The organism is Streptomyces spiramenti, assembly GCF_012034385.1.
In the GTDB taxonomy this organism is placed as follows: domain Bacteria; phylum Actinomycetota; class Actinomycetes; order Streptomycetales; family Streptomycetaceae; genus Streptomyces; species Streptomyces spiramenti.
Map to the genome: position 1 here is coordinate 1 of NZ_JAAVJB010000019.1, position 42,416 is coordinate 42,416.

Genomic DNA, 42,416 nt, shown 5'->3' on the forward strand with positions numbered 1-42,416 from the left:
GGGTCACGCCGCGGCGCCCTCCAGCGCCTCGGCGGGGCGGACCCCGACGTCCCAGAGCACGGCTTCGGCCGCGCGGCGGGCGGAGGACAGCTCGCCGGCGATCCCCGGGGTGGCGCGGTGGTCGCCGCAGACGTACATGCCGTCCAGCAGCCGCACGCGCCGCTGCGGCGCGAACGGCGGCGGCAACGCGGGGATCGCCTCGGCGTCGTGGTGGGCCGCGAGCAGTTCCCAGTCGTGGGCCGGGGTCCCGTAGAGCGCGGCGAGCTGCGGGCGGGCCGCCTTGTCCAGGACGTCGGTCGGTTCGGCGGCGTCCGTCCCCAGGACGACCGAGGTGACCAGCGTGCGGCCCTCGGGCGCGCGGCAGGGGTCCGCGGCCGAGGCGGCGAGAGAGTGGGTGAGCGGCCCGCGGCGGGCGGTGTCGACCAGCAGTTCCGGGCCGGCGTCCAGCGGTGCGGGCGTGGCGTGGTGGAGCACGGTCACCGGGTGGTGTCCGGGGACGCGGATGCCGGGTACCAGCCGTGCCGCCTCGCGGGCTCCTGTCGCCAGCAGCACGGCGCGGCAGCCGTGGGTATCGCCGTCCTCGGTGGTCACGGCGGTGGTCGCGACCGAGGCCGCCCGCGTGCCGGTGCGCACGGTGCCGGGCGGCAGTGCCTCCAGCAGCAGTCGGGGCAGCGCGTCGGCGCCGCCGCTGGTGATGCCGAGCCCGGACCGGGCGAACGCCCGCAGCGTGAGGTCGCTCAGCCGGCGCGAGGCGGTGAGCTCGGGGTCGCCGAGGAGCGCGGTCAGCAGCGGGCGCAGCGACCCCTCGCTGATGCGGGAGGGTATGGGCCGGGCCGCGAGCGCCGCGTGCGCCGTCAGCTCGGGGCGTGCGTGGATGCGGGACTCGGAGAGGGTGCCGAGCCGTCCGAGGTTGGCGCGCAGCCAGGTCTGGTCGAAGGTGCCCGCCAGGGTCCGCTGGTGCCGCGGCCCGGGGTGGCCCACCGCGGCGCCGATCCGGTGGGAGCGGTCGGTGCCGTGCAGCACCACGCCTCCGGTGAGGCGGCGCACCGGGAGCGGGCCGGGGAGCCGCCGCAGTTCCGGGGTGCCGGGTACGGGGAGCCAGCTGGTGCGGTCCAGCACGAAGCCGTCGCGGCGGGAGGTGGCGAGCCGTCCACCGGGTCTCCCGGCGGCTTCGAGCACGGTCACGGAGAGACCGGCGCCGGTGAGGTGGTAGGCGGCTGCCAGGCCGGCGGGTGAGGCGCCGATGACGACGACATCGGTCTCGCTGCGGTGCTTTCGGCTGCTGGGCACGTGCCCTCCCCTGGAGGTGGTCGGTGCGTCGGGCCGGGGTGCGGTGGATCGGTGTTCCGGCCTCCTCGCGCCTTCTGCCCGCCGGTGGCTCCGGTGATACGTAAGACGCAGGGCGACAATAGGACGAACGTACGGGTGCGTCGCACGCGCACGAACCGGGCATAGTCGCACGCGGGCCGCGCACACCGGACAGAACGCGCCCCCGGGGTCGAAGGCCGCGCCCCGCACGATCCGGACGCCCCGCCATGGTCCCCGAGAACGGGCCGACCGGCACCTCGAACGGCGGGCGCCCCGCTCCGACCGGCGCCGCGTCACCGCTCGGCGGGGCGAGCGGCACCGCGCCGGCGGCCCGCTCAGGGGGCGTCGCCCTCCCACGCGGCGCGGACCGCGTCCTCGACACCCGGATGGACGAAGGTGAAGCCCGCGTCCAGCAGTCGTCGCGGCACCACCCGCTGGCTGCCCAACACGTCGGTGGCGAACTCGCCCAGCACCAGCCGCAGCGCGGGCGCGGGGGCCGGGAAGAGCGTGGGGCGTCCGAGGACCTGCCCCATCACCCGCGTCACCTCGCGGTTGGTCACCGGCTCGGGCGCGGTGAGGTTCACCGGCCCGCCCGGCGCCGACGCCCCCTCCGCCAGGAGGAAGCGCAGCGCCGCGATGTGGTCGTGCAGCGAGATGTGGCTCCAGTACTGCCGCCCGTCGCCGAGCCGGCCTCCGAGCCCGGCCCGGAAGATCGGGAACATGCGCCCCCAGGCGCCGCCGCCGCGCGCGACGACGAGCCCGGTGCGCGGGTGCACCACCCGGACGCCGGCCGCCGCCGCGGGCAGCGCCGCCGCCTCCCACTCCTGGCAGACGTCGGCCAGGAAGCCGTCACCGGGCGGCGCGGTCTCGTCCACGATCCGGTCGCCGGTGTCGCCGTAGAACCCCACGGCCGAGCCGCAGAGCCAGGTCCGCGGCGGATCGTCCATCGTGGCCAGTGCCTCTGCCAGCGCGGCCGTGCCGAAGACACGGCTGTCGCGGATCTCCTCCTTGTAGGCGGCGGTCCAGCGGTGGTCGCCGACACCGGCGCCGGCCAGGTGCACCAGCGCGTCGCACCCCAGCAGTGCCGTGGCGTTCTGCGCCACGTCCTGACCCGTCGGGTCCCACTGCACCTCGTCCGGATTGGACGCCTCGTGGCGGACCAGTGGCACCACCCGGTAGCCGTCGGCGCGCAGCGACCGCACCAGGGCCGAACCGATCAGACCGGACGACCCCGTCACCGCCACCCGGCCGCGCAGCGGCTCCTCCTCGGGGACGTCCTCCCCGACGAGGACCACCGGGGTCGGGTCCGGCCCGGCGGGCACGGGCGCGGCCGTGCCCGGCTCCTCGGCGGGGCCCGCAGACCCGGCCGCCGGCTCGTCGACCCGCTCCGGTCCGGTGGCGTCGGGCCGGGGTTCACCGGCGGGCGCGGCCGTGTCCGCGACGGGGTCGCCGGAGCCGGGGGGCGGCGGGGAGGGGGCGGGGACGGACGGGTCGCGCGGTGAGTCAGCCATGACGCTCAGGCTAGGCCCTGACCGTCCGCCTCCCGGGGAGCGCCGCCGGTGCCCGTACGGAACCTCGCCCACAGGCGCGGATACGCCGCCGCCAGGGCGCGGTCGTCCTCGAAGTCGACCGGTACGCCCAGGGGTTCGGCGGGCGCCTCCGGCAGTCCCAACTCGGGCAGCTCGCCCCCGGTCAGCTGTTCGTAGGCGTCGAAAGCGGCGTACCCGATGTCCTCGGCCTCGCCGTCGGCGTCCTCGTCGAACCGCGGCAGCAGCTCGGACAGCGCGTCCGGGTCGTGGAGGGCGCCCTCGAAGACGCGGCGACCCCGCGCGATGAGCCAGCTGCGGAAGTTCTCGAAGCAGTCGTCGCTGGCTCCGTCCAGCAGCACCCAGGCGGCGCCCCAGAGGTCCCACCGGTAGGCGCGCTGGAACCGAGACTCGAAATGGCGGGCGAAGTCCGTCACCGCCACGGGGTCGAGCATGGACAACCGCTCGACCAGCAGGTCGGCGTGGTCCACCGGGTCCTCCCCGGCGGCCTCCCGCGTGCTGTCGACGATCTCCCAGAACTCCGTCTCTTCCACGCCCCCAGCATCGGCCCGACCGCCCCGGAGCGCACGCCGGAGTGCGCCGGTGCCCGCCCCGCCTGGGTCCTGGCTGGCGGATAGCGCCGTCCGCGTGACCGGTGGCACGGGCAGGCGGCCCCGGGCGGCCGAGCGCACCCGGGTGACCACCGGGGGCCGTCCGGGCGACGCAGGCCCTCCCGGGACGGCGGCCCCGGAAAACCCGACAGAGGATGTCGTGTATCGCTGCGAGGGTGCGTCGCGGACGGGGACGGACCGAGGAGAGGAACACACCGTGAACCACCAGGAGCGCCCGCTCGCCGGCAGGGTCGCACTCGTCGCCGGGGCGACGCGCGGCGCCGGACGGGCGATCGCCGTCGAGCTGGGCCGCGCCGGCGCGACGGTCTACGCCACCGGCCGCACCACCCGCGACCGGGTCAGCGAGGTCGGCCGGTCCACCGAGACCATCGAGGGCACCGCGGAGCTGATCGACGCGGCCGGGGGCGAGGGCGTCGCCGTACCCACCGACCACCTCGTCCCCGAGCAGGTGCGGGCCCTGACCGAGCGGATCGACGCGGACCACGGCCGGCTCGACGTCCTCGTCAACGACATCTGGGGTGGCGACCACCTGCTCACCTTCGACCAGAAGGTGTGGGAGGCCGACCTGGAGAACGGCCTCCGGATGCTGCGGCTCGGGATCGAGAGCCACGTCATCACCACCCACTTCGCCGTCCCTCTGCTCATCCGGCGCCCGGGCGGCCTGCTGATCGAGATGACCGACGGCACCACCGAGTACAACGGACCGCGGTACCGCGAGCACTTCCACTACGACCTGGCCAAGTACGCTCCGCTGCGGATGGCGTTCACCCTCGGCGAGGAGCTGAAGGAGAAGGGCTGCACCGCCGTCGCGCTGACCCCCGGCTTCCTCCGCTCGGAGCAGATGCTGGAGCACTTCGGGGTGACCGAGGAGAACTGGCGGGACGGCATCCGCACCGAACCGTCCTTCGTCATCGCGGAGTCGCCGCTGCTCGTCGGACGCGCCGCCGCGGCGCTCGCCGCCGACCCGGAGGTCCACCGCTTCAACGGCACCTCGCTCTCCAGCGGTCAACTGGCCCGGGTCTACGACTTCACCGACGCCGACGGCTCCCGTCCCGACGCCTGGCGGTACATCCCGGAGTACCTGGCGAACCCCGAGGTGGACGCCGCCGACTACCGGTGACGGCCGCGGGCGCCCGGGCTCCCGGCGCCCGCCCCGCCCCGGCGCGCAGGTGGGGCGGGGCACGACGGCGCCCCGCCCCGGCGCACGGCGGTTGATCAGGCAGGATTCCCGATGTCGGGGTCCGGGTAGAGCGCGGCCGAACGACGTGCCTGGGCTGCGAACCTGGCCCGGAGCGCCGGCGGCCCCAGCACCTCGACCTCGGCCCCCAACGCCGTGAGCTGAGCGAACGCCACCTCCAGGCTCTCCACGCCGAGAGTCACCCGCACATCCCCGCCTCCCGCGCCCTCCCCGCCCGGTCCGTCCGCGCCGTCGACGGCCACGGCGCCCGCCAGCGCCTCCGCAGCCGCCCCGGCCTCCACCACGTGACGCAGCCGGGACCGCCCCGCCGGGGTCAGCCGCAGCTCGACCCGTTCCCGCAGCAGCGACCGGGCGAACGCGGCGGCCTGCCGCTCCCAGAACCCCGGCAGGTCGAAGGCGGTGTCCCGCGCGAACCGGCGCTCCTCCGGCGAGGCGGCGGTGAACCGGTCCACCCGGTAGACCCGGTGCTCACCCGCCCCCGCAGGGCGGGCGGCCAGGTACCAGACGCCCGCCTTCAGGACCAGGCCGTACGGCTCCAGCTCCCGCTCGACCGCCGCGCCGTCCCGCCGCCGGTACCCGACCAGCAGCACCCGGTCCTCCCACACCGCCGCCGCGACCGGCGGCAGCAGACCGGGGGAGGCGGGCGGTCGCCACCAGGCGGGCGCGTCGAGGTGGAACCGCTGCGCCGCGCCGTCACCCGCGTCGGCGAGCGAGGGAACGAGCGCGGCGCGCACCTTGAGCCGCGCGGCCGAGGCGGCGTCCGCCAGGCCCATCTCCCGCAGCGCGCCCGGCACCCCGGAGAGGAACAGCGCCTCGACCTCGCTGCGCCCGAGCCCCGTCAGCCGGGTGCGGTAGCCCCCCACCAGCCGGTAGCCGCCCGACCGGCCGCGCTCGGCGTAGACCGGGACCCCGGCCTCGGACAGCGCCAGCGCGTCCCGCGCCACCGTCCGCTCCGAGACCTCCAGCTCGGCGGCCAACTCCGCCCCCGTCATCGTCGTCCGGTTCTGCAGCAGGAGCACCATCTGGATCAGTCGGGCGGCACGCACCCCACCATCATGCCCCGCCCCGCCCGCGGTGCCCCGGCGGGCGAACGGCGAACGGCGCCGCGCCCCACCCCCTTCAGACCGGGGAGGGACGCGACGCCGTTCGCCGCCGTGCGGCCGACCCGCCGGAGCGGGCCGGGACGCGGTACTACAGGCCGAGCTCACCCTCGAACTCGCCGGCCTCCAGCCGGGCCTTGATGGCCCCCAGGTAACGGGCCGCGTCGGCCCCGTCCACCAGCTGGTGGTCGTAGGAGAGGGTCAGGTAGACCATGTCGCGGATGGCGATGGTCTCCCCGAGGTCCGGGTGGTTGACGACCACCGGACGGCGCACGGTGGCACCGATGCCCAGCTCGGCGACCTGCGGGTAGTTCACGATGATCGTGTCGAACAGTGCACCGCGCGAGCCGGTGTTGCTGATCGTGAACGTGCCGCCGGACATGTCGTCCGGGCTGAGCTTGCCGGTGCGGACCTTGCCGGCCAGCTCGGCGGTCTTCCGGGCGATGCCCGCCAGGCTCAGGTCACCGGCGTCCTTGATGACCGGGACCATCAGGCCCTTCTCCGAGTCCACCGCGATACCGACGTTCTCGACGTCGTGGTAGGTCACGGTCGAGTCGTCGTTCATCCGGGCGTTGACGACCGGGTGGGCCTTCAGCGCCTCGGCGGCGGCCTTGACGAAGAACGGCATCGGGGAGAGCTTGACGCCCTCACGGGCCAGGAAGGACTCCTTCGCCCGCGCCCGCAGCTTCATCACCTTGGTGACGTCGACCTCGATGACGGAGGACAGCTGCGCCTGGTTGCGCATCGCCTTCATCATGTTCTCGGCGATGACCTTGCGGATGCGGGTCATCTTCACCGTCCGGCCGCGGAGCTCGGCGGCGGCTGCCGGGATCTCCACCTTGGACGGCGCGGCGGCCGGAGTGGCGGTGGCCTGCTGCTGCTTCTGCGCCTCGGCGGCGGCGAGCACATCCTGCTTGCGGATGCGGCCACCGACACCGCTGCCCTTGACGGCGGACAGGTCCACGCCCGTCTCACCGGCCAGCTTGCGCACCAGCGGCGTCACGTAGGCGCCGTCGGCCGCGGGCGCCGGGGCGGCGGCAGCGGGCTGCGCGGGGGCGGCCTGCTGGGTGGGTGCCTTCGGCTCGGGCTTCGGCTCGGCCTTGGGCTCCGCCGGCGCCTCCTGCTTCGGCGCGGGAGCCTGCTCCGGCTCGGGGGCGGGCGCCTCCTCCTGCTTCGGCGCCTCCTCCTGCTTGGGCTGCTCCTGCTGTGCCGGGGCGGCGTCGGCCGACCCGATCACGGCGAGCCTGGCGCCGACCTCGGCGGTCTCGTCCTCGCCGACCACGATCTCCAGCAGGGTGCCGGCGACGGGGGCGGGGATCTCGGTGTCGACCTTGTCGGTCGAGACCTCCAGCAGTGGCTCGTCGGCCTCGACCTCCTCGCCGACCTCCTTGAGCCACCGGGTCACGGTGCCCTCGGTGACGCTCTCACCGAGCGCGGGCAGCGTGACGTCGGTGCCCGAGGCACTGCCGCCGGAGGGTGCCGGCGCCGACTTCTGTTCGGGCTCGGGCTCCGGCGCCTGCTGCGGCTCGGGCTCCGGGGCGGACTCCTGCTCCGGCTCGGCCTGCGCGGCCGGGGCGGACTCGCCGCCGCCGCTGCCGTCGTCGATGACGGCCAGCTCGGTGCCGACCTCCACCGTCTCGTCCTCGGCGACCTTGATCGAGGAGAGGACGCCTGCCGCCGGAGCGGGAATCTCGGTGTCGACCTTGTCGGTCGAGACCTCGAGCAGCGGCTCGTCGGCCTCGACCTGCTCACCCTCGGCCTTGAGCCAGCGGGTGACGGTGCCCTCGGTGACGCTCTCGCCGAGCGCCGGAAGGGTTACGGAAACCGCCATGGTTTCTGGTGCTCCTTACACAGGTACGGATGGGGGCGCGCCCTGACGGCGGGCGGCCGGTCAGTCGTGGGCGTGCAGCGGCTTGCCGGCCAGCGCCAGGTGCGCCTCGCCGAGCGCCTCGTTCTGCGTCGGGTGGGCGTGGATGAGCTGCGCGACCTCGGCGGGCAGCGCCTCCCAGTTGTAGATCAGCTGCGCCTCGCCGATCTGCTCGCCCATCCGGTCGCCGACCATGTGGACGCCGACCACGGCGCCGTCCTTGACCTGGACGAGCTTGATCTCGCCGGCGGTCTTCAGGATCTTGCTCTTGCCGTTGCCACCGAGGTTGTACTTGAGCGACACGACCTGGTCGTCGCCGTACTTCTCCTTGGCCTTGGCCTCGGTGAGGCCGACCGAGGCGACCTCGGGGTGGCAGTAGGTGACCCGCGGGACACCGTCGTAGTCGATCGGCACGACGGGCAGGCCCGCGAGCCGCTCCGCCACGAGGATGCCCTCGGCGAAGCCGACGTGCGCCAGCTGGAGGGTGGGGACGAGGTCGCCCACGGCCGAGATCGTCGGCACGCCGGTGCGCATCTCGCCGTCGACCTGGACGAAGCCCCGGTCGACGGTGACGCCCTGCTCCTCGTAGCCCAGGCCCTGCGAGACCGGGCCGCGGCCGATGGCGACCAGCAGCACCTCCGCCTCGAAGGTCTTGCCGTCGGCGAGGGTGACCTTGACACCGGTGTCGGTGTATTCGGCCTTCTCGAAGAAGGTGCCCAGGTTGAACTTGATGCCGCGCTTGCGGAAGGCGCGCTCCAGCAGCTTGGAGCTGCTCTCGTCCTCGGCGGGGACCAGGTGCTTCAGGCCCTCGATGACGGTGACCTCGGTGCCGAAAGACTTCCATGCCGAGGCGAACTCGACGCCGATGACGCCGCCGCCCAGGACGATGGCCGACTTCGGCACGCGGTCCAGCGTCAGCGCGTGGTCCGAGGAGATGATGCGGTCGCCGTCGATCTCCAGGCCCGGGAGCGAGCGAGGCACCGAGCCGGTGGCCAGCAGGATGTGGCGGCCCTCGACCCGGCGGCCGGCCACGTCCACCGAGGTGGGGGAGGAGAGCTTGCCCTCGCCCTCGATGATGGTGACCTTGCGGGAGGCCAGCAGGCCGGTCAGGCCCTTGAACAGGCCGGAGACGACACCGTCCTTGTAGGCGTGGACGGCCTGGATGTCGATGCCCTCGAACGTGGCCTTGACACCGAACTGCTCGCTCTCGCGTGCCTGGTCGGCGATCTCACCGGCATGCAGCAGCGCCTTGGTGGGAATACAGCCGTTGTGCAGGCAGGTGCCGCCCAGCTTGCCCTTCTCGATCAGGGCGACGTCGAGACCCAGCTGAGCGCCGCGCAGGGCCGCGGCGTAGCCGCCGCTGCCACCACCGAGGATCACTAGGTCGAAAACGGTGTTGGCGTCGTTCGCCACGTCACGTCCTCCATGCATGGGTCCGCCGGGCCCGGCCGCTTCAGGTACCGGCCGGCGTCATCGTGTGGGCCGCTGGTTCAAGCGGATGGTCATGGCTCGCTGGTGGGTGAGCCGGGCCCTGTCCTGCCGGAACAACATCTTCGCACCTGTCCGCCCGCCGCGACATGCCGGGCCGGGGGACGAGGGGCACAAACCGACTGTACAGGCGACCTTCCGGACGGCGTCTTCCCCGGAAACCCCCGGTTACCCACCAGTAGGCCCGTGGTACGTGACCGGTCTCACGTACCACGGGCCCCGTGTCAGGCGTTCAGCGCGCCGTCGGCGGTGCGCTCGGCGAGCCGCACCAGGGTGCGCACGGCCGAGCCGGTGCCGCCCTTCGGCGTGTAGCCGTACGGCGCGCCCTCGTGGAAGGCGGGACCGGCGATGTCGAGGTGCGCCCAGGTGGTGCCCTCGCTGACGAACTCCCGCAGGAACAGGCCGGCGGCGAGGCCGCCGCCCATGCGGTCGCCGACGTTGGCGATGTCGGCGACGGAGGACTTCATGCCGTCGATCAGCTCGTCGGGGAGCGGCATCGGCCAGCACTGCTCGCCGGTTTCCGTCGCGGAGGTGTGCACCAGCTCGCGGAAGGCCTCGTCGTTGGCCATCACGCCGAAGATCCGCTTGCCGAGCGCCACCATCATGGCGCCGGTGAGCGTCGCGACGTCCACCAGGGCGTCCGGCTCCTCCTCGCAGGCGCGGGTGATCGCGTCCGCCATGACCAGCCGGCCCTCGGCGTCGGTGTTGAGGACCTCGACCGTCTTGCCGCTGTACATCGACAGCACGTCGCCGGGGCGCGTCGCCGAGCCCGAGGGCATGTTCTCCGCCAGCGCCAGCCAGCCGGTGACGTTCGCCTTCAGCCCCAGGCGCGCGGCGGTCACGACGGTCGCCAGGACGGCGCCCGCGCCGGCCATGTCGCACTTCATGGTCTCGTTGTGTCCGGCCGGCTTCAGCGAGATGCCGCCCGAGTCGTAGGTGATGCCCTTGCCGACCAGCGCCAGGGTCGGGGCGCCCTTGGAGTGGGTGTACGCGATCCGGACCAGGCGGGGCGGGGACTGCGAGCCCTGGCCGACGCCCAGGATGCCGCCGTAGCCGCCCTTGGCGAGCGCCTGCTCGTCCACCACCTCGACCTTCAGGCCGTGCTCCTTGGCCGCGGCCTGTGCCTCGGCGGCGAAGACCTCGGGGGTGAGCGCGTTGGGCGGGGTGTTGACCAGGTCGCGGGTACGGGCGATCTCCTCGGCCAGCACCTGGGTGCGCTCGGCGACCGCCTTGTGCTCCTTGGCCTTGCCGGGCAGGCCGACCACGGTGACCTCGTCCAGGTGGTCCGTGCCGGACCCCTTGGCGTCCTTGCTCTTGCGGCTCTTGCGGCCCTTGGCGTCGGCGCCGTCCGCCGTGCCGCGGAAGTCGGTGAAGGAGTACGCGCCCAGCAGCGCACCCTCGGAGACGGCGGCGAGCCCGGCGGCGTCGGCCACCGGCAGGGCGAACACGGCGTGCCCGAGCGAGCCGAGTGCGCGGGCGGCGGAGCCGGCGGCGCGGCGCAGCACCTCCGCCTCGAAGGGCTCGCCGCCCTCGGGCAGGGCGCCCAGGCCGACGGCGACGACGAGCGGGCTGCCGAACTTCTCGGGCGCGGGCACCTTGGTGACCTCGTCCGCGGCGCCCTTGGCGCCGAGGGTCCCCAGAGTGGCGGCGAACTTTCCGCCGAACGCGGCGTCGAGGGCCGTCACCTCCTGGCCCGAGGTGAGCAGGGGCCCGTCCTCGCCCTTGGCAATGCCGACGACCACGGCATCCGCGCGCACCTTCGCGGCGGTGGAATCGCTGAGGGTCAGTACAGTCACGGTGGTGGAGATCCTGTTCCTTCGTCGATGGGTGCGGCGGTAGCCGGACTCCCCTGTCCCGGGGGCAGTTCCCCTCGTGTGGCCCAGGGTGCCGCTCCGATCCGGGGCACCGAGCCTACGCCCCGTTCGGCCCGTCGGGGGCTGCCGGGGCGCGGGCCGTCACAGCCGCCGCCCGGGTGAGACGGGGGCGTGTCGGCCCCGCGGAGCGCTCCCCGCGGCCCATCCTTGCCCGTCATGGGCAGCTGGTGGGACCAGGACATCGTGGAGGCGGGCAAGCTCCCGCTGCTCTTCGGGCTGACCGCTTTCCTGGTGACGTTCGCGGTCACCCGGACGGTGACGCGGATGATCCGCGCCGGGAGGGGCCCGTTCGGCGACATCTCCGCCGGGGGCGTCCACCTCCACCACGCGGTGCCCGGCGTGGTGCTCATGGTCGCGGGCGGGTTCGGCGCCATCGCCTCGGCCCAGTACGGGCCCGGGGCCGCCGTCGCCGCGATCGTCTTCGGCGTCGGGGCGGGGCTCGTCCTCGACGAGTTCGCCCTGATCGTCTACCTCCAGGACGTCTACTGGAGCGAACAGGGCCGGCGCAGCGTGGAGATGGTCACCGTCACCGGCGCCGTCGTGCTGCTGGTCCTGGTGGGCTCCGCACCGTTCGGCGTGGACACCCTCACCACCGAGGAGCGCCAGGACCGGGTCGCGGTGATGGGCACCGTCGTCTTCCACTTCGCCTGCTCGGCCGTCGCGTTCACCAAGGGGAAGCCGCTGGTGGCGGTCTTCGGCGTCCTGCTGCCGCTGGTGTCGCTCTTCGGAGCGGTGCGGCTGGCCCGCCCCGAGTCGCCGTGGGCGCGGCGGTTCTACCGGCGCCGCCCCCGGGCGCTCGCCCGCGCGCGCCGGCGCGCGGCACGCCACGACCGCCGCTGGTCCGGTCCGGTGCGCAGGCTCCAGGACCTGCTGGGCGGCACTCCCACGCCGGAGCTCGCGGACCGTACCTCCGGGGGCGCGGACCACCGGTCGCGGCACGGCGACGGCGGTGACGGCGCCGGCAGTGGTGACGGCGGGGCAGGAGGCGCCGCCGGGCCCGCGGGCTCCCCGCCCCGCGGCGGCGCGGGGCCGCCCGGCTGACTCCGGCGGCTGCCTCGCCCCGAAGGCACGGCTCAGGCCATCAGCGTCATCAGGTCGGGCCGACAGCCGCGACGTCGCCCCCGACCGCAGGGCTCAGGTCGCCTCGGCGAGGTCCACGTCGCCGGGGGACGCGGCAGGCCCGGACTCCGCGGCACCGTGGTCCCCGCCCGGGGACTCCGCCGGCTGTCGCGCCGCCAACGCCGCGGCGGAGCGGACCAGTGGCAGCGCCAGCAGCGCCCCGGCGCCGCCGCCCACCGTCACACCCTGCTCCAGCAGCGGACGCATCGCCATGCGGTCCAGGGCCTTCGCCTGGCCGGGCTCCCCGCTCACGTGCCCGGGAATCCACCAGTCCACGGCTCGGAAGGCGACCCGCTGTCCGACCAGTGCGCACGCCGCGGAGACGACACCGTCGAGCACCACCGGCGTACGGCGCACCGCGCACTGGAGCAGGAACCCGGTCGCCGCGGCCAGGTCGGCGCCCCCCGCCGTGGCGAGCAGCTGCATCTGGTCGCCGAGAGCGGGCCGGGCACGGCGCAGCCCGTCGCGGACGGCGGCGCACTTCCGCATCCACGTGAGGTCGTCGATCCCCGCACCGCCGCGACCGGTCACGACCGAGGCGTCCGTTCCGCACAGCGCCGCGATCAGCACCCCGGCGGCGGTGGTCCCGCCGACCGAGAGGTCGCCGAGGACCAGCAGGTCCGAGCCGGCGTCCGCCTCCTCGTCGGCCACGGCCACCCCGAGCCGGAACGCGGTCTCGGCCTCGGCGAGAGTGACGGCGTCGGCGATGTCGAGCGGTGCCGACCCACGGCGTACCCGGCGCCGGGTGACGTCCTCGGGAAGCGTCCCCGGGGCGCAGTCGAGCGAGACGTCCACGACCCGCACCGGGACCCCCGCCTCGCGGGCGAGGACGGCGGCCGGGCCCCGGCCCTCCAGCAGCTCCCGCACCAGCCGGGCCGCGCCGCGCTCCGGGGCGGTCGCGGCGTCGTCACCGGCGTGACCAGCGGGGTCGCTCCCGGGGGAGACCGGGTCGGGGGCGTGGCCGGAGACGCCGCGCGCCGCGATCCCGTGGTCGCCCGCGAAGACCACCAGCCGCGGGCTGCGGACCGGGGAGACCGGCACCTGCCCCTGCGCGGCGGCGAGCCACAGGGCCAGTTCGTCCAGCCGGCCCAGCGCGGTCGGCGCCGGTCCGGTGCGGACCCGCCGGGACTCCGCGGCCCGCCGGACGGCGGCGTTCGGACGTTCGATCAGATCGCCGAACTCGTCGAGATTCAGGGTGCCCTCGCTCATGTGGACGAGATTACCGGCCCGTTGCCCGCCGTACGCCCGGGGCGCGGCGGGCCGGGCGGGCGTCATCAGCGCCCGCGGCCACCCCGGTGCGGGCGTTCAACCGCGCAGCCGTACCGGCAGCCCGGCGACGATCAGCAGGACCTCCTCGCACTCCTCGGCCACCGCCGTGTTCAGCAGGGCCAGTTCGGCGGCGAACCGGCCGTCGCGGTCGCCCGGCAGCGGGGCGGCGGGCGGGGGTTGGTCGCTGATCAGGACCAGCGGCCGGGGGCTGTTCCGGACGGCCTCGGCCAGCCGCGCCGGGTAGCCCACCGGCAGGCCGAAGCCGGGGCCCGGGCGTGCCCCGGGGCGGGTGGCGACGGCGCGCGGCCCGGTGGTGTGGGTGGTCGCCAGCCAGCGGGTCAGCGAGTCCACCAGCAGGGGCGGGCCGTCCTCGGCCAGCAGTGGCAGCAACTCGCTGGTGCCGGTGGTCACCCACCCCCAGGGGTGGTTCTCACCGCTCGGGGCGGGCGCGGTCGGGAACAGCGCCTGCGGTCCGGTGCGCGGCGGTCCGCCGGTCGCCGGTGTCCGCGCCCCGGGTGCCGGGGGGAGCACGGCCGCCGGGACCGGAACGCCGCCGTCGTCGGACGGCGGCCGGGAGACGGGCGGCACGCTCCCGGGGGCCGTGCCCGGCAGGACCCGGAGCACCGAGGGGAACGTCGCGAGCCGGCGTTCCGCCTCCTCCGCCACGCCGGAGCCGGGCGCGCCCAGCAGCAGGGTCCGGCGGGGTACCTCGGGCGCGTCGGGCTCGTCCCCGGCGCGCAGCGCGGTGCCGTCGGGCACGGTGCGCGCACCGGCGGCGGCCAGCCGCCGCACCAGTTCCGTCCCGTCGGGTGCGTCGTGGCCGAGGTGGACCGCGACGACGTCGGTGGTCCAGGTGACGGCGTGGGCGGCGCGCAGCCGCGCCAGGGCGTCGGGGCGGGAGGTGACGTCGAGCAGGACCAGGTCGTACGGGCCCTCCGCCTCCTCGGGCAGACCGGCGGGTCCGCCCCCGGGCGGGAGGTACAGCAGTCTGCGGCCGTCCGGGCCGGTCACCTCGTAGCCGGTGCCCGGGGCGTCCAGGGCGACGGCGCGGACCCGGTGGCCGCCCAGCAGCGTCAGCTCCCGGCCGTCCGGCACCCGTACGGGTGGCGGCAGGTCGTCGGGGAACTCGACCGCGGGTCCGTCGTGCGGATGGGTGAGCAGCACCTGCCGGACCGAGTGGAGGGAGCGCCCCGCGCGGGCGGCGGCCATCGCGGCCCCCGGCGTGAGGTCGAGCAGCAGTTCCTGGTCCACCAGGACCGCGGTGGCGGCGCGATGGCGGCCGGACGCGGCGCGCGAACAGGCCGCGCAGGGGCAGTCGGGGCGGGGGAGACCCGCCGGGTCGCCGGTGCCGAGCAGAGTGACGTCCACCCCTCGATGGTCTCGTCTTCCGGCCCGATCGCACCCGGAACGCTAGGCTTCCGTGTCCGGCGATCTTCCTGGAGGCGGCTATGGCGTGGGAATGGCGGTTCGAGAAGCAGGACGGATCGGAGGTCGCACCCGGCGAGCCACCGGGCGACTTCACGACGCAGGGCGACGCGGAGACCTGGATCGGTGAGGTCTGGCAGGACCTTCGCGACCAGGGAATCGACCAGGTGACGCTCAGCGAGGACGGCACCGTGGTCTACGGGCCGATGAGCCTGCACAGCGCCGGCTGAACCCGCCTGCTCCTCCCGCCGCGGCGGGAGGAGCAGGCAGTCGCCGGCCGGGGTCAGGCCTCGTCGAGGGCGACGTCGGCGGACTCCTCGGAGCCGTCGCGCTCCCAGACCACCTCGACCTTGTCGTCCGGCTGCTGCGAGGCCAGCGCCTCCGCCAGCGACACCACGTCGGTGACCTGCTCGTCGGCGACGGCGACGATGACATCGCCCGGCCGCAGCCCGGCGTCGGCCGCCGGCCCGCCGTCCGCGACGCTCACTACGGCGGCGCCCACCGGCCGGAATCCCTCACCCAGCACGGTGCGGACCGTGACGCCGAGCGCGGCCCGCCCGGAGTCGGTGACCTCGCCGTTCTCGATCATCTGGTCCGCCAGGGACGTCACGCTCGCCGACGGGATGGCGAAGCCGATGCCGGCGGCCTGCCCGCCGCCGTCCGGTTCGCGGGCGCCGATGGTGGGGATGCCGATGACCTCGCCCGAGAGGTTCACCAGCGCCCCGCCGCTGTTGCCGGGGTTGATCGGCGCGGAGGTCTGCACCAGGTTGCTGAGCGTGGCGCCGCCCTCGCCCTCGCTGAGCGAGCGGCCCACCGCGGAGACGATGCCCTGGGTGACGCTGGAGTCCAGCCCCAGGGGGTTGCCCATCGCGAGCACCATCTGGCCGACGCGCACGTCGGAGGAGTCCCCGAAGGTGGCGGGGTCGAGGTCGTCCGGCACCTCCCGCAGCTTCACGACCGCGAGGTCCTGCGGGGAGTAGGTGGCGATCACCTCGGCGGGCAGGGGCCGGCGGTCGGTGGCGAGCAGGATCTCGACCTCGTCGGCCTCGCCCACGACGTGGGCGTTGGTGACGATGTGGCCCTCGTCGTCGTAGACCACACCCGACCCCAGCCCGTCCTGGGTGGTGATCTGGACGACCGACGGCAGGACGTCGCTGACCACGTCCTGGAAGGTCTCGTCGATGGCCGCCGCCTCGGCGGCGGCGACGGAGTCACCGGCGTCGGCGATGCCGAGGTCGGCCCGGCCGCCCTCGCCGGAGCAGGCAGACAGCAGTGCCGCCGCGCAGAGCGCGGCGGCACCGGTGGCGAACGTGTTCCCTCGGGCGTGGATCATGCGGCGATTCTCGCCCGCGCCGGGGCGCCGCGACGGGATTGACCGTTACGCCCCTCGGGTGAGCCGAGGGGCGCAGCCCGGGCCGAGAAAGGATCAGCGGGGCTGCTGGCCCCGCTTCAGCTGCGGCTTGGGGAGTCGCATGCGGCGCATCTGGAGGGTCCGCATGATCGCGTAGGCGCGGGCGCCCTTGTGCGACTCGTCGGGGAAGCGCTCACGGAGCTGCTTCTTCAGCCGCACCCCGGTCACCACCCAGTCGGTGACCATCATGATGATCACGCCCATCCAGAGCAGCAGGGACGCGGCCTGCTGGGCGGGGAACATGCTCATCACGAGGATGACGACGGCGATCGGCAGGAAGTACTCCGAGACGTGCCACTTGGAGTCCACGAAGTCACGGGCGTACCGGCGCACCGGCCCGCGGTCGCGCACCGGGAGGTGCTTCTCGTCGCCGGAGATCAGCGCCTCCCGCTGCTTGGCGAGTGCGCTGCGCCGCGCCTCACGGGCGCGCTTGGCTGCCTCCTTGCGGTTGGCCGGGGGCTTCACGGTGGCGCGGCGCAGCGCCTGCGCCTCGCTCCGCTTGGGCGTCGGCCGGCCCTTGGGAGCCTGCGGGTCGCGGCCCTGCGCCTCGTCCTGCTCGGTCTCGGCGGCGGCCTGCTTGGTCTCATTCGAACGGCTTCGGAACACACCCCCAGCCTACGGCTTCGTCGCCTTCCGGCTAAGCCCCCGTACCCCGGGGGTGACCCGGATGTTCCCGTTCCGAGACCTGGCGGACGCCCGGGGGCCCCGACGGCCCGCTGCGGAGCCCGCGGCGGGCCGGGTCCGGAAGACCCGCCGGCGCCCGTCGGGAACCGCCGGGGCCGCCCCGGAGTCCCTAGTCCCTGAGCCGTAGCGCGCGCCTCCACCTCGTCCTCACGAAGGACGACGATCATGGACGGGTGGTGCGCTAATGGAGGCGGGACCCGTAGGCTAGAGGTCACCTGGCGATTTATCCGGAGCAGTCCGAAGGGGGCGCGCGAGGCCCATGAGCGGTGTCATGAAGCGGATGGGAATGATCTTCCGCGCGAAGGCCAACAAGGCCCTGGACAGGGCCGAGGACCCGCGCGAGACGCTCGACTACTCGTACCAGAAGCAGCTGGAGCTGCTGCAGAAGGTACGGCGCGGGGTGGCGGACGTCGCCACGTCCCGCAAGCGGCTGGAGCTGCAGCTGAACCAGCTGCGCGGCCAGTCGGACAAGCTGGGGGAGCAGGGCAAGAAAGCCCTCGCCCTCGGTCGGGAGGACCTGGCCCGTGAGGCGCTGACCCGTCGGTCGGCACTCCAGCAGCAGGTCTCCGACCTGGAGACGCAGCACCAGACGCTCCAGGCCGAGGAGGACAAGCTCACCCTCGCCGCGCAGCGGCTGCAGGCCAAGGTGGACGCCTTCCGCACCAAGAAGGAGACCATCAAGGCCACCTACACCGCGGCGCAGGCGCAGACCCGCATCGGTGAGGCCTTCTCGGGCATCTCCGAGGAGATGGGTGACGTCGGCATGGCGATCCAGCGTGCCGAGGACAAGACCCAGGAGCTCCAGGCCCGTTCCGGTGCCATCGACGAGCTGCTGGCGTCCGGTGCTCTCGACGACCCGACCGGCACCTCCAAGGACGACCTGACCGCCGAGCTGGACCGCATCTCCAGTGGCTCGGACGTCGACCTGGAGCTGGAGCGCATGAAGGCCGAACTCGCAGGCGGCACCACGCCGCAGGCGCTGGAGGGCGGCACCGGGGGCGTGCAGGACCCGAGGCAGGACACCCCGAAGTTCGACAAGCAGTAGCCCTGCCCGACACGGTTGTTACAAGGAGTACGGAGTGATCGTACGGATCATGGGGGAGGGGCAGGTCCGGCTGGACGACAGCCACTTCCCCAAGCTGAACGAGCTCGACGACGAGCTGATGGCCGAGGTCGAACAGGACGACAAGGAGGGCTTCCGTCGGACGCTCGCCGCCCTGCTCGACGCGGTCCGCACCATGGGTGCCCCCCTGCCGGACGACGCGTTGGAGCCGTCGGAGCTGATCCTCCCGGCGCCCGACGCGACGATCGAGCAGGTCCGGGCCATGCTGTCGGACGACGGTCTCATCCCGGACGAGTACCCGGCCAAGCCCTGAGGCTCCCGGTCGGGACCACAGCGGGCCGGTCCGCCGCCCGCGAACCCGTCAGCCGCGCGCCCTGCCCCTCCTCGTGAGGGCCGGGGCCCGCGGCTGTGCCCGGGTGCTGCCGTCGGGGTTCCGCTGTCCGGGCGCTGCCCACGCGCCGGGCGGGCACCCCGGGCGCGTGCCGCGGCAACGGCAGCGGTGCGGTGACCCGGCCGGGCGACTTCGGGCTGCGACTCCTTGCACCGGCCCATGCCCGCCAGGCCCTGTCCGACGAATCCCGCCTGGCCCGCGGCGCCTGGCACGGCATCTCGCCGCGTTGGAGGATCGGGCGAGGGACGCCGGGTACGAGCTGCGACGCTCCGCCGTGCGATCCACCGCACCGGACACCGCGGGCCTTGCCGGCGCCGTCTGCCGGACAGCGCCTAGGCTTGTGCCGTGAGCGCTCCGCAGACCGCCGCGTCGCGCGGTACCGTGCCCCAGCCCCCTCCCCGGCCCGAGCCCGGTCCCGTGCCGCACCGGCGCGTCGCCGGTCGCGCCGGCCGATCCCCGGCCGCCGAGCGGGCCCGTCCCACCGTCGTGACGACGACCGGCGTCGACAGCCAGCCGCCCCCGGCCTCGCCGGACGGCGTCCGGGCAGACCTCGGGCCGACTCCCGGGCAGCCGCACGCCGCCGCGCGGGCACGCCGCTGGGCCGCCGACCACCCGCTGTGGGTGGACGCGGCACTCGCCGCCGTCGTGCTCAGCGCGATGGTCGCCGGCTCGGTCGCCGTGGCCCAGCACCCCGGCTACGGCGCGATCGACGTCCGCGACCTCGCGCCCCACAGCCTCTGCCTCGCCGTGATCGCCGCCGGGGCGCTGGTGCTGCGCCGCCGCTGCCCGATCGTGGTGCTGGCGCTCACGACACTGGCGTCGGTCGCCGAGGTCGTGATCGGCGCGGCGCTGCCCGCCGTCTCCGACCGGAGTCCGGTCGTCTCGGTGGCCGTCCTGGTGGCGCTGTTCACCGTCGCCAACCGGGCGGGCCGCGCCGCGACCTGGCGGATCGGGCTGGTCGTCACCGTCACGGGGACCGCCGCGGCGATGGTCTTCGGCCCGAACCCCTGGTACGCCGCCGAGAACTTCGCCATCCTCGCCTGGTACGCGGCGGCTGCCGCGGCCGGGGACGCCGTGCGCGGTCACCGGGCCGTGATGGCCGGTATCCGCGAACGGGCGGACCACGCGGAGAAGACCCGCGAGGAGGAGGCGCGCCGCCGGGTGGCGGAGGAGCGGATGCGGATCGCCCGCGAGCTCCACGACGTCGTCGCGCACCACATCGCCATGGTCAACGTGCAGGCCGGTGTCGCCTCGCACGTCATGGAGAACCGTCCCGACCAGGCGCGCGAGGCGTTGACCCATGTCCGGGAGGCGAGTCGGCAGGCGCTGGAGGAGCTGCAGTCCACCGTCGTCCTGCTGCGCCAGCAGGACGACCCGGTCGCCCCCACCGAGCCGGCCTCGGGCCTGGCCCGCCTCGACGAGCTGGTCGAGGGGTGCGGGCGTGCCGGGATGCGGGTCGTCGTCGACCGGCCCGAGCCCCGGGCGCCGCTGCCGGCGGCGGTGGACCTCGCGGCCTACCGGGTGGTGCAGGAGGCGCTCACCAACGTCCACAAGCACGCCGGTCCGGGTGCCCGCGCCGTCGTGCGGATCGTCCGGGTCCCCGGACCGCGGAGCGGCTCCGCCGCCCTGGAGATCACCGTCCGCGACGACGGCTCCCCCGGCCCGGCAGCCACCGGCCGCAACGGCGGTGGACACGGACTCACCGGGATGCGGGAGCGCGCCGAGGCGCTCGGCGGCGGCTTCGCCGCCGGGCCGGCGCCCGGTGGCGGTTTCGAGGTGCGGGTCGGCCTCCCCCTGGCCAGGCCGGGGGAGGCCCCGCAGGAGTCGGTTCCGCCTGCGTGCGGCGTGCCGCCCGTCTCCTTCGCCTGCCCCTCGCCGGCGCGGCTGCTGTGGGGGCGCCGCTCATGACGACGACCGTGCTCCTCGTGGACGACCAGGCGCTGCTGCGCAGCGCCTTCCGCGTCCTGGTGGACTCCGAGCCGGACATGACGGTGGTGGGCGAGGCCGCCGACGGCGACGCGGCGGTACGCCTGCTGGCGGAACGCCCCTGTGACGTGGTGCTGATGGACATCCGGATGCCGGGCACGGACGGCATCGCCGCGACCCGCGCCATCACCGCCGACCCGACGCTCGCCGCGGTCCGCGTCGTCATCCTGACCACCTTCGAGCAGGACGACTACGTGGTGGAGGCGCTCCGCGCCGGGGCCTGCGGCTTCCTGGGGAAGAGCGCGGGACCGGACGAGCTGCTGACCGCCATCCGGGTCGCCGCCGCGGGGGAGGCCCTGCTCTCGCCCTCGGCGACCCGCGGACTGATCGAGCGCTTCCTCGCCGGTGACGGCCCGGGCCCCTCACCGGCCGCCGCCGCAGGAGTGGAGACACTCACCGCACGGGAGCGGGAGGTGCTGCTGGAGGTGGCCCGCGGCCGGTCCAACGACGAGATCGCGTCGCGGCTCCACGTCAGCCCCCTGACGGTCAAGACCCACATGAACCGGCTGCTCGCCAAGCTGGCCGCCCGCGACCGGGCGCAACTGGTCATGACGGCCTACGAGTCGGGGCTGGTGCGACCGGGCCGGGCCGGCTGACGGGTCGCAGCGCCCGACTCCCGCGCCGCCGCGCCCCACCACCGGGCGCGGTGTCGCGCGGTCAGAGGAAGGCGGCCGAGGGCACGTAGGGCGTCGGTGGCCGCATCCCGCGCAGCCCCACCACGCCGGAACCGGTCACGCGGAGTCCCGCCGCCAGCCCCACGTCCAGTGCCCACTGCTGGTCCGCCGTGAGCTGGTCCACCGTCACCGCGGTTCCCGCGGGCAGGCTCAGCAGGGCCGCCGTCAGCAGTCGGGAGGCGATGCGGCGGGAGGTGGCGGCCAGCAGCTCCACCCGGCCGTCCTCCGCCACGTAGCAGTAGCCGCTGCCGGCCAGGTCGTCCGCGACGACCACCCGGTGGTGGAGCAGCAGCTCGTCGTGGTCCGGGCCGTGCGCGCCGCCGCGCACCGCCCGGTCGACCGAGTCCATGAGGTCGCGCTGTCCGGCGCCGCCCTCGACCGCCGGGCCGTCCGGAGTGGGCAGCCCCGACGGGTCGAGCGGACCGGACAGCCGCAGCGTCGGGTGGAGGGCGAAGCCGGCGTGCCGCAGCAGCCGCGCGGCGACCGGGTCGCCCGTTCCCCGGACGATGCCGCGGAGCGTGCCGCGACCGTAGGCCATCGCGCGGTCGAGCAGCGCGCCGCCGACTCCGGAGCCGCGCGCCTCCGGCCGTACCACCAGCAGGGAGAGCGCCCAGGTGCCCTCACGCAGCGAGGCCCGGACGGCGCCGACCGTCCGGCCGGTGCCGTCCTCCGCCAGCCAGCAGCCGTCCGGGTCGGTGCGGACGAGGTGCTCGGTGGCCCTGCGGTGGCGTACCGCGGCCACCGGAGAATCCGCCTCGTCGGTGGACGCGTGGTCGGCCGGGCCGCCCGACCCGGCCCCCGGGCCGGTGTCGGTGCGGGGGCCGGGAGGGGGCGTCGCCCGACGGGCCGGCCCGTCGCCGGTGTCGCGCGGCCCCTGACCGCGACCGGCCCGGGTGCGTTCGCCGTCCGGTCCCGTGCCGTGGCCGGAGGCGACGGCCACTCTCCGGACCGACTCGGTGTCACGCGGGCTGTCCCGCACACGGCGCAGCAGCATCCGCCCATTGTCGCCGGGGCGCCCGCCGCCGGTCCAGAGCCCGCCGCCGGGCCGCCCGCCGTGAGGCCGGCCGCCACGTGCGGGCTTCGGGAGAGGGGCTTCCGGAGGGTGGGTGCGGACTGCGATCATCGGCGGATGAGCGGGCGTTCGTGGGGACTCGTGGCGGCGGTCGTCGGCACGCTGCTGGGTCTGCTGCTGCTGGCCGAGGGGTGCGGGGGGCGGCAGGACGGCGGCGTGCCGGGGGAGTACTTCGACGCCCGCGCGACCCTCCCCGACTGACCCGGGCCCGCCGCCCGGACGGCAGCCCCCGCGGACGGCAGCCCCCGCCGGTGGAGGGCCGAGAACGCTCGGCCGTCCACCCGCGGGGGCTCCGGATCAGGGGAGCGCGAGCATGCGCTCCAGCGCGGCGCGGGCGTACCGTTCGGTCTCGGGGTCGACCTGGATCCGGTTGACGACCCGCCCCGCGGCCAGCGACTCCAGCGCCCACACCAGGTGTGGCAGGTCGATGCGGTTCATGGTGGAGCAGAAGCAGACCGTGCGGTCGAGAAAGACGACCTCCTTGTCCTGCGACGCGTAGCGGGCGGCGAGGCGCCGGACCAGGTTCAGCTCCGTGCCGATCGCCCACTTCGACCCGGCGGGCGCCTCCTCCAGCGCCCGGATGATGTACTCCGTCGATCCGACGTGGTCGGCCGCGGCCACCACCTCGTGCTTGCACTCCGGGTGGACCAGGACGTTGACGCCGGGTATGCGCTCCCGGACCTCGGCCACCGAGTCCAGCGAGAACCTGCCGTGGACCGAGCAGTGGCCGCGCCAGAGGATCATCCGGGCGTCCCGCAGCTGCTGGGGGGTGAGGCCGCCGCCGGGCTTGTGCGGGTTGTAGACGACGCAGTCGTCGAGCGACATGCCCATGTCCCGCACGGCGGTGTTTCGGCCGAGATGCTGGTCGGGGAGGAACAGGACCTTCTCCCCCTGCTCGAACGCCCACTCGAGCGCGCGGTGGGCGTTGGAGGAGGTGCAGATCGTGCCGCCGTGACGCCCGGTGAACGCCTTGATGTCGGCGGAGGAGTTCATGTAGGAGACCGGGACCGTCGTCCCGGCGACACCCGCCTCGGTGAGCACGTCCCAGCACTCGGCGACCTGCTCGGCGGTGGCCATGTCGGCCATGGAGCAGCCCGCGGCCAGGTCGGGCAGGACGACCTGCTGGGCGTCGGTGGTCAGGATGTCGGCCGACTCCGCCATGAAGTGGACGCCGCAGAAGACGATGTACTCCGCCTCCGGGCGGGCTGCCGCGTCGCGCGCGAGCTTGAAGGAGTCACCGGTCACGTCGGCGAACTCGATGACCTCGTCGCGCTGGTAGTGGTGGCCCAGGACGAAGACCCGGTCGCCCAGCGCCTCCTTGGCGGCGCGGGCGCGTGCCACCAGGTCGGGGTCGGACGGGGAGGGCAGGTCGCCGGGGCAGTCCACGCCCCGCTCGCTGGCCGGGTCCGACTGGCGGCCGAGCAGCAGCAGGGCCAGCGGGGTGGGCTGTACGTCCAGGGGATGGGCGGTGGTCACGGCGCACACCTCTCTTGTCCACGCGGTGTCGGCGCGGGGACGCGCTGCTGCGGCTCCGGGCCGTGGCCCACCGCGTCCCAGCGGTGTGTGCCAGGTTTCCGAGGCCCTTTTCGTCTGATTGACGCTATTCATGATAGCGACTTCTCGTCGCCGTGACGACGTCCATCGCGTCGATGTGACGCATGCCGCTGCCTCCCGGGCTCCCGCCGGGGTGCGCCCCCGCCGCCGCAGGCCGGGGGGCAGGGGTGGGGTGCGGGCGGCAGCGGGGGCGCCGCGCACGCCCTCGGCCTTCAGCCGCCGGTGTGGGACGATGGGGGACAGACCGACGAAGCACCGGAATGAATCCGGGACACCGGCTGTTGCAGCAGTCGGCCCAGCAGTCCGTACTACCCGGGAGTGAGCAGATGTCCGTTGAGGACAAGACCGCTGTGAGCGACGGCATCATCCTGTCCGACGCTGCCGCGGCGAAGGTGAAGACCTTGCTGGAGCAGGAGGGCCGCGACGACCTCTCGCTCCGGGTGGCGGTGCAGCCCGGTGGCTGCTCCGGCCTGCGCTACCAGCTGTTCTTCGACGAGCGGTCGCTCGACGGCGACGTCATCAAGGACTTCGACGGCGTCAAGGTCGTCACCGACCGGATGAGCGCCCCGTACCTCGGCGGCGCCTCCATCGATTTCGTCGACACCATCGAGAAGCAGGGTTTCACCATCGACAACCCGAACGCCACCGGCTCCTGCGCCTGCGGCGACTCGTTCAACTGACGCGACCCGCTTCCCCGCCCCGCCGGGGAGGGATGCCGCTCGCGACCGAAGCCGCCACGGCACCGCCGTGGCGGCTTCGCCGTGAGTGTGGAGCCGCGGGCGGGGAGCCGCGGGTGTGGGCCACCGCCCGCCCGCCGGCGCCGCGGGGCGATGCCGATGACCGGCGGTCCACCACGTGCGCAACCGGGGCCGGGGGCCCCGCCGTTCGCGATGGCGCGCCCCCCGACCCCGACCCTGGTCGGCCCGGACCCTCACAACGCCGGGCCGACCGTCCGCACCCACCCGGACGCCACCGGGCGGGTGCGGAGACTAACCGGGGCGGTCGCCCGGAACGGGGCCGCCGGTCACCGGCCCGGCACCTCGATCTCCGCGCCCAGGCTGTTGCGGACCGTCCGGTCGCCCAGCGGCTCGTCCAGCTCGACGTCGAACGTCCCGGGTACCAACTGCAGGGTGCAGATCTGGTCCGGATCGGGGTCGATCTGCTCGACGGTGATGGTGATGGTGTCGGGCGTCTCCTCCGCGAACGCCTCGTACTCGCCGCAGGCCCCGGTCGAGTCGTGGTAGACCAGTGACGTCGCGGTGGCCTCCGCGGGCTCCAGCGACCAGGTCTCCCCGCTGAAGTCGGAGTCGGGCGCGCGACCGACCGCGCCGTCGAGGTCCACCGTCCCGGGGTCGCCCGGCTCGGAGGCACCGCCGGTGCTCGGCGCGACGTCGTCGGAGACCCCCGTCAGCAGCTCCGGCGTGACGGCGACCCGGGCGACGGGTTCGGCGTCGGGCGCCATCGCCGGGGTGAACAGCCAGGCCGGCACCAGCACCGGTTCGCCGGCGACGCGGTGCCGCACCAGACCGAGCCCGACCTCGGAGACCTCCACCACCGCGGCGGCCTCCGGCGGCTCCGCGATACCGCCGTTGAGGGCGAGTAGCGCCTCAGCCGCGTCGATCAGCGGGTAGGGGGCGTCACCGGAGACGGGGTCCCCGAGCGTGCCCTGCCCGGACACCACCACTCCCCGGGCGTCGACCTCCAGTCGCGTCCCCAGCCCCGGCGCGGGGAGGGAGTCGACCTGCCGGGCCACGCGCACCGTGCGCCGGTCGCCCGCGGTGTCGGTGGCCTCGGCCGCGGCCGGGTCGAGGCCGAGCCGCTCCAGCAGCGGGACGACGGCGGCGAGTGCCTCCTCCGCCGAGGGCGGGGGACCGGCCGGGCCGTCCGGGAGGAGGAGGTCCTCCGGCACGGGGGCGTCGACCAGGCCGCGCTCGCCGTCGTGCGGCCCGGGGACGACGCGTTCCGCGTCGGGGGCACCGGGCTCCGCGCCCGAGTCGTCGGGCAGGTCCCGCGGCGGCATGACCGGCTCCGGCCCGGCGGGTTCGGGCATCGCGGGCGAGGACTGCGAGCCGTCCGGGTCCGCCGGCATCCCCGGCGCCGGCTCGACGGCGGGGCCCTCCGTCGGGTCGGCCGGAGGCGTGTCACCCGGCGGCGGCACGCTCCGTGTGAGGGCGTGGTCCGGTCCGGTCACCCGCCAGGCACCCTCGCCGTCCGCGGTCACCATCAGCCGCGCGCCGGCCACCCCGGGCTGCTCGGGGCCGACCTCCCAGGCGTCGCCGACCAGCCGCGGTTCGCCCGACACCTTCAGCGTCGCGGCCAGCTCCCGGACGGTGGCCTCGTCGATCGCCTCGCCGTACCCGTACACGGGGGCCTCGGCCGCGTCCAGCGCGGGAAGCTCCCCGGTGACCCGGTGGAAGACGGACGAGGCGGGGTACACGGCGGATTCGTGCAGGGCCGCTCCGCCGCCGGGGTTCGGAGTCAGCGCCAACGGCCGCGGCTCGGTGGCGGGAGTGCCGTCGGTGATCCGGTTCACGCCGTACGCGCCGCCCGCCAGCAGGGTGACGGCGGCGGCGACCGCAGCCACCGGCAGCCATCTGCCGCGTCCGCGACGGGCTGCGACGTCGTCGTCGAGGACGGCCTCTCGCTCTGACACAGTGGCTCCTTCGTCGGCGGGACCGAGCCGGGCCCGTTGTCCTCCTTCGACGGACCGGAGGCGTTCCGGGTTCCCGCCGGGTGCCGCCGTACCGCAGCGCGCCGCCACCGGCGGCCGGTAGCCTGGTCCGCGCCAGGCCACCGACCGTCCCCTTCCTCACAGAGGAGCAGCCCGCAGTGCGTATCGCCGTCTCCGGCTCCATCGCCACCGACCATCTGATGACGTTCCCGGGCCGCTTCGCGGACCAGCTCGTCGGGGATCAACTGCACAACCTCTCGCTGTCGTTCCTGGTGGACGGGTTGGAGGTGCGGCGCGGCGGTGTCGCCGCCAACATCTGCTTCGGAATGGGCGGGCTGGGCGCCTCGCCGGTCCTGGTCGGCGCCGCGGGCGCGGACTTCGTGGAGTACCGCGACTGGCTGGACCGCCACGGGGTGGACACCGCCTCCGTGCGGATCTCCGAGACGCTGCACACCGCCCGGTTCGTCTGCACCACCGACGCCGACCACAACCAGCTCGGCTCCTTCTACACCGGCGCCATGAGCGAGGCCCGCCAGATCGAGCTGAAGTCCGTCGGCGACCGCGTCGGCGGCCTGGACCTGGTGCACATCGGTGCCGACGACCCCGAGGCGATGCTCCGTCACACCGAGGAGTGCCGGACCCGGGAGATCCCCTTCGCCGCGGACTACTCCCAGCAGCTGGCCCGCATGGAGGGGGAGGAGATCCGCACCCTCACCGACGGCGCCACCTACCTCTTCAGCAACGAGTACGAGAAGGCGCTCATCGAGACCAAGACCGGCTGGGACGCCGAGGAGGTGCTGCGCCGGGTCGGGACCCGCGTGACCACCCTCGGTCCCAAGGGCGCGGTCATCGAGCGGGCGGGCGAGCAGCCGATCCACGTGGACTGCCCGGAGGAGGAGCGCAAGGCCGACCCCACCGGAGTCGGCGACGCGTTCCGCGCGGGCTTCCTCTCCGGCCTGGTGTGGGGCGCCTCGCTGGAACGCTCCGCGCAGGTCGGCTGCATGCTGGCGACCCTGGTCATCGAGACGGTCGGCACCCAGGAGTACACCCTCAGCCGGGGGTCGTTCCTGGAGCGGCTGACCAAGGCGTACGGCCAGGAGGCCGGCGACGAGGTGCGCGGCTACCTGGGCGCCTGACACCTGACCGCACCGCCCGCCGCCCAGCGCCCCCGCGCGATGCCGGCGGGCGGTCGCGTGCCGCGCACCGCCGGACCCGGCGGTCACCCCGTGCGGCGGACCCGATAGGCGCTGCCGCCCCGCCCCGGCCCGGCCAACGGCTCCTCGCCGAGGTACTCCTGACCGCGCATCTCGCACCACGCGGGGATGTCCAGCCGCGCGGCCGAGTCGTCGGCCAGTACCCGCACCACCGCGCCCACCGGGACGCCGGGGAGCACCTTGGCGAGCTCGATGACCGGGATCGGGCACCGCCGCCCCAGCGCGTCCACCTCGACCTCGGTGACTCCGGCCGGCGTCGCCCCGGCGGCGCTCCCGCCCGCGGGGCAATCCGGCTCCGCCGTGTCGTCGGGCTCCGCAGTGCCACCGGGGCCGTCCGGGACGACCGGACCGGCGAGCCGGTCGCGGACCGCACCGACCACCCGGGGCAGCGCCGCCAGGAACCGCTCGACGTCGGACTCGGCCGTGCCGCGCGGCAGCGACACCCGCACGTTCCCCTCCGACAGCACACCCATCGCCCGCAGCACATGGCTGGGGGTGAGGGTGGAGGAGGTGCACGAGGAACCCGAGGAGACGGCGAACCCCTCCCGGTCCAGACCGTCCAGCAGCGCCTCGCCGTCCGCGTACAGGCAGGAGAAGGTGACGACGTTCGGCAGGCGCAGCTCCGGGTGGCCCACCACCCAGGTGTCCGGCACCTCCTCCGGCACCCGCGTCCGGATGCGCCGCACCAGCGCGCGGAGCCGCTCGGCCTCGGCCGTCGCCTCGGCACGCACCGCGCGCAGCGAGGCCGCCGCCGCGACCACCGCCGGGAGCGAGGGGAACCCCGGGGAGCGGCCCGACTCCCGTTCGTCGTGCGGTTCCGGGGGCGCGAAGCGGGTGCCCTTGCGCACCACGAGCAACCCGACCCCGCCGGGGCCGCCCCACTTGTGCGCGCTCGCCGTCAGCAGCGACCACCGACCCGGCACCTCGCCCCAGGGAACGGACTGGGCCGCGTCCACCAGGAGCGGTACGCCGGCCGCGCCGCACACCTCCGCGACCTCCTCGACCGGCTGTTCGGTGCCCACCTCGTGGTTGGCGGACTGGAGCACGGCCAACGCGGTGTCCGGGGTGAGCGCCCCGGACCAGTCGGCGACCGCGGTCCTGCCGGCCCGGTCGGGCGGGACCTCCACTGCCGTGCCCCCGGCGCCGCGGTGGCTCTCCGCCGCGTGCAGCACCGCCGAGTGCTCGACGGCGGAGTGCAGCAGCCGGCGGCCGACCCGGTGGCGTGCCGCCAGCGTTCCGGCGATCCCGGTATGCAGCGCCCGGGTCCCCGAGGTGGTGAAGGCCAGCTCGTCGGGGCGGCAGTCGAGCAGTTCGGCGGTGCCCTCCCGGGCCGCGTCCAGCAGCAGTCGGGCGCGCCGCCCCTCGCGGTGCAGTCGCGCGGGATCGGCCCACCCCTCCTCCCAGGCGGCGAGGAACGCCTCGCGGGCGACGGGGTGCGGGGGAGCGGAGGAGGCGGCGTCGAAGTACGTCACCCCGGCAGGCTACGCCCGGGGCGGAGCGCCGGGGCGTGGCCTGCCGCCGGCCCCTGTGGAGGGGCGCCCCGGCCCCGCTACCGGCGGCGGCGTGTCCGGTACGTCCCCTGGTGGGGCGGCACGGCGCGTTGGGCACCCTCCCCGCGCAACGCCCGGGGGTGTCCAGTAGGGTTTGGTCCGCGTAAATATCCAAACCCTGCCCGTGCCAGGGTCAGTGCCCCGTCGCCGAGCGATGGCGGCGACCGGGCGCACGGGCGAGACTCTCGGGAAGGCGCTACGTGAGTCCCAACGGCTCCGACCGCTCGACGCGGCGTCCGATGCGGCGGGTACTGCCGCAGGCGCTCATCGCGGGCCTGGTCCTGGCAACCGCCACCGGTTGCACATCCGAGGATTTGCCCCGCCTCGGGCTGCCCAGTCCGGCAACGGAGGAAGCGCCGCGCATCCTGTCCCTGTGGCAGGGGTCGTGGATCGCCGCACTGATCACCGGTGTGATCGTGTGGGGTCTGATCGCGTGGAGCGTCTTCTTCCACCGCCGTTCGCGCACCAAGGTGGAGGTCCCGCCGCAGACGCGGTACAACCTGCCGATCGAGGCGCTCTACACCCTCGTTCCGCTGATCATCGTCTCGGTGCTGTTCTACTTCACAGCACGTGACCAGACCGAGCTGATGAAGACCTCGGACCAGCCGGACCACGTCATCAACGTCGTGGGCTTCAAGTGGAGCTGGGGATTCAACTACCTGGAGCCGGTCGGTGAGGGTGACGTCTTCGCACCCGACTCGCCCGAACTGTCGGCCATCCCCGACCGCATGATGGACGCGGTCCCCGAGAACGCCGACGGTGTCTACGACATCGGCACCCCCGCCGACCGTGACGCCGACACCGGCAACCCCGGTCCGACCCTCGTGCTCCCCGAGGGCGAGACCGTCCAGTTCATCCTGACCTCGCGTGACGTCATCCACTCGTTCTGGGTGGTGCCGTTCCTGATGAAGATGGACGTCATCCCCGGTCACACCAACCGCTTCGAGGTGACCCCCAACAAGCAGGGGACCTTCCTCGGCAAGTGCGCCGAGCTGTGCGGTGTGGACCACTCGCGGATGCTGTTCAACGTCAAGGTCGTCTCGCCGGAGGAGTACCAGGAGCACCTGCAGGATCTGGCCGACCGCGGCCAGACCGGCTACATCCCGGCGGGTATCGAGCAGACCGACGCCGCCAAGAACGCGGAGACGAACCAGCCGTGACCATCCTCGACAGCTCACCCGAGAAGACGGGGTCGGTACCGGCCTCGCCACCCGCGCGCAAGAAGACGCCGGGCCAGATCGTCGTCAAGTGGCTCACCACCACCGACCACAAGACGATCGGCTCGATGTACCTCATCACGTCGTTCTTCTTCTTCGTCGTCGGCGGCGCGATGGCCCTCATCATGCGGGCCGAACTCGCCCGTCCGGGGACCCAGCTCGTCAGCAACGAGCAGTTCAACCAGCTGTTCACCATGCACGGCACGGTGATGCTGCTGCTCTTCGCGACGCCGCTCTTCGCCGGTTTCGCCAACTGGATCATGCCGCTGCAGATCGGTGCGCCCGACGTGGCGTTCCCGCGGCTGAACATGCTGGCGTACTGGCTGTACCTCTTCGGCGGCCTGATCGTCGTCGGTGCCTTCTTCACCCCGCAGGGCGCGGCCAGCTTCGGCTGGTTCGCCTACTCGCCGCTCTCCAACGCGGTCCACTCGCCCGGCATGGGCGCGGACATGTGGGTGATGGGCCTGGCGCTCGGCGGCTTCGGCACGATCCTCGGCGCGGTCAACTTCATCACGACGATCATCTGCATGCGCGCGCCCGGCATGACGATGTTCCGGATGCCGATCTTCACCTGGAACGTGCTGCTGACCGGTGTGCTGGTCCTGCTGGCCTTCCCGGTGCTGGCCGCCGCCCTCTTCGGCCTCGCCGCGGACCGGATCTTCGGTGCGCACATCTTCGACTCCGCCAACGGCGGCGCGATCCTGTGGCAGCACCTGTTCTGGTTCTTCGGCCATCCCGAGGTGTACATCATCGCGCTGCCGTTCTTCGGCATCGTCTCCGAGATCATCCCGGTCTTCAGCCGCAAGCCGATCTTCGGCTACATCGGCCTGGTGGCCGCGACCATCGCCATCGCCGGCCTGTCGGTGACGGTGTGGGCGCACCACATGTACGTGACGGGCGCGGTACTGCTGCCGTTCTTCTCGTTCATGACGTTCCTGATCGCGGTACCGACCGGTGTGAAGTTCTTCAACTGGATCGGCACCATGTGGCGGGGCTCGCTGAGTTTCGAGACGCCGATGCTGTGGACGATCGGCTTCATGGTGACGTTCCTCTTCGGTGGTCTCACCGGTGTCATCCTGGCCTCGCCCCCGCTGGACTTCCACGTCTCGGACTCCTACTTCGTGGTGGCCCACTTCCACTACGTGGTCTTCGGCACGGTGGTCTTCGCGATGTTCGCCGGCTTCCACTTCTGGTGGCCGAAGTTCACCGGGAAGATGCTGGACGAGCGGCTCGGTAAGATCACCTTCTGGACGCTGTTCGTGGGCTTCCACGGCACGTTCCTGGTGCAGCACTGGCTCGGCGCCGAGGGCATGCCCCGCCGGTACGCCGACTACCTCGCGGCCGACGGCTTCACCACGCTCAACATGATCTCGACCATCGGTTCGTTCCTGCTCGGTCTGTCGATCCTCCCGTTCTTCTACAACATCTGGAAGACCTGGAAGTACGGCGAGAAGATCGAGGTCGACGACCCCTGGGGCTACGGCCGCTCCCTGGAGTGGGCGACCTCCTGCCCGCCGCCGCGGCACAACTTCGTCACGCTGCCGCGTATCCGTTCGGAATCCCCCGCCTTCGATCTGCACCACCCGCAGATGGCCGAGCGGGACCAGCTGGAGCACCGCGGCGCCGTCGCCGGCGTGTCCCGTGAGGAGGACACCAAGTGAAGATCCAGGGCCACATGTTCAACTGGCTGGCCGGCTTCATCCTGGTCGTCGCCATCGTGTACGGCGTCTGGTCCAAGGAGCCGGTCGGTACGACCGCCCTGTTCCTCTCCTTCGGCCTGAGCATCATGATCGGGTACTACCTGGTCTTCACCGCTCGCCGCGTGGACACCGGGGCGCAGGACGACAAGGACGCCGACGTCGCGGACGACGCGGGCGAGCTGGGCTTCTTCTCCCCGCACAGCTGGGCGCCGCTGGCGCTCGGCCTGGGGTGCATGTTCGCCTTCCTCGGCCCGGTCTTCGGCTGGTGGTTCCTCTTCTTCACCGCACCGCTGCTGGCCATCGGCCTGTGGTTGTGGATCTTCGAGTACTACCGGGGCGAGAACCAGACCCAGTAGTACCGGGCGGCCCTCCCGGCCGCCGCGACCGCCGAACGGGTCGGTCCCCGGACATCACGTCCGGGGACCGACCCGTTTGCACGCGCTCGACAGGCTGATGGCGGATATTCTTCATATTTTATGACCATGAGTCACGGGAATGTCGTCACCGACGGGCACCCCGCCCCGGCCGCCTCCGGCGGTCGCGCGGCCGGTCCGCCCCGCGCGGCAGCCCGGCGTCGTCTGACGCTCGGCTGCGCCCTGATACTCGCCCCTCTGATGATCGGCCTCGCCGGCTGCTCCGGCGGCCCCGAGCCCCCGAGGTCGACCGGTCCCTACGACGCCGCCGCGGACGTCTCCTTCGGCCCGGCGGAGGGTCCCGAGCAGGCGGCGGTCGACCCCGCCGACCCGCTCCGGGTCACCGCCACCTCCGAGGAGTCCCGCATCACCGACGTCACCGCCGTCGACGCGGCGGGACGCACCGTCACCGGCGAACTGACGGCCGACGGCGGGGCGTGGACCAGCACCACGCCACTGGCCGCCGGTATCGAGTACACCGTCGAGGTGGCGACCGAGAACCGCGACGGCCACCCCGGGCGCCGCACCCACGTCTTCACCACCAAGGACGCGGACTCGACCGCGCTGGAGATCACCTTCGGCCCCGAGGCCGGCACCTACGGCGTCGGCCAGCCGGTGATCGCCGAGCTCAGCGAGGAGGTCGAGAGCCGCGAGGCGCGCGCGGTCGTCGAACGGCTGCTGACGGTCGAGTCCGAACCCGCGACCGAGGGCACCTGGCACTGGGCCGACGGCGCCACGATGCACTACCGCCCGGCGGAGTACTGGCCGGCCAACGCCACCGTCCGGGTGAGTTCCGAACTCGCGGGAGTGCACGTCCAGGACGGGTTGCGCGGCGCCGAGAGCGAGCCGCTGACCATCCGTACGGGTGACCGGGTGGAGGCGATCGCCGACATCGGCACCCTCACCATGACCGTCACCAGCAACGGCGAGGTCGTCCGCACCATGCCGATGACCACCGGCAAGGAGGGCTTCCGGACCCGCGAGGGCAAGAAGGTCATCCTCGGCAAGGAACAGCACGTCCGGATGAACGGCAGCAGCATCGGCATCGCCCAGGGGAGCTCCGAGTACTACGACCTCGACGTCTACTGGGCCGCCCGGCTGACGTGGAGCGGCGAGTACGTCCACGGCGCGCCCTGGTCGGTCGGGTCCCACGGCGCGCAGAACGTCAGCCACGGCTGCACCGGTCTCAGCACGGAGAACGCCCGCTGGTTCTTCGAGTTCGCCAAGGTGGGCGACATCGTCGAGCACGTCAACGGCTACGGCAACGACATGGACCTGTTCGGCAACGGGTTCGGCGACTGGAACATGTCCTGGGACGACTGGCGCCAGGGGAGCGCGCTCCACGGCGACGCCGAGGCGAAGCCGGAACCGGGCGACAGCGGCCGGCTGCGTCCCTCCTTGTGAGCCGGCGTCCCGGGCGTCGCCCGGAACGACGACGCCGCCGCCCGGGCCCCCTCACGGGGGACGGACGGCGGCGTCGTGGTGCGAGGCCGGGACTACACCGTGGCGGGCAGTCGGCGCCGCAGCACCTCGGCCAGCCCGTGAGCCACCTCGGCCGGGTCCAGCGGGTGCGGCACGGCGGCCTCGGCGCGGCTCCAGGTCGCCAGCCAGGCGTCCTGCGGCCGGCCGATCAGCAGCAGCACCGGCGGGCAGTCGAAGATCTCGTCCTTGATCTGCCGGCAGACGCCCATGCCGCCGGCGGGCGCGGTCTCGCCGTCCAGCACGCAGGCGTCGATGCCGCCCTCCTCCAACAGGGTGAGCAGCGCCGGCAGTGTCGCGCACTCCACGTACTCGACCGGCGGGACGTCCGAGGCGGGCCGCCGCCCCGCCGACATCCGGACCTCCTCGCGGGTGTTCACGTTGTCGCTGTAGACCAGCACCGTGGCGGTGCGCTGCATCCGTCCTCCTCGATGGAATGCCCGAGCCCGCCGGTGCGGACGCCGCTGGCCGGATCGTACTCCGTCGGTGCCCGCGAGCGGCAGGGGAAGGGCGCGGACGGGTGCCGCCGGGGCACTTCGGGGCCCTCCGGGGAGGCGCACATCTGCCCGGACACACCGAACAGGACCCCCGGGGGTGAGTGCGGGATAAGCGACCGACATAATGTCGGGCGTGGCGACAGCAACAGCAGAAGCAGAAACCGGGCACGCGCATCACTCGGTCAACCGGCCGAACCTCACGAGCGTCGGCACAGTCATCTGGCTGAGCTCCGAGCTGATGTTCTTCGCGGCCCTCTTCGCGATGTACTTCACCCTGCGATCGGTGATGGGCAGCGAGTACTGGCAGTCCCAGGCGGACCTGCTGAACGTGCCGTACGCCCTGACGATCACCACGATCCTGGTGCTCTCCTCGCTCACCTGTCAGTTCGGCGTCTTCGCCGCCGAACGCGGTGACGTGAAGCGGCTCCGGATGTGGTTCGCGATCACCTTCGTCATGGGGTCGGTCTTCATCGGCGGCCAGGTGGCCGAGTACGTGGAACTGGTCGCGCACGAGGGCATCACGCTCTCGTCCGACCCGTACGGCTCGGTGTTCTACCTCACGACCGGTTTCCACGGTCTGCACGTGCTGGGGGGCCTCATCGCCTTCCTGCTGGTGCTGGCCAGGACCTTCATGGCCCGGCGCTTCACGCACGAGCAGGCGACGGCGGCAATCGTGACGTCGTACTACTGGCACTTCGTGGACGTCGTCTGGATCGGCCTGTTCATCACGATCTACATCATCAAGTAGCACGCAACGCAGTGACCGCGCCGGTCCGTCCGGCCGCGCACGACCCACGTACCGACGCAGAAGATCCTGACACCGGGGTAATCCGTGAAAAAGCTCTCCGCACGACGGCGCCATCCGCTGGCGGCGCTCGTCGTCCTCCTTTTTGCGCTGGCGACCACAGGGGGGCTGTACACCGCGCTCGCTCCCGCGGGCGAGGCCAAGGCCGAGGCCTCGGACAGCTCGCTGGCGATCGAAGAGGGCAAGAAGCTCTACGCCGTCGGCTGCTCCAGCTGCCATGGACTCGGCGGTCAGGGCGGCAGCGACGGCCCGAGCCTTGTCGGTGTCGGTGCCGCGGCGGTGGACTTCCAGGTCGCCACCGGCCGCATGCCGATGGCCGCCGAGGGCCCCCAGGCGCCCAAGAAGCCCAAGGACTACTCGCCCGAGGAGACCGCCCAGCTGGCGGCCTACATCGCCACCTTCGGGCCGGGGCCGGCCATCCCCGAGTCGTCCGCGTACAACCCGGCGGACGGTGACTCCGCCAAGGGCGGGGAGCTGTTCCGCACCAACTGCGCGCAGTGCCACAACTTCACCGGTCAGGGCGGCGCCCTGACCCACGGCAAGTACGCGCCGAACCTTCAGGACGTCGAGCCCCGCCACATCTACGAGGCGATGCTCACCGGGCCGCAGGCCATGCCGAGCTTCCCCGACTCCGTGCTGCCGCCGGACCAGAAGCGCGACATCATCGCCTGGCTGGACGCCGTCAACACCTCGGAGTCCCCCAACGAGGGTGGTTTCACGCTCGGTGGTTTCGGTCCGGTCAGTGAGGGTCTCTACGCCTGGACGTTCGGGATCGGCGTGCTCGTCGCCGCGGCTGTGTGGATCGCAGCCCACACGGCAAAGGCCAGGAAGTCATGAGTAGCGAGACTGGATCATCTAAAGACGTGTCAGAGGAACACCTGCCTCACAAGCAGGACCCCGGCGCGGTGACTGTGGCGGACGACCCGTTCGCGGACCCGGGCCTCCCGGCACACGAGCCCCGCAAGCAGGACATCGACGAGCGTGCCGCCAAGCGGTCGGAGCGCGTGGTCACGCTGCTCTTCGCGCTGTCGTCGCTGGCCACGGTGGGCTTCATCGTGTCCTACCTGCTCATCCCGATCGACAAGATCGTCTACATCTGGCCGTTCGGCCACGTGAGCGGACTCAACTTCGCTCTCGGCTGGACGCTGGGCCTGGCCCTGTTCTGCATCGGCGCCGGCGCGGTCCACTGGGCCCGCACGCTGATGTCGGACGAGGAGGTCCCGGACGAGCGCCACCCGGTCGCTGCCTCCCCCGAGGTGAAGGCGCAGGTCCTGGAGGACTTCCGCGCCGGCACCCAGGAGTCCGGCATCGGGTTCGGCCGCCGGAAGATGATGCGCAACTCGCTCCTCGGCGCGATGGCCCTGGTGCCGCTCTCCGGAGTGGTGCTGCTGCGCGACCTCGGCCCCGCCCCGGGCGACAAGCTCTTCCACACCAAGTGGGCGGCGGGCAAGCGGATCGTCAACGAGAACACCGGGCTGCCGCTGCGGCCGGAGGACATCACGGTCGGGTCGCTGACCCAGGCCATGCCCGAGGGCATGGACCTGCACGACCACGACTTCCACTCGGAGATCGCGAAGGCCGCCGTCATGCTGGTCCGGCTGGAGCCGGCCGACATCAAGGACGAGCAGTCCGCGGACTGGGGTCACGAGGGCATCCTCTGCTTCTCGAAGATCTGCACGCACATCGGTTGCCCGGCGACGCTCTACGAGCGCCAGACCCACCACGCGCTGTGCCCCTGCCACCAGTCGACGTTCGACCTCTCCGACGGTGCGCGGGTGCTCTTCGGCCCGGCGGGCCACCCCCTGCCGCAGCTGCGGATCACGACCAATGACGACGGCGAACTGGTCGCCATGGGCGACTTCGCCGAGCCGCCCGGCCCGAGTTTCTGGGAGCGTGGATGAGTACGGCAACGGACGCGCCGAAGAGCGCGCCGCGACGCGGGGGCAAAGCCCCGGCGGGCGAGCGCGTCGCGGACTGGGCCGACGGGCGGGTGGGCATCTACAGCCTCGCCAAGGCCAACATGCGCAAGATCTTCCCCGACCACTGGTCGTTCCTGCTGGGTGAGATCTGCCTCTACGCCTTCACCATCTTGATCCTCACGGGTGTCTACCTGACGCTCTTCTTCGTGCCGAGCATGGCCGAGGTCGAGTACGACGGCTCCTACATCCCGATGCAGGGTGTCCTGATGTCGGAGGCGTACGCCTCCACGCTGGACATCAGCTTCGACGTCCGCGGCGGACTCCTCATGCGGGAGATCCACCACTGGGCGGCGCTGATCTTCGTCGTGGCGATCTTCTTCCACATGATGCGGGTGTTCTTCACCGGCGCCTTCCGGAAGCCGCGCGAGATCAACTGGCTGTTCGGCTTCCTGCTGCTGCTGCTGGCGATGGGTACCGGTCTGACCGGCTACTCCCTCCCGGACGACCTGCTCTCCGGTACCGGTGTCCGCTTCATGGAAGGCGCCGTGCTCGCGGTGCCGGTGGTCGGGACCTGGCTCCAGATGTTCCTGTTCGGGGGCGAGTTCCCCGGCTACGACATCATCCCCAGGTTCTTCGTGGTGCACGTGCTGCTGCTGCCGGGGCTGATGGTCGGCCTCATCGTGGCGCACCTGATCCTGATCGTGTTCCACAAGCACACCCACTTCGCCGGCCCCGGCCGGACCAACGGCAACGTCGTAGGCATGCCGCTCTTCCCGGTCTACGCGGCGAAGGCCGGTGGCTTCTTCTTCCTGGTCTTCGGCCTCATCGCGATGATCGCGGCCACCACCAGCATCAACCCCGTGTGGGTGCTGGGGCCGTATCGACCGGACCAGGTGTCGACCAACGCGCAACCCGACTGGTACATGGGCTTCTCCGAAGGACTGGTCCGGCTCATGCCGGCCTGGGAGATCGTCCTGTTCGACAGCTACACCGTGAACCTGGGTCTGCTGACGCCGCTGGTCGTCCTTCCGCTGATGCTCGGCGCGCTCGCGCTGTACCCGTTCTTCGAGAGCTGGGTCACCAAGGACCAGCGCGAGCACCACATCGCGGAGCGCCCGCGCAACGCCCCGACCCGCACCGCCTTCGGTGTGGCGTGGCTGAGCTGGTACTTCATCGCGCTCGTCGCCGGCGGCAACGACCTCTGGGCGATCAACTTCGGCCTGTCGATCAACTCGATCACCTACTTCGGCCGCGTGGCGTTCTTCGTCGTGCCCGTGGTGGTGTTCATCATCGTCCGGCGGATCTGCCTGGGGCTCCAGCGTCGTGACCGCGACAAGGTGCTGCACGGTCGCGAGACCGGCATCATCAAGCGGCTCCCGCACGGCGAGTTCGTGGAGGTGCACGAGCCGCTCTCGCAGGCGAAGCTCTACGCCCTCACCTCGCACGATCAGCAGCAGCCCGCGCAGCTGCCGGCCGCGACCGACGCCAACGGCGTCACCCGCAAGGTCGGTGTCGTGGAGAAGGTGCGCGTGCGCATCAGCCGCAGCTACTTCGGTGACAGCGGCCAGGTGGCCAAGCCGACCGCCGAGGAGTACCGGGAGATCACCAGCGGCGAGGGTCACCACCACTGACCCACCCGTGCCCGACCGGCACACTCCGCGCGGTGAGCGACCGCGGCGACGGCCCCGTCCGATGATCGGACGGGGCCGTCGCCATGCCCCCGCGCGCCGCTAGGCTGGCGCTCCCGGCCCCACCGCCGGACACGCGGCAGCCGGCCCGCGGCGGCGCCGCCGATCACGTAACCTCCCTCCCACGTGACGGACGCACGGCACGGTTCGCCCGCGTCCCCACGCACCGAGCCACGCCGCCGGTACCCCGCCTGCGGTGATCCACCAGCGGCACGACACCTGGAGCCGACCATGAGCGCTGTGACGACCCCCGCCGGAGGCGACACCGTGGCGGACCGCTCCTGGCCCGACGTCCTCGGTTCGCTGCTCGCCGGCGAGGACCTGACCGCGGAGAGCGCCGCCTGGGCGATGGACCGCATCATGCGGGGCGAGGCCTCCGACGCGCAGATCGCCGGCTTCGCCGTGGCGCTGCGGGCGAAGGGGGAGACGGTCGCCGAGGTGGACGGACTGGTCCGCGCCATGTACTCCCACGCCCGTCTGATCGAGGTCCCCGGACCGACGGTCGACATCGTGGGGACGGGCGGCGACCGCGCCGGCACCGTCAACATCTCGACCATGTCCGCCATCGTGGTGGCGGCCACCGGGGCCCGTGTCGTCAAGCACGGCAGCCGGGCGGCGTCGAGCCGCAGCGGCGCCTCCGACGTGCTGGAGCGGCTGGGCGTCAACCTGGAGCTGTCTCCCGGCCGGGTGGCGCAGGTGGCGGTGGACGCCGGCATCACCTTCTGCTTCGCCGTGAAGTTCCACCCGTCGCTGCGTCACGTCGCGGCGGCGAGGCGGGAGCTGGGGATCGCCACCACCTTCAACTTCCTCGGGCCGCTCACCAACCCGGCTCGCGTCGGTGCGCAGGCGACGGGCGTCGCCGACGCCAGGATGGCGCCGATCCTCGCCGGGGTGCTCGCGGCCCGCGGTACCTCGGCGCTGGTCTTCCGGGGTGACGACGGCCTGGACGAGCTCACGACCACCGGCACCTCGACGGTCTGGGTGGTGCGGGACGGCGAGGTCCGCCGTGAGAGCTTCGACCCGCGCTCGGTCGGCATCGAGGTGGTGCCCGTCGAGGCGCTGCGCGGCGGCGACGCGGGGTACAACGCGGAGGTGGCCCGGCGACTACTGGCCGGTGAGCGGGGGCCCGTCCGCGACGCGGTGGTCCTCAACTCCGCTGCCGCGCTGGTGGCGTTGGAACCGGGCCACGGCCCGTTGGCCGATCAGCTGGCGGCCAAGATGGGGCGCGCCGAGGCTGTGCTGGACGACGGCGCCGCCGCGGCCACGCTGGAGCGCTGGGTCAGGACCAGCCACCAGCCCTGACGGGCCGCCCCCGGGCCGTCGCGCCCGGGGGCCGCCGACCGCCCGGAGGTCGGGTCGCCGCGGGCCTGCTCAGGAGTCCAGGCCGATGGCGAACGCCGCCTCCAGGTCGTGCTGCGAGTAGGTGCGGAACGCGATGTGCGTCTCGGTGGACTCCACGCCCGGCACCTTGCTGATGCGGCCGGGGATGACCTCGGCGAGGTCGTCGTGGCGGGGCACCCGCACCATCGCGATGAGGTCGTGCGCGCCGGTGACGGAGTAGACCTCGCTGACCCCTTCCAGCGCGGCGATCCGCTCCGCGATCTCCGGGATGCGGTCCACGCTGGTCTTGATGAGCACGATCGACGTGATCATGGCTGAGCTCCCCTGGGGTGGTTCGGGTCCTGGCGGCACGCCCGGCGTCGCGGCTCACTCTAGGCGATCCGCCCCCGCGGGCAGCGGTGCGCGCCGGGGCACGCTCCGGGCGCGGCACGGCGCGCCGCGAGGCACCCCGTCAGGAGGCGGTGAGGCCGTAGGCTGACCCGGGGGCCCTACACGTCAGGACAGTCCCGAAAAGAGAAAGTAGGACGAGATCATGGCGCTCTCCCAGCCGGCTGACGGGACCAGGTGGCGCTGCACCCTGTGCGGCAATCTCACACGGTTCGACGTCACCCGCACCAGCCGTGTGCGGGAGTACGTGCATCTGGATCTGGCGGGGGAGCCGGCGGTCGAGGAGCGAGAAGTCCTCGCGGACCGGATCGAGTCCGTCCGCTGCCGCTGGTGCGACGCCGTGGACCAGGTCGAACTGGTCGAGCGTCCCGGCCCGGACGCGTGACGGGCGGTGGGCGGCGTGTCAGCATCCGAACCCGCGCGGGAGCCCGAGCCCCGCGGTGAGAAGGAGCCGGCGACGGCCGGCACGGCCGCGGGGCCGGACTCCCGCGAAGCCGAGGCCGTTCCGGTGCGGGGTCCCGCACCCGGTGGCTCGGCGGACCGGGAGGACGCGGCGGCCGGGCCCGCTCCCGGCGTGACCGACACTCCGGACGCGGCGCCCGGCCCCACGGGGGAGGGCCGGGGCGCCGCCGAGGAGGAGGCGGACGGGCCGCTGCCGGAACGCGTCCGCCACCGCGTCGTCGTCCTCGCCGGCGAGACCTTCGCGGGGCTCCGGGTGGCCGAACTCCCGCTGTCGCTCCGGCAGTACGCACGGTTCACCCCCACGCGCCGCATCAAGTACGGTGCCGCGGCCATCGCCACCGCGTTGGAGACCGACGCGGCCTTCCGCCACCGGGTCGCGGCCCGGCTGCGGACCGAACAGCCCGAGCTGGCCGAGGCGCTGGGATCGGGCACCGTCCCCCCGGCCGCCGACCCGGTCGAGGTGGCCGCCGCAGCGTACGTGCTGCGTCCGCCGGGATGGGTGAAGCTGCTCGCGGTGGCGGGGGAGGAGACCCAGCGGGCCCAGGCCGAGCACGCGGAGGAGGAGCGCGTCCGCGAACTGGACCGGCTCCGCGAGGAGGTGGCCCGGCTGCGGGTCGCCGTGCGGGAGGACGCCGACCGGCACCGTTCCGAGGCCGAGGTGATGCGCCGCGAGAGCGACTCCGTCCACCGGAAGCTGCGCAGCGCGCTGAGCGACGTCCGCCGCGGTGAGGCGGCGCTGCGCAAGGTCCGCGCCGAACTCGACGAGGTCCGCGCCGACGCCGCCGCGGAGAAGGCCGCCGCCGACGCCGAGGCGCGGCGGTTGCGCGCCCGGCTGGCGGAGTCCGAGACCGCGCTGGAGACGGGGAGGCGTGCCGCCCGTGAGGGGCGGAGCGTGGAGGACGTGCGGCTGCGGCTGCTGCTGGACACCGTGCTGGAGGCGGCGCAGGGGCTCCGCCGAGAACTGGCGCTCCCACCGGCCGACTTCCGGCCCGCGCAGACGGTGGAGGCGGTGGAACCCGGCGCGCTCTCCCCGCACGACGTGTCGCAGCGCGCGTTGGCCGAGGACGACCCGGCGCTGCTCGACCAGCTGCTCGCGCTGCCGCAGTCGCACCTGGTGGTGGACGGGTACAACGTCACCAAGACCGGCTACCCGACGATGCCGCTCGACAAGCAGCGGACCCGGCTGCTGGGTGGGTTGGCGATGCTGGCGGCGCAGAGCTCCGCCGAGGTGACCTGCGTCTTCGACGGCGCGGAACTGGACGTGCCGGTGCTGTTGGCGCCCCCGCGCGGCGTGCGCGTCCTCTTCTCCAAGTCCGGTCAGAGCGCCGACGAGTTGATCAGGCGTCTGGTGCGGGCCGAACCGCCGGGCCGACCCGTGGTGGTGGTCTCCGCGGACCGCGAGGTGGCCGACGGGGTGGCGCGCGCCGGCGCG

Annotated in this window: 38 protein-coding genes; 21 read left to right on the forward strand and 17 right to left on the reverse strand. The window is 73.5% G+C overall.

The features are described from left to right. Positions 1–3 precede the first annotated feature (3 nt). The 3 genes from HCJ92_RS04470 to HCJ92_RS04480 all read right to left on the reverse strand — a co-directional run bounded on the left by HCJ92_RS04470 (position 4) and on the right by HCJ92_RS04480 (position 3,388). Complete coding sequence (locus tag HCJ92_RS04470) at positions 4–1,290, reverse strand: FAD-dependent oxidoreductase (protein ID WP_167932088.1); 1,287 nt, start codon at positions 1,288–1,290, stop codon at positions 4–6. 353 nt (positions 1,291–1,643) lie between these two features. Beyond that, positions 1,644–2,564 (reverse strand): TIGR01777 family oxidoreductase, encoded by a 921-nt coding sequence (locus HCJ92_RS04475; protein ID WP_245240582.1) that lies wholly within the window; start codon positions 2,562–2,564, stop codon positions 1,644–1,646. Positions 2,565–2,824: 260 nt separating this feature from the next. Continuing rightward, positions 2,825–3,388: a DUF4240 domain-containing protein gene (locus HCJ92_RS04480; protein WP_167932090.1), complete on the reverse strand. Its 564-nt coding sequence runs from the start codon at positions 3,386–3,388 to the stop codon at positions 2,825–2,827. A gap of 274 nt (positions 3,389–3,662) precedes the next feature. Here HCJ92_RS04480 and HCJ92_RS04485 point away from each other — a divergent pair, with 274 nt between their 5' ends. Then, a complete protein-coding gene (locus HCJ92_RS04485) occupies positions 3,663–4,586 on the forward strand; it encodes an SDR family oxidoreductase (protein ID WP_167932091.1) in 924 nt (307 codons plus the stop codon). 95 nt (positions 4,587–4,681) lie between these two features. Here HCJ92_RS04485 and HCJ92_RS04490 read toward each other — a convergent pair whose 3' ends face one another. The 4 genes from HCJ92_RS04490 to HCJ92_RS04505 all read right to left on the reverse strand — a co-directional run bounded on the left by HCJ92_RS04490 (position 4,682) and on the right by HCJ92_RS04505 (position 10,915). After that, positions 4,682–5,710: a WYL domain-containing protein gene (locus HCJ92_RS04490; protein ID WP_167932092.1), complete on the reverse strand. Its 1,029-nt coding sequence runs from the start codon at positions 5,708–5,710 to the stop codon at positions 4,682–4,684. A gap of 145 nt (positions 5,711–5,855) precedes the next feature. Beyond that, entirely contained in the window at positions 5,856–7,595 is a 1,740-nt protein-coding gene (gene sucB / locus HCJ92_RS04495; RefSeq protein ID WP_167932093.1) for a 2-oxoglutarate dehydrogenase, E2 component, dihydrolipoamide succinyltransferase, read from the reverse strand. A 60-nt stretch (positions 7,596–7,655) separates the two neighbouring features. Further along, positions 7,656–9,044: a dihydrolipoyl dehydrogenase gene (gene lpdA, locus HCJ92_RS04500; RefSeq protein WP_167932094.1), complete on the reverse strand. Its 1,389-nt coding sequence runs from the start codon at positions 9,042–9,044 to the stop codon at positions 7,656–7,658. Positions 9,045–9,343: 299 nt separating this feature from the next. Next, entirely contained in the window at positions 9,344–10,915 is a 1,572-nt protein-coding gene (locus HCJ92_RS04505; RefSeq protein ID WP_167932095.1) for a leucyl aminopeptidase, read from the reverse strand. A 234-nt stretch (positions 10,916–11,149) separates the two neighbouring features. On the opposite strand from HCJ92_RS04505, the gene HCJ92_RS04510 reads away from it, so the two are divergent. Then, positions 11,150–12,034: a hypothetical protein gene (locus HCJ92_RS04510; RefSeq protein ID WP_245240580.1), complete on the forward strand. Its 885-nt coding sequence runs from the start codon at positions 11,150–11,152 to the stop codon at positions 12,032–12,034. A gap of 93 nt (positions 12,035–12,127) precedes the next feature. Here HCJ92_RS04510 and HCJ92_RS04515 read toward each other — a convergent pair whose 3' ends face one another. Together HCJ92_RS04515 and HCJ92_RS04520 are read right to left on the reverse strand one after the other, a co-directional pair. Continuing rightward, a complete protein-coding gene (locus HCJ92_RS04515; protein WP_167932096.1) occupies positions 12,128–13,321 on the reverse strand; it encodes a nicotinate-nucleotide--dimethylbenzimidazole phosphoribosyltransferase in 1,194 nt (397 codons plus the stop codon). A 96-nt stretch (positions 13,322–13,417) separates the two neighbouring features. Next, positions 13,418–14,749 (reverse strand): bifunctional adenosylcobinamide kinase/adenosylcobinamide-phosphate guanylyltransferase, encoded by a 1,332-nt coding sequence (locus HCJ92_RS04520; protein ID WP_167932097.1) that lies wholly within the window; start codon positions 14,747–14,749, stop codon positions 13,418–13,420. Positions 14,750–14,829: 80 nt separating this feature from the next. Here HCJ92_RS04520 and HCJ92_RS04525 point away from each other — a divergent pair, with 80 nt between their 5' ends. Beyond that, positions 14,830–15,036 carry a hypothetical protein gene (locus HCJ92_RS04525; protein ID WP_167932098.1) on the forward strand — a complete coding sequence of 69 codons (207 nt, stop codon included), beginning with the start codon at positions 14,830–14,832 and terminating at the stop codon, positions 15,034–15,036. Between the two features lie 53 nt (positions 15,037–15,089). On the opposite strand, the gene HCJ92_RS04530 is transcribed toward HCJ92_RS04525, so the two are convergent. Next, positions 15,090–16,139 carry a S1C family serine protease gene (locus HCJ92_RS04530; RefSeq protein WP_167932099.1) on the reverse strand — a complete coding sequence of 350 codons (1,050 nt, stop codon included), beginning with the start codon at positions 16,137–16,139 and terminating at the stop codon, positions 15,090–15,092. Between the two features lie 93 nt (positions 16,140–16,232). After that, positions 16,233–16,823 (reverse strand): DUF3043 domain-containing protein, encoded by a 591-nt coding sequence (locus tag HCJ92_RS04535; RefSeq protein WP_167932100.1) that lies wholly within the window; start codon positions 16,821–16,823, stop codon positions 16,233–16,235. Positions 16,824–17,160: 337 nt separating this feature from the next. Here HCJ92_RS04535 and HCJ92_RS04540 point away from each other — a divergent pair, with 337 nt between their 5' ends. The 4 genes from HCJ92_RS04540 (at position 17,161) to HCJ92_RS04555 (ending at position 20,937) form a co-directional block, all read left to right on the forward strand. After that, a complete protein-coding gene (locus tag HCJ92_RS04540; protein WP_167932101.1) occupies positions 17,161–17,946 on the forward strand; it encodes a PspA/IM30 family protein in 786 nt (261 codons plus the stop codon). 34 nt (positions 17,947–17,980) lie between these two features. Further along, a complete protein-coding gene (gene pspAA, locus HCJ92_RS04545; protein WP_167932102.1) occupies positions 17,981–18,277 on the forward strand; it encodes a PspA-associated protein PspAA in 297 nt (98 codons plus the stop codon). A 423-nt stretch (positions 18,278–18,700) separates the two neighbouring features. Beyond that, complete coding sequence (locus HCJ92_RS04550; RefSeq protein WP_420824669.1) at positions 18,701–20,263, forward strand: sensor histidine kinase; 1,563 nt, start codon at positions 18,701–18,703, stop codon at positions 20,261–20,263. Continuing rightward, a complete protein-coding gene (locus tag HCJ92_RS04555; RefSeq protein WP_167932103.1) occupies positions 20,260–20,937 on the forward strand; it encodes a response regulator transcription factor in 678 nt (225 codons plus the stop codon). Before HCJ92_RS04550 ends, HCJ92_RS04555 begins: the two co-directional genes overlap by 4 nt. Before the next feature lie 61 nt (positions 20,938–20,998). On the opposite strand, the gene HCJ92_RS04560 is transcribed toward HCJ92_RS04555, so the two are convergent. Beyond that, positions 20,999–22,009 (reverse strand): GNAT family N-acetyltransferase, encoded by a 1,011-nt coding sequence (locus tag HCJ92_RS04560; RefSeq protein ID WP_167932104.1) that lies wholly within the window; start codon positions 22,007–22,009, stop codon positions 20,999–21,001. Between the two features lie 135 nt (positions 22,010–22,144). Here HCJ92_RS04560 and HCJ92_RS04565 point away from each other — a divergent pair, with 135 nt between their 5' ends. Further along, positions 22,145–22,288 (forward strand): hypothetical protein, encoded by a 144-nt coding sequence (locus HCJ92_RS04565; RefSeq protein ID WP_167932105.1) that lies wholly within the window; start codon positions 22,145–22,147, stop codon positions 22,286–22,288. A 96-nt stretch (positions 22,289–22,384) separates the two neighbouring features. Here HCJ92_RS04565 and nadA read toward each other — a convergent pair whose 3' ends face one another. Continuing rightward, positions 22,385–23,563, reverse strand: a complete 1,179-nt coding sequence (gene nadA, locus HCJ92_RS04570) for a quinolinate synthase NadA (RefSeq protein WP_167932106.1) — start codon at positions 23,561–23,563, stop codon at positions 22,385–22,387. Between the two features lie 404 nt (positions 23,564–23,967). Here nadA and HCJ92_RS04575 point away from each other — a divergent pair, with 404 nt between their 5' ends. Further along, positions 23,968–24,321: a HesB/IscA family protein gene (locus tag HCJ92_RS04575; protein ID WP_167932123.1), complete on the forward strand. Its 354-nt coding sequence runs from the start codon at positions 23,968–23,970 to the stop codon at positions 24,319–24,321. A gap of 344 nt (positions 24,322–24,665) precedes the next feature. Here HCJ92_RS04575 and HCJ92_RS04580 read toward each other — a convergent pair whose 3' ends face one another. Continuing rightward, complete coding sequence (locus HCJ92_RS04580; protein ID WP_167932107.1) at positions 24,666–26,294, reverse strand: hypothetical protein; 1,629 nt, start codon at positions 26,292–26,294, stop codon at positions 24,666–24,668. Positions 26,295–26,470: 176 nt separating this feature from the next. On the opposite strand from HCJ92_RS04580, the gene HCJ92_RS04585 reads away from it, so the two are divergent. After that, a complete protein-coding gene (locus HCJ92_RS04585; RefSeq protein ID WP_167932108.1) occupies positions 26,471–27,448 on the forward strand; it encodes a PfkB family carbohydrate kinase in 978 nt (325 codons plus the stop codon). Positions 27,449–27,531: 83 nt separating this feature from the next. Here the strand turns inward: HCJ92_RS04585 and HCJ92_RS04590 are convergent, their stop codons facing one another. Next, the gene (locus HCJ92_RS04590) at positions 27,532–28,998 is read right to left on the reverse strand and encodes an aminotransferase class V-fold PLP-dependent enzyme (RefSeq protein ID WP_167932109.1); all 1,467 of its coding nucleotides are present in this window, start codon (positions 28,996–28,998) and stop codon (positions 27,532–27,534) included. Between the two features lie 278 nt (positions 28,999–29,276). Here HCJ92_RS04590 and ctaC point away from each other — a divergent pair, with 278 nt between their 5' ends. The 4 genes from ctaC to HCJ92_RS04610 all read left to right on the forward strand — a co-directional run bounded on the left by ctaC (position 29,277) and on the right by HCJ92_RS04610 (position 33,810). Continuing rightward, positions 29,277–30,236, forward strand: coding sequence for an aa3-type cytochrome oxidase subunit II (gene ctaC, locus HCJ92_RS04595; protein WP_167932110.1), 960 nt, complete (start codon positions 29,277–29,279; stop codon positions 30,234–30,236). Further along, positions 30,233–31,954: an aa3-type cytochrome oxidase subunit I gene (gene ctaD, locus HCJ92_RS04600; RefSeq protein ID WP_167932111.1), complete on the forward strand. Its 1,722-nt coding sequence runs from the start codon at positions 30,233–30,235 to the stop codon at positions 31,952–31,954. Before ctaC ends, ctaD begins: the two co-directional genes overlap by 4 nt. Next, entirely contained in the window at positions 31,951–32,349 is a 399-nt protein-coding gene (locus tag HCJ92_RS04605) for an aa3-type cytochrome oxidase subunit IV (protein WP_167932112.1), read from the forward strand. The genes ctaD and HCJ92_RS04605 overlap by 4 nt, the downstream gene beginning before the upstream one ends. Positions 32,350–32,607: 258 nt before the next feature. Further along, positions 32,608–33,810, forward strand: coding sequence for a L,D-transpeptidase (locus tag HCJ92_RS04610; RefSeq protein WP_167932124.1), 1,203 nt, complete (start codon positions 32,608–32,610; stop codon positions 33,808–33,810). Between the two features lie 92 nt (positions 33,811–33,902). Here the strand turns inward: HCJ92_RS04610 and HCJ92_RS04615 are convergent, their stop codons facing one another. Beyond that, entirely contained in the window at positions 33,903–34,304 is a 402-nt protein-coding gene (locus HCJ92_RS04615) for a hypothetical protein (protein ID WP_167932113.1), read from the reverse strand. A gap of 202 nt (positions 34,305–34,506) precedes the next feature. Here HCJ92_RS04615 and ctaE point away from each other — a divergent pair, with 202 nt between their 5' ends. From ctaE to trpD, 5 genes are all read left to right on the forward strand, one after another. Then, positions 34,507–35,130, forward strand: coding sequence for an aa3-type cytochrome oxidase subunit III (gene ctaE / locus HCJ92_RS04620; protein WP_167932114.1), 624 nt, complete (start codon positions 34,507–34,509; stop codon positions 35,128–35,130). An 84-nt stretch (positions 35,131–35,214) separates the two neighbouring features. Next, positions 35,215–36,024 (forward strand): cytochrome bc1 complex diheme cytochrome c subunit, encoded by an 810-nt coding sequence (gene qcrC, locus HCJ92_RS04625; RefSeq protein ID WP_167932115.1) that lies wholly within the window; start codon positions 35,215–35,217, stop codon positions 36,022–36,024. Beyond that, the gene (gene qcrA / locus HCJ92_RS04630; RefSeq protein ID WP_167932116.1) at positions 36,021–37,088 is read left to right on the forward strand and encodes a cytochrome bc1 complex Rieske iron-sulfur subunit; all 1,068 of its coding nucleotides are present in this window, start codon (positions 36,021–36,023) and stop codon (positions 37,086–37,088) included. The genes qcrC and qcrA overlap by 4 nt, the downstream gene beginning before the upstream one ends. Next, on the forward strand, positions 37,085–38,737 hold the full coding sequence (gene qcrB, locus HCJ92_RS04635) for a cytochrome bc1 complex cytochrome b subunit (protein ID WP_167932117.1): 1,653 nt from the start codon (positions 37,085–37,087) through the stop codon (positions 38,735–38,737). The genes qcrA and qcrB overlap by 4 nt, the downstream gene beginning before the upstream one ends. Positions 38,738–39,025: 288 nt before the next feature. Further along, on the forward strand, positions 39,026–40,096 hold the full coding sequence (gene trpD / locus HCJ92_RS04640) for an anthranilate phosphoribosyltransferase (RefSeq protein WP_167932118.1): 1,071 nt from the start codon (positions 39,026–39,028) through the stop codon (positions 40,094–40,096). Positions 40,097–40,165: 69 nt separating this feature from the next. Here the strand turns inward: trpD and HCJ92_RS04645 are convergent, their stop codons facing one another. Then, positions 40,166–40,447 (reverse strand): Lrp/AsnC family transcriptional regulator, encoded by a 282-nt coding sequence (locus HCJ92_RS04645; RefSeq protein WP_167932119.1) that lies wholly within the window; start codon positions 40,445–40,447, stop codon positions 40,166–40,168. A 220-nt stretch (positions 40,448–40,667) separates the two neighbouring features. Between HCJ92_RS04645 and HCJ92_RS04650 the strand changes: the two genes are divergently transcribed. Both HCJ92_RS04650 and HCJ92_RS04655 read left to right on the forward strand, forming a co-directional pair. Next, a complete protein-coding gene (locus HCJ92_RS04650) occupies positions 40,668–40,907 on the forward strand; it encodes a hypothetical protein (RefSeq protein ID WP_167932120.1) in 240 nt (79 codons plus the stop codon). A 189-nt stretch (positions 40,908–41,096) separates the two neighbouring features. Beyond that, on the forward strand, positions 41,097–42,416 hold a 1,320-nt coding region (locus tag HCJ92_RS04655), incomplete at its 3' end, for an NYN domain-containing protein (protein WP_167932121.1).

Bases quoted from the DNA above. Each gene is read 5' to 3' on its own strand.
- sucB (WP_167932093.1), bottom strand. From the start codon at position 7,595: ATGGCGGTTTCCGTAACCCTTCCGGCGCTCGGCGAGAGCGTCACCGAG.
- HCJ92_RS04510 (WP_245240580.1), top strand. From the start codon at position 11,150: ATGGGCAGCTGGTGGGACCAGGACATCGTGGAGGCGGGCAAGCTCCCG.
- HCJ92_RS04515 (WP_167932096.1), bottom strand. From the start codon at position 13,321: ATGAGCGAGGGCACCCTGAATCTCGACGAGTTCGGCGATCTGATCGAA.
- HCJ92_RS04525 (WP_167932098.1), top strand. From the start codon at position 14,830: ATGGCGTGGGAATGGCGGTTCGAGAAGCAGGACGGATCGGAGGTCGCA.
- HCJ92_RS04530 (WP_167932099.1), bottom strand. From the start codon at position 16,139: ATGATCCACGCCCGAGGGAACACGTTCGCCACCGGTGCCGCCGCGCTC.
- HCJ92_RS04540 (WP_167932101.1), top strand. From the start codon at position 17,161: ATGAGCGGTGTCATGAAGCGGATGGGAATGATCTTCCGCGCGAAGGCC.
- HCJ92_RS04555 (WP_167932103.1), top strand. From the start codon at position 20,260: ATGACGACGACCGTGCTCCTCGTGGACGACCAGGCGCTGCTGCGCAGC.
- HCJ92_RS04560 (WP_167932104.1), bottom strand. From the start codon at position 22,009: ATGCTGCTGCGCCGTGTGCGGGACAGCCCGCGTGACACCGAGTCGGTC.
- HCJ92_RS04565 (WP_167932105.1), top strand. From the start codon at position 22,145: ATGAGCGGGCGTTCGTGGGGACTCGTGGCGGCGGTCGTCGGCACGCTG.
- HCJ92_RS04575 (WP_167932123.1), top strand. From the start codon at position 23,968: ATGTCCGTTGAGGACAAGACCGCTGTGAGCGACGGCATCATCCTGTCC.
- HCJ92_RS04610 (WP_167932124.1), top strand. From the start codon at position 32,608: ATGATCGGCCTCGCCGGCTGCTCCGGCGGCCCCGAGCCCCCGAGGTCG.
- HCJ92_RS04615 (WP_167932113.1), bottom strand. From the start codon at position 34,304: ATGCAGCGCACCGCCACGGTGCTGGTCTACAGCGACAACGTGAACACC.
- ctaE (WP_167932114.1), top strand. From the start codon at position 34,507: ATGTCGGGCGTGGCGACAGCAACAGCAGAAGCAGAAACCGGGCACGCG.
- qcrA (WP_167932116.1), top strand. From the start codon at position 36,021: ATGAGTAGCGAGACTGGATCATCTAAAGACGTGTCAGAGGAACACCTG.
- qcrB (WP_167932117.1), top strand. From the start codon at position 37,085: ATGAGTACGGCAACGGACGCGCCGAAGAGCGCGCCGCGACGCGGGGGC.
- trpD (WP_167932118.1), top strand. From the start codon at position 39,026: ATGAGCGCTGTGACGACCCCCGCCGGAGGCGACACCGTGGCGGACCGC.
- HCJ92_RS04645 (WP_167932119.1), bottom strand. From the start codon at position 40,447: ATGATCACGTCGATCGTGCTCATCAAGACCAGCGTGGACCGCATCCCG.
- HCJ92_RS04650 (WP_167932120.1), top strand. From the start codon at position 40,668: ATGGCGCTCTCCCAGCCGGCTGACGGGACCAGGTGGCGCTGCACCCTG.